The sequence below is a fragment of the Isoptericola sp. NPDC055881 genome, from assembly GCF_053615895.1.
Genome location: NZ_JBSHCR010000033.1, coordinates 1 through 47,407, shown reverse-complemented (window position 1 = coordinate 47,407; position 47,407 = coordinate 1). Strand labels below are relative to the sequence as shown.

The 47,407-nt window shown below is 74.6% G+C and carries 44 protein-coding genes; 25 read left to right on the top strand and 19 right to left on the bottom strand.

Features of this window, described 5'->3' with window-relative positions; all coding sequences use genetic code 11:
* The coding region (locus ACWGKI_RS11895; protein ID WP_452187181.1) for a M48 metallopeptidase family protein at nucleotides 1–519 on the bottom strand (519 nt) is incomplete at its 3' end.
* A 131-nt stretch (nucleotides 520–650) separates the two neighbouring features.
* Here ACWGKI_RS11895 and ACWGKI_RS11890 point away from each other — a divergent pair.
* Complete coding sequence (locus ACWGKI_RS11890; protein WP_452187177.1) at nucleotides 651–1,724, top strand: ThiF family adenylyltransferase; 1,074 nt, start codon at nucleotides 651–653, stop codon at nucleotides 1,722–1,724.
* A 115-nt stretch (nucleotides 1,725–1,839) separates the two neighbouring features.
* Here the strand turns inward: ACWGKI_RS11890 and ACWGKI_RS11885 are convergent, their stop codons facing one another.
* Nucleotides 1,840–2,211, bottom strand: coding sequence for a WhiB family transcriptional regulator (locus ACWGKI_RS11885; RefSeq protein WP_380243766.1), 372 nt, complete (start codon nucleotides 2,209–2,211; stop codon nucleotides 1,840–1,842).
* A 524-nt stretch (nucleotides 2,212–2,735) separates the two neighbouring features.
* Nucleotides 2,736–4,769, bottom strand: a complete 2,034-nt coding sequence (locus ACWGKI_RS11880; protein WP_452187175.1) for an ATP-dependent helicase — start codon at nucleotides 4,767–4,769, stop codon at nucleotides 2,736–2,738.
* 82 nt (nucleotides 4,770–4,851) lie between these two features.
* Here ACWGKI_RS11880 and ACWGKI_RS11875 point away from each other — a divergent pair, with 82 nt between their 5' ends.
* Nucleotides 4,852–5,121, top strand: coding sequence for a mycoredoxin (locus ACWGKI_RS11875; protein ID WP_380243768.1), 270 nt, complete (start codon nucleotides 4,852–4,854; stop codon nucleotides 5,119–5,121).
* A 48-nt stretch (nucleotides 5,122–5,169) separates the two neighbouring features.
* Here the strand turns inward: ACWGKI_RS11875 and nudC are convergent, their stop codons facing one another.
* Entirely contained in the window at nucleotides 5,170–6,171 is a 1,002-nt protein-coding gene (nudC, locus tag ACWGKI_RS11870; protein ID WP_452187173.1) for an NAD(+) diphosphatase, read from the bottom strand.
* A 127-nt stretch (nucleotides 6,172–6,298) separates the two neighbouring features.
* Here nudC and ACWGKI_RS11865 point away from each other — a divergent pair, with 127 nt between their 5' ends.
* The 3 genes from ACWGKI_RS11865 (at nucleotide 6,299) to cynS (ending at nucleotide 8,778) form a co-directional block, all read left to right on the top strand.
* Nucleotides 6,299–7,222, top strand: coding sequence for a macrolide 2'-phosphotransferase (locus ACWGKI_RS11865; protein WP_380243770.1), 924 nt, complete (start codon nucleotides 6,299–6,301; stop codon nucleotides 7,220–7,222).
* A gap of 177 nt (nucleotides 7,223–7,399) precedes the next feature.
* A complete protein-coding gene (locus ACWGKI_RS11860) occupies nucleotides 7,400–8,260 on the top strand; it encodes a formate/nitrite transporter family protein (protein WP_380243771.1) in 861 nt (286 codons plus the stop codon).
* Nucleotides 8,261–8,328: 68 nt separating this feature from the next.
* The gene (cynS, locus tag ACWGKI_RS11855) at nucleotides 8,329–8,778 is read left to right on the top strand and encodes a cyanase (protein WP_452187171.1); all 450 of its coding nucleotides are present in this window, start codon (nucleotides 8,329–8,331) and stop codon (nucleotides 8,776–8,778) included.
* 37 nt (nucleotides 8,779–8,815) lie between these two features.
* Here the strand turns inward: cynS and ACWGKI_RS11850 are convergent, their stop codons facing one another.
* Both ACWGKI_RS11850 and ACWGKI_RS11845 read right to left on the bottom strand, forming a co-directional pair.
* A complete protein-coding gene (locus ACWGKI_RS11850; RefSeq protein WP_452187169.1) occupies nucleotides 8,816–12,559 on the bottom strand; it encodes a UvrD-helicase domain-containing protein in 3,744 nt (1,247 codons plus the stop codon).
* Entirely contained in the window at nucleotides 12,556–15,975 is a 3,420-nt protein-coding gene (locus ACWGKI_RS11845; RefSeq protein ID WP_452187167.1) for a PD-(D/E)XK nuclease family protein, read from the bottom strand. Before ACWGKI_RS11845 ends, ACWGKI_RS11850 begins: the two co-directional genes overlap by 4 nt.
* A 194-nt stretch (nucleotides 15,976–16,169) precedes the next feature.
* Here ACWGKI_RS11845 and ACWGKI_RS11840 point away from each other — a divergent pair, with 194 nt between their 5' ends.
* On the top strand, nucleotides 16,170–16,397 hold the full coding sequence (locus ACWGKI_RS11840; RefSeq protein ID WP_380243775.1) for a DUF3107 domain-containing protein: 228 nt from the start codon (nucleotides 16,170–16,172) through the stop codon (nucleotides 16,395–16,397).
* Nucleotides 16,398–16,421: 24 nt separating this feature from the next.
* Here ACWGKI_RS11840 and ACWGKI_RS11835 read toward each other — a convergent pair whose 3' ends face one another.
* Nucleotides 16,422–17,084, bottom strand: a complete 663-nt coding sequence (locus ACWGKI_RS11835; RefSeq protein WP_452187165.1) for a ferritin-like fold-containing protein — start codon at nucleotides 17,082–17,084, stop codon at nucleotides 16,422–16,424.
* Nucleotides 17,085–17,377: 293 nt separating this feature from the next.
* On the opposite strand from ACWGKI_RS11835, the gene ACWGKI_RS11830 reads away from it, so the two are divergent.
* Both ACWGKI_RS11830 and ACWGKI_RS11825 read left to right on the top strand, forming a co-directional pair.
* Complete coding sequence (locus ACWGKI_RS11830) at nucleotides 17,378–19,030, top strand: DEAD/DEAH box helicase (protein ID WP_452187163.1); 1,653 nt, start codon at nucleotides 17,378–17,380, stop codon at nucleotides 19,028–19,030.
* A 119-nt stretch (nucleotides 19,031–19,149) separates the two neighbouring features.
* The gene (locus tag ACWGKI_RS11825; protein ID WP_380245281.1) at nucleotides 19,150–19,446 is read left to right on the top strand and encodes a DUF1905 domain-containing protein; all 297 of its coding nucleotides are present in this window, start codon (nucleotides 19,150–19,152) and stop codon (nucleotides 19,444–19,446) included.
* A 7-nt stretch (nucleotides 19,447–19,453) separates the two neighbouring features.
* On the opposite strand, the gene ACWGKI_RS11820 is transcribed toward ACWGKI_RS11825, so the two are convergent.
* The 4 genes from ACWGKI_RS11820 to ACWGKI_RS11805 all read right to left on the bottom strand — a co-directional run bounded on the left by ACWGKI_RS11820 (nucleotide 19,454) and on the right by ACWGKI_RS11805 (nucleotide 22,986).
* Nucleotides 19,454–20,644: a CynX/NimT family MFS transporter gene (locus ACWGKI_RS11820; protein ID WP_452187161.1), complete on the bottom strand. Its 1,191-nt coding sequence runs from the start codon at nucleotides 20,642–20,644 to the stop codon at nucleotides 19,454–19,456.
* Complete coding sequence (locus tag ACWGKI_RS11815) at nucleotides 20,641–21,309, bottom strand: FadR/GntR family transcriptional regulator (RefSeq protein ID WP_452187159.1); 669 nt, start codon at nucleotides 21,307–21,309, stop codon at nucleotides 20,641–20,643. Before ACWGKI_RS11815 ends, ACWGKI_RS11820 begins: the two co-directional genes overlap by 4 nt.
* Nucleotides 21,310–21,478: 169 nt before the next feature.
* A complete protein-coding gene (locus ACWGKI_RS11810; protein ID WP_380245284.1) occupies nucleotides 21,479–22,120 on the bottom strand; it encodes a MarC family protein in 642 nt (213 codons plus the stop codon).
* Complete coding sequence (locus tag ACWGKI_RS11805; protein ID WP_452187179.1) at nucleotides 22,117–22,986, bottom strand: PHP domain-containing protein; 870 nt, start codon at nucleotides 22,984–22,986, stop codon at nucleotides 22,117–22,119. The genes ACWGKI_RS11810 and ACWGKI_RS11805 overlap by 4 nt, the downstream gene beginning before the upstream one ends.
* A gap of 200 nt (nucleotides 22,987–23,186) precedes the next feature.
* Here ACWGKI_RS11805 and ACWGKI_RS11800 point away from each other — a divergent pair, with 200 nt between their 5' ends.
* The 3 genes from ACWGKI_RS11800 (at nucleotide 23,187) to ACWGKI_RS11790 (ending at nucleotide 26,658) form a co-directional block, all read left to right on the top strand.
* The gene (locus tag ACWGKI_RS11800; RefSeq protein WP_452187157.1) at nucleotides 23,187–24,032 is read left to right on the top strand and encodes an alpha/beta fold hydrolase; all 846 of its coding nucleotides are present in this window, start codon (nucleotides 23,187–23,189) and stop codon (nucleotides 24,030–24,032) included.
* Between the two features lie 41 nt (nucleotides 24,033–24,073).
* Entirely contained in the window at nucleotides 24,074–25,633 is a 1,560-nt protein-coding gene (locus tag ACWGKI_RS11795) for an aminopeptidase P family protein (protein WP_452187155.1), read from the top strand.
* A 281-nt stretch (nucleotides 25,634–25,914) separates the two neighbouring features.
* Entirely contained in the window at nucleotides 25,915–26,658 is a 744-nt protein-coding gene (locus tag ACWGKI_RS11790; protein WP_452187153.1) for a hypothetical protein, read from the top strand.
* Nucleotides 26,659–26,814: 156 nt separating this feature from the next.
* On the opposite strand, the gene ACWGKI_RS11785 is transcribed toward ACWGKI_RS11790, so the two are convergent.
* Entirely contained in the window at nucleotides 26,815–27,612 is a 798-nt protein-coding gene (locus ACWGKI_RS11785) for a general stress protein (RefSeq protein WP_452187151.1), read from the bottom strand.
* Nucleotides 27,613–27,715: 103 nt separating this feature from the next.
* Here ACWGKI_RS11785 and ACWGKI_RS11780 point away from each other — a divergent pair, with 103 nt between their 5' ends.
* On the top strand, nucleotides 27,716–28,987 hold the full coding sequence (locus ACWGKI_RS11780; protein WP_380244362.1) for a magnesium transporter MgtE N-terminal domain-containing protein: 1,272 nt from the start codon (nucleotides 27,716–27,718) through the stop codon (nucleotides 28,985–28,987).
* The gene (locus ACWGKI_RS11775; RefSeq protein WP_380244363.1) at nucleotides 28,980–29,486 is read left to right on the top strand and encodes a DUF1003 domain-containing protein; all 507 of its coding nucleotides are present in this window, start codon (nucleotides 28,980–28,982) and stop codon (nucleotides 29,484–29,486) included. The genes ACWGKI_RS11780 and ACWGKI_RS11775 overlap by 8 nt, the downstream gene beginning before the upstream one ends.
* A gap of 132 nt (nucleotides 29,487–29,618) precedes the next feature.
* On the opposite strand, the gene ACWGKI_RS11770 is transcribed toward ACWGKI_RS11775, so the two are convergent.
* Both ACWGKI_RS11770 and ACWGKI_RS11765 read right to left on the bottom strand, forming a co-directional pair.
* Nucleotides 29,619–30,971 carry an MFS transporter gene (locus ACWGKI_RS11770; RefSeq protein ID WP_380244364.1) on the bottom strand — a complete coding sequence of 451 codons (1,353 nt, stop codon included), beginning with the start codon at nucleotides 30,969–30,971 and terminating at the stop codon, nucleotides 29,619–29,621.
* 40 nt (nucleotides 30,972–31,011) lie between these two features.
* The gene (locus ACWGKI_RS11765) at nucleotides 31,012–32,100 is read right to left on the bottom strand and encodes a mandelate racemase/muconate lactonizing enzyme family protein (RefSeq protein WP_380244365.1); all 1,089 of its coding nucleotides are present in this window, start codon (nucleotides 32,098–32,100) and stop codon (nucleotides 31,012–31,014) included.
* Between the two features lie 103 nt (nucleotides 32,101–32,203).
* Here ACWGKI_RS11765 and ACWGKI_RS11760 point away from each other — a divergent pair, with 103 nt between their 5' ends.
* The 7 genes from ACWGKI_RS11760 to ACWGKI_RS11730 all read left to right on the top strand — a co-directional run bounded on the left by ACWGKI_RS11760 (nucleotide 32,204) and on the right by ACWGKI_RS11730 (nucleotide 39,311).
* On the top strand, nucleotides 32,204–33,046 hold the full coding sequence (locus ACWGKI_RS11760; protein ID WP_452187148.1) for a fumarylacetoacetate hydrolase family protein: 843 nt from the start codon (nucleotides 32,204–32,206) through the stop codon (nucleotides 33,044–33,046).
* A gap of 89 nt (nucleotides 33,047–33,135) precedes the next feature.
* Nucleotides 33,136–33,891 carry an SDR family NAD(P)-dependent oxidoreductase gene (locus ACWGKI_RS11755; RefSeq protein WP_380244367.1) on the top strand — a complete coding sequence of 252 codons (756 nt, stop codon included), beginning with the start codon at nucleotides 33,136–33,138 and terminating at the stop codon, nucleotides 33,889–33,891.
* Between the two features lie 111 nt (nucleotides 33,892–34,002).
* Complete coding sequence (locus tag ACWGKI_RS11750) at nucleotides 34,003–34,737, top strand: GntR family transcriptional regulator (protein ID WP_452187146.1); 735 nt, start codon at nucleotides 34,003–34,005, stop codon at nucleotides 34,735–34,737.
* Between the two features lie 47 nt (nucleotides 34,738–34,784).
* Nucleotides 34,785–35,363, top strand: coding sequence for an AAA family ATPase (locus ACWGKI_RS11745; protein WP_452187144.1), 579 nt, complete (start codon nucleotides 34,785–34,787; stop codon nucleotides 35,361–35,363).
* A 9-nt stretch (nucleotides 35,364–35,372) separates the two neighbouring features.
* Nucleotides 35,373–36,527, top strand: coding sequence for a P-loop NTPase (locus ACWGKI_RS11740; RefSeq protein ID WP_380244370.1), 1,155 nt, complete (start codon nucleotides 35,373–35,375; stop codon nucleotides 36,525–36,527).
* Between the two features lie 68 nt (nucleotides 36,528–36,595).
* A complete protein-coding gene (galK, locus tag ACWGKI_RS11735; protein ID WP_452187142.1) occupies nucleotides 36,596–37,837 on the top strand; it encodes a galactokinase in 1,242 nt (413 codons plus the stop codon).
* Between the two features lie 148 nt (nucleotides 37,838–37,985).
* On the top strand, nucleotides 37,986–39,311 hold the full coding sequence (locus tag ACWGKI_RS11730) for an alkaline phosphatase (protein ID WP_452187140.1): 1,326 nt from the start codon (nucleotides 37,986–37,988) through the stop codon (nucleotides 39,309–39,311).
* Between the two features lie 97 nt (nucleotides 39,312–39,408).
* Here the strand turns inward: ACWGKI_RS11730 and ACWGKI_RS11725 are convergent, their stop codons facing one another.
* The 3 genes from ACWGKI_RS11725 to ACWGKI_RS11715 form a co-directional block, all read right to left on the bottom strand.
* On the bottom strand, nucleotides 39,409–40,230 hold the full coding sequence (locus ACWGKI_RS11725) for an exodeoxyribonuclease III (protein WP_452187138.1): 822 nt from the start codon (nucleotides 40,228–40,230) through the stop codon (nucleotides 39,409–39,411).
* 75 nt (nucleotides 40,231–40,305) lie between these two features.
* On the bottom strand, nucleotides 40,306–40,845 hold the full coding sequence (locus ACWGKI_RS11720) for an ImmA/IrrE family metallo-endopeptidase (RefSeq protein WP_452187136.1): 540 nt from the start codon (nucleotides 40,843–40,845) through the stop codon (nucleotides 40,306–40,308).
* A gap of 3 nt (nucleotides 40,846–40,848) precedes the next feature.
* On the bottom strand, nucleotides 40,849–41,238 hold the full coding sequence (locus ACWGKI_RS11715) for a helix-turn-helix domain-containing protein (RefSeq protein WP_380245084.1): 390 nt from the start codon (nucleotides 41,236–41,238) through the stop codon (nucleotides 40,849–40,851).
* 91 nt (nucleotides 41,239–41,329) lie between these two features.
* Between ACWGKI_RS11715 and ACWGKI_RS11710 the strand changes: the two genes are divergently transcribed.
* The 3 genes from ACWGKI_RS11710 to ACWGKI_RS11700 all read left to right on the top strand — a co-directional run bounded on the left by ACWGKI_RS11710 (nucleotide 41,330) and on the right by ACWGKI_RS11700 (nucleotide 42,896).
* Entirely contained in the window at nucleotides 41,330–41,587 is a 258-nt protein-coding gene (locus ACWGKI_RS11710; RefSeq protein WP_380245085.1) for a helix-turn-helix domain-containing protein, read from the top strand.
* Nucleotides 41,588–41,680: 93 nt separating this feature from the next.
* Nucleotides 41,681–42,619 (top strand): hypothetical protein, encoded by a 939-nt coding sequence (locus ACWGKI_RS11705; RefSeq protein ID WP_452187134.1) that lies wholly within the window; start codon nucleotides 41,681–41,683, stop codon nucleotides 42,617–42,619.
* Nucleotides 42,620–42,647: 28 nt separating this feature from the next.
* A complete protein-coding gene (locus tag ACWGKI_RS11700) occupies nucleotides 42,648–42,896 on the top strand; it encodes a hypothetical protein (protein ID WP_380245087.1) in 249 nt (82 codons plus the stop codon).
* Nucleotides 42,897–42,993: 97 nt separating this feature from the next.
* Here the strand turns inward: ACWGKI_RS11700 and ACWGKI_RS11695 are convergent, their stop codons facing one another.
* Nucleotides 42,994–43,476, bottom strand: coding sequence for a VOC family protein (locus ACWGKI_RS11695; RefSeq protein ID WP_452187132.1), 483 nt, complete (start codon nucleotides 43,474–43,476; stop codon nucleotides 42,994–42,996).
* Between the two features lie 125 nt (nucleotides 43,477–43,601).
* Between ACWGKI_RS11695 and wecB the strand changes: the two genes are divergently transcribed.
* Together wecB and ACWGKI_RS11685 are read left to right on the top strand one after the other, a co-directional pair.
* Complete coding sequence (wecB, locus tag ACWGKI_RS11690) at nucleotides 43,602–44,981, top strand: non-hydrolyzing UDP-N-acetylglucosamine 2-epimerase (protein ID WP_452187130.1); 1,380 nt, start codon at nucleotides 43,602–43,604, stop codon at nucleotides 44,979–44,981.
* Complete coding sequence (locus tag ACWGKI_RS11685) at nucleotides 44,978–46,393, top strand: glycosyltransferase family 2 protein (RefSeq protein WP_452187128.1); 1,416 nt, start codon at nucleotides 44,978–44,980, stop codon at nucleotides 46,391–46,393. Before wecB ends, ACWGKI_RS11685 begins: the two co-directional genes overlap by 4 nt.
* A 13-nt stretch (nucleotides 46,394–46,406) precedes the next feature.
* Here ACWGKI_RS11685 and ACWGKI_RS11680 read toward each other — a convergent pair whose 3' ends face one another.
* Nucleotides 46,407–47,270, bottom strand: a complete 864-nt coding sequence (locus ACWGKI_RS11680; protein ID WP_452187126.1) for a polyphosphate kinase 2 family protein — start codon at nucleotides 47,268–47,270, stop codon at nucleotides 46,407–46,409.
* Nucleotides 47,271–47,407 lie beyond the last annotated feature (137 nt).

Below are 47,407 nucleotides of genomic sequence, written 5' to 3'. Positions count from 1 at the left end.
GTCCGCGGGAGCGGGCGACGCGCCGCCGTCGTCCTGGACGAAGGACACCCCCTCGAGGAAGCCGCGAGCGCGCTCGGTGCGCGGGTAGGCCTCCAGGAGCTGCCAGAAAGCGGGCCCGTGGCCCGCGTGGAGCAGGTGCGCCAGCTCGTGCAGCAGCACGTAGTCGAGCACCCACTCGGGCATCCCCTGCACCCGGGTCGAGATGCGGATCGAGCCGTCGACGAGCGTGCACGAGCCCCAGCGGCGACCCTGCTGCGGCGACCACGACACGCTGGTGGGCCGGGCCCGGCCGCCGAGATACCGTTCGGACAGCTCGTGCGCCCGCTCCACGAGCTGTGCGTCGGACGGGCGGCGGCGCCGCTCCTTGTCCTCGAGCCGGGCGAGCATCTTCGCCACCCACTCGCGCTCCTGCGCGCGGGAGAAGCGCGCGGGAATGGCCACGACGGTACGCTCTCCGTCGCGGTAGGCGCTCACCGTGGCGGTCCGCCGGCGGCTGCGCCGGACCTCCACCGACGTCATCGTGTCGTGGGCCACGGAACCGACCGTACCGGGGAATCGTGCCGTTGGGGCGGCAGAACACGCCTCACCTGCCCCGGAAGGCCTGTGGACGGCCCGCCGAGAGCGCCCGCGGCACGTGTCAGGGTGACCGCATGGCAGACGGCGAGCCCCCGGAGAGCGCGACCAGTCCCCCGCTGGCGCTACGCCCCGCGACGCCCGTGCTCGACCACGGCGAGGGCGAGGTCCAGCTCGGCACCGACCCGCGGTGGAGCCTGGTCCTGTCCGGCCTGGCCGAGCACGAGTCCCGCTGGTTGCGCGACCTCGGGTCCCGGCACCATCGCTCGCTGGACCGCAGCGCCCGGTACTGGGGCGTCACCCCCGCACGCCGGACGCAGATCGTGGGCGCGCTGACGGACGGCGGGTTCCTCGTCCCTGCTCCCGCCGGCGGTCCGACCTCGTCCTCCGCCGCATGGTCGCCCGACGTCGCGGTGCTGGGTGCGCTGCGGCCCGACGGGTCCGGGGCGGCCACGCTCGCGCGACGCCAGGGTCGCAGCGTCGGCCTGCACGGCCTGGGACGTCTCGGTGCCGTGCTGGCGGAGCTCCTGGCGACCGCCGGGGTCGGGACGCTCGTGCTCGACGACCGCGCCCCTGTGCACGTCGGCGACCTGGGCCTCGGCGGGTACTCCCGGGCCGACGTCGGCCGGCCGCGCGAGGAGGCGGCGTCCGCCCTCCTGGCGGGCCGGCACCCCGATCTCCGGGTGGGGACGGCGCTGCCCGACGCCGGACCGCCCGACGTCGTCGTCGTGGTCGAGTCGCACGCCGTGCGCCCGGAGCGCTACGAGCGCCTCCTGGGCACCGCCGTCCCGCACCTGCCGGTCGTGCTGCGCGAGGCGGACGTCCTCGTCGGCCCGCTCGTGCTGCCAGGGCGGTCGGCCTGCGTGGGGTGCGTCGACCGGCACGCGGCCGACGCGGACCTGGCCTGGCCGCACGTGGTCGCCGACCTGGGCCGCCGGCCGTCGTGGGACGTCGCCCACGAGACCACGCTCGCGGCGTCGGCGGCCGCTCTCGCCGCCGGGCAGGTGCTGGCCCTGCTCGACGGCGCCGCCCCCGCCGCGGTCGGGCGCGTGCTGGAGGTGGCTCTCCCTGAGGCGATGCCCCGGGCGCGCGAGGTCGCGCCGCACGCCGGCTGCGGCTGCACGCGCCTGCCTGCGCGGGCGCGGGAATGACGACGGGCCCCCGGCGAGATCGAGGAAGGTCGGCCGCACGTGGTGCGGACGCACTTCCTCGGGTCTCGCCGGAGGCCCGTGTGCTCAGCGCTCCGGGGATCCCGGGCGCCAGGCGTCATGCTGCGACGGTCTCCGACTTCCGGGGCCGGCCGCGACCACGCTTGCGGGCGACGACCTTTCCGTCGACGAAGACCTCACCACCCCACACGCCCCACGGCTCCTGACGCTCGAGGGCGCCGGCGAGGCAGCCGGCCTGCAGCGGGCAGGCGCGGCAGAGCGCCTTGGCCTCCTCGACCTGGGTGGTGTGCTCGGCGAACCACAGCTCGGGGTCGCCCGTGCGACAGGGCAGGAGCGCCGCGAACTGGCGGTCGAGCTCGGCCACCTCGGCCGGGCTCTGGGTGAGGGGTTGATGCGGGGTCCAGGGGCCGGAGCCGCCCTGGGGGATCGTGTCGAGCAGCCGCTCGTCCAACAGCTGTGCGAGACGCACGAGTTCCTCCGTCAGGTCCATGGGTGATGTGAACGTCGGTGTTCAGGACCTGCGGGTGGACCCCTGGCGTCAGGGGGCCGGCTCGATCGACCTGGTGAGGTCTTCTTCCCTGGGCGGAAAGACGAAAGCCGCGGGTCCCGGGGGGACTCCGCGGCCTGGGCCGGTGGCTAGACCGGACAGCTCCAGGGGGCGGAGTCGGGTGCGATGTGGAGATCGGCGAGGCCTGCTCCGTGCTTCCGCGCACGGAACGGGCGGACAGCGCTGAGCTCGCCAAAGGCAGACTTGTACCCCGGCGCGCCAACAGACGCGTTCGCCATCACGATCTGAATCATCGTGTCCATCTTGTGCACCCACCTCCTCACTCTTCTCGGACGATCCGCCTCTCGGCAGACGCCACTTCCGTCTGGGACTCTCCGAGCATAGACGGCCGGGCCGCGACCGCCACATCTTTTTTGAGGAATTTCTCGGACCAGTTTCTCGGGGCGGTCCCGGCAGGCCTCCGGACCGCCCGTCCGCCGCGTGATCTAGCCGTTCGCGTCCGCGACGATCGCCAGGATCGTCTGGCCGTACCGGTCGATCTTCGCCGGGCCGACGCCGTTGACGCGGGCCAGCTGTGCCACGGACGTCGGCTTGAGCTCCGCGATCGCGGCGAGCGTCGCGTCGCCCAGCACCGTGAACGCCGGCTTGTCGATCTCGCGCGCCACCGACAGGCGCCACTCCCGCAGCGCGTCGAACAGGGCGACGTCGTGCTCTCCGGTGAGCCGCTCCCGCGCCTGCCCCCGCGCCGTCCGGGTGCGTCCGCGCGCGGACGGGTCGTCCGGCCACAGCCCGTCGAGGAAGCGCGTGCGCTTGCGCGTCGCCCGGCCGCCCGGGTTCCGGGACCGCGCGAACGACAGCTCGAGGTGCTCGCGCGCCCGCGTCACGCCCACGTAGAGCAGCCGGCGCTCCTCGGCCACCGCCTCGTCCGTCTCGGCGAGGGAGATCGGCATGAGGCCCTCGCTGACGCCGGCGAGGAAGACGGCGTCCCACTCGAGGCCCTTCGCCGCGTGCAGCGAGGCCAGGGTGACGCCCTCGACCGTCGGGGCGTGCTGCGCCGACGCACGTTCCTCCAGCTCTCCGACGAGCGTCGCCATCGTGGCCGGGGTGTCCTCGGGCGCGGCGGCCGCGACGTCGTCCGCCAGGCCGACGAGGGCCTGCATCGCCTCCCACCGTTCCCGCGTCGCCCCACGGGCGGCGGGCGGCTGCTCCGACCAGCCCGCCGAGGTCAGCACGTCGCGCACCTGCTCCGGCATCGGCTGGTCCGCGTCCGCCGACCGGGCGGCGCCGCGCAGCAGCACGATCGCGTCGCGGACCTCCTTGCGCTGGAAGAACCGCTCGCCGCCGCGCACGAGGTAGCTGATGCCCGCGTCGGCGAGGGCCGACTCGAACGCCGCCGACTGCGCGTTGGTCCGGTACAGCACGGCGATCTCGCTGGGCCGCACGCCCGACGCGATGAGGCGGCCGGCGCGGGCGGCGATGCCGGTGGCCTCGGCGTCGTCGTCGTCGTACGTCGTGAAGCTCGCGGGCGGCCCCGGTGGCCGCTGCGCGACGAGCTCGAGCGCGCCCGGCACGCGGCCGCGGCGGAGCACCTGGTTGGCGAGGTGCACGACCTGCGGCGTGGACCGGTAGTCGCGCACCAGGCGCACGACCTGGGCGTCCGTGTAGGTGCGCGTGAAGTCGAGCAGGTAGTGCGGCGTCGCCCCGGTGAAGGAGTAGATCGTCTGCGACGGGTCACCGACGACGCACAGCTCCTTGCGGCCGCCCAGCCACTGGTCGAGCAGGAACTGCTGCAGCGGCGAGACGTCCTGGTACTCGTCGACGACGAAGTGCCGGTACTGGGACCGCACCTCGTCGGCCACCTGGCGGTGCGAGTTCAGCATGTCCGCGAGCATGAGCAGGACGTCCTCGAAGTCGATGACGCCCCGCTCCGTCTTGACGTCCTCGTAGGCCGTGATGAGGCGCGCGACCGTCTGGTGGTCGTAGCCCGACGGCGCGGGCCGGTCGTCCGCCGCCGCGGCGCGCACGTAGTCCTCCGCCGTCACCAGCGAGACCTTGGCCCACTCCACCTCGGACGACAGGTCACGGACGGCGACGCGGTCGACGCTCACGCCGACGCGGCGTGCGGCCTCCGCGACGGCGGGCGCCTTGTGCTCGAGGATCCGCGGCGGCGCCCCGCCCACGACGCGCGGCCAGAAGTACCCGAGCTGGCGCAGCGCGGCCGCGTGGAACGTGCGCGCCTGGACGCCGGCCACCCCGAGGTCGCGCAGGCGGGTACGCATCTCCCCCGCGGCGCGGGCCGTGAACGTCACCGCGAGGACGGACGTCGGCTTGTAGGCCCCGGAGCGGACGCCGTACGCGATGCGGTGCGTGATCGCGCGCGTCTTGCCCGTGCCCGCGCCCGCGAGGACGCACACCGGGCCGGCGAGGGCGAGCGCCACGTCCCGCTGCTCGGGGTCGAGGGCGTCGAGGATCGCGTCGGGATGAACGAGGGCGTCCGAGGAGTTGGTGGCTGTCGACATCGTCTGCGATTCTCGCAGCCGTCGCCCACACGCCGCGACCGTCGTCCCCAGGCGCGGCCGCCATCAGACCCAGGAGGACCCGATGACCGACGCCGCGCCGCAGCTCCCCGAGCCGGGCACCGTCACGATGTACTCGACCGCGTGGTGCGGCTACTGCCGCCGCCTGCGCACCCAGCTGGACTCCGAGGGCATCGGCTACACGGTCGTCGACATCGAGGACCAGCCCGAGACGGCGGAGTTCGTCGAGCAGGTCAACGGCGGCAACCGCACCGTCCCGACCGTCGTCTTCCCCGACGGCTCCGCCGCGACGAACCCGTCGTTGAACGACGTGCGGGCGCGCCTCGCGGCCTGAGCCGACCCTGCCGCTCAGCCGGCAGTAGGCCCGGCAGCCGGCCGGCAGTCAGCCCGGCAGCTCGGCGCCGTACCACTCCTCGACGAGGGCGCGCGCGATGGACGGGCGACCCGGCAGGCCCACCTCTCCGGCCTGCACGCCTGCGGCCAGCTCCTCACGCGTGAACCACCGCGCGGCCGTCACCTCCGCTCCGTCCACCTGGACGTCGGTGGACGTCGCCCGCGCCCGGAACCCCAGCATGAGCGAGGCCGGGAACGGCCACGGCTGGCTCCCCCGGTACACGACGTCGCCCGGTGCGACGCCGATCACGACCGACGTCTCCTCGGCGACCTCGCGGCGCACCGCCTGCTCGAGCCCCTCGCCCGGCTCGACGTAGCCCGCGAGGGTCGAGAACCGGCCCTCCGGCCAGTGCGCCGCGTGCCCCAGGAGCAGCCGGTCCTCGTCGTCCACCACCGCCATGATCACGGCCGGGTCGGTGCGCGGGTAGATCTCCACGTCCTGCGCCGGGCAGCGCCGGACCCAGCCTGCCTGCTCGACGACGGTCGGCTCCCCGCAGCGCGGGCACCGCTCGTGCGACGCGTGCCAGGCGGCCAGGGCGACCGCCTCGGACGCGAGCGCGTCGCGGCGCCGTCCGCCGACCTCGCGCAGGCCCGCCCACCTGTGCTCGCGGGCCAGTCGCGCGGCCGGCGACGCCGGGGACACGCCCTCGATCCCGACGGCGTCGGCGTCCGCCTCGTCCGGGAGCACGAGGGCGAGCAGCCCCGCCCCGTCCTCCTCGCCGAGGAACAGCCAGCGGTGCCCGGGCACGTGCGCGTCGGGGCGGTCGGCCCGCTCGGGCTCGGCGGGCAGCCCAGTCACGGCCGACGGGTCGACGAGCAGCACGTCGCCCGCGGTGTCGACCGCCACCCGGCCGCGCAGGACCAGCAGGACCCGGGACGCGGGGTCGGCGAGCAGGCGGGGCAGCAGCCCCCGTTCCCCCCGGCGCTCCGAGGCGCGGTCGTGGGTGACGCGGGTGTAGCTGAGGTCGGGGAGGGGGAACGGAGCCGTCACGCCCCGACCGTACCCGCCGCCCTGCTGCCGAGGTGCTGCCGCCCGGCCGCGGCCCCGCCGACGACGCCGGCGGACACGCGCGCCGCGGTGCGCCCGGGCAGGCCCCGCCAACGTCTACGGTGGGCGGGTGCCACGCAGTCCGCTCGCCCTCGCCGCCCTCGCGACGGCCGCCGTCCCGGGCCTGGACGCCCGTTCGGTCCGCCCCGAGGAGCTCCCGGGCGACTACGACGTCGCCGTCGTCACCGCCGACGACGGCGTCGACTGGCTCGTGCGCGCGCCTCGCACCACGATGGCCGGTGCCGCGCTCGAGGCCGAGACGGAGCTGCTCGAGGCGCTGCACCTGTACGTGGACGCCGGCGTGCTGCCGTTCACCGTGCCGCAGGTCGCGGGCTTCGCGCTGCTGCCGGAGGGCGGGCGTGCCGTCGTGCACCGGCACGTGACCGGTACCGCGCTCGACCTGGAGGCCCTGCGCCCCGGACCGGGCCTCGCCGCCGATCTCGGCCGCACGCTCGCCGCGGTGCACGAGCTGCCCGCGTCGGTCGTCGAGTCCTGCGGGCTGCCGTCCTACACCGCGACCGAGTACCGCGAGCGGCGCCTCGTGGAGCTCGACGAGGCGGCCGCGACCGGCCTCGTGCCGCCCACGCTGCTGCGACGCTGGGAGGCTGCGCTCGAGGACGTCGCCCTGTGGCGGTTCCAGCCCGTCGTCGTGCACGGCGACCTCGCCACGGACCAGATGCTGGTCACCGGCGGCCGGGTCACCGCGATCAGCGGCTGGTCCGACGCCCGTGTCGCCGACCCGGCCGACGATCTCGCCTGGCTGCTCGTGGCCGCCCCGCCCGACGCCGTGGACTCGATCATGGAGGCGTACCAGCTGCGCCGCACCGAGCTGCACGACGCGCGCCTCGTCGACCGCGCGCTGCTCGTGGGCGAGCTGGCCCTCGCCCGCTGGCTGCTGCACGGCGTGCGCCGCGGGCTGCCCGACGTCGTCGCCGACGCCGAGGCGATGCTGGCGGACCTCGACGAGGCGACCCGCGAGGACGCTCCCGCCTGAGCCCGGCCCGCGGGCCTCACGACGCGGCAGGCGGGCCTGCGAGGTCGCGGAAACGTGGGGCTCATGGGCTTCGGCCGGACCGAAACACGACCTCAACGCGGCGGCGACGTGGCCACAACGTGCGACGGACAGACTCGGCGGCACGCAAGCGCCACCACTCCCGCCGAAGGGGCCGCCATGTCGTACGTGATGCCGCAGGACTTCGTCTCGCAGATGATCGCCACGGGTGAGAAGAAGCTGTTCATGTCCACCCGGGACACCCTCATCCGCTCGTTCATGGGTGGCGCGATCCTGGCGCTGGCTGCCGCGATGGCGGTGACCGTCTCGACGAACACCGGCAACCCGCTGCTCGGGGCCGTCTTCTTCCCGATCGGCTTCATCATGCTGTACCTGATGGGCTTCGACCTGCTCACCGGGGTGTTCACGCTGGTCCCGTTCGCCGTCATCGCCCGACGGCCCGGCGCCACCTGGGGCGGCGTGTGGCGCAACTGGGGGCTGGTGTTCTGCGGCAACTTCGCCGGAGCCTTCACGGTGGCCGTGCTCATGGCGATCACGTTCACCTACGGCTTCTCCGTGGCGCCGAACGAGGTGGGCCAGGCGATCGGCCACATCGGGGAGAGCCGCACCGTCGGGTACGCCGACCACGGCGCCGCGGGCATGCTCACCCTGTTCGTGCGCGGCGTGCTGTGCAACTGGATGGTGTCCACCGGCGTCGTCGCGTTCCTCATGTCGAAGGACACGATCAGCAAGGCCGTCGTGATGTGGATGCCGGTCTTCCTGTTCTTCTACCTGGGCTTCGAGCACTCCGTGGTGAACATGTTCCTCTTCCCGTCGGGGCTCCTGCTCGGCGGCGACTTCACGGTCGCGGACTACCTCGTGTGGAACGAGCTGCCCACCGTGCTCGGCAACCTCGTCGGAGGCCTGACGTTCGTCGGTCTGCCCCTCTACCTCACCCACTACCGCACCCGGCCCGAGCGCGGACGCCCCGCGCCTGTCGAGCCGGCTGCCGCCGACCGCGTCGCCACCCCGGTCGGCTGAGGCTGCCGGACGACCGGACCGAAGACCTGGACCTGGACCTGGACCTGGACCTGGACCGAAGGAGACCCATGGACCCGATCATGACCAAGGCGGCCGCCGCCGAGCAGGTGGTGACCGCCCGCCTGCGTTCCGGGCTGACCTGGCAGGAGGTCGCCGACGCGCTCGGCACCCCGCTCGTCTGGACGACGGCGGCCCTGCTGGGCAACCATCCGATGACCGCCGACCAGGCGGCCGCCGCGTGCACCGTGCTGGGACTGGGCGACGACGTCGCCGAGGCGTTGCGGCTGCAGCCGTACCGCGTGCGCGACGAGGCCGTGCTCAGCGACCCGACGATCTACCGCTTCAGCGAGGCGCTGGCCGTGTACGGTCCCGCGCTGAAGGAGCTCATCCACGAGGAGTTCGGGGACGGCATCATGTCGGCCATCAACTTCCGGGTGGACATCGAGCGCCGGCCCGACCCCGACGGTGACCGCGTGGTCGTGACCCTCGTCGGGAAGTTCCTCGACTACCGCTGGTGACGGCCAGGCGCTGGTGACGGCCAGGCGCTGGTGACGGTCAGGCGCCGCGCACCAGCGCCTCCAGCTCCGCCTCGTCGAGCAGCCGGCGCGGGCGCACGGTGGTGCCGCTCGCCACGTACACGAACGCGGCGGACACCCGGTCCAGCGGCAGGCCCGTGTACCGCGACCACGCCAGCCGGTAGACCGCGAGCTGCACCTCCCGCGCCGAGCGGGCGGCGGCGTCCCGCGGCTCGTGGCCCGTCTTCCAGTCCACGACGACGACGGCGGGCGCCGCGCCGTCCTCCGAGGGCGCGGCGTCCGGGTCCGCGAACACGGCATCGATCCGGCTGCGGAGCATGACCCCGGCGACGGGGGTCTCCACGTCGACCTCGACGGCGAGCGGCACCCGGGCCGCCCACGGCGAGTCCAGGAACCGTTCCCGCAACGTCTCGAGGTCGACGTCCGGGGCGATCTCGCCGTCCTCGGCTCCCGGCAGGTCGTCGACGTCGACCAGCGACGAGGACGTGAAGAACCGTTCGACCCACTCGTGGAAGCGGGTGCCTCGGCGAGCGTGCACCGTGGGCTCCTGCGGCACAGGTCGGCGCAGCTGGAGCGCGAAGCCTGCTCGGTCGCCGGCGAGCCGGACCAGGCCCGACGCCGAGACGTGCGCCGGCATCTCCACCTCGCGCGACGCCCGTTCCCCTCGCTCGGTCAGCAGCGTGCGGGCCAGCACGACCAGGTCCCGGCCGGAACCGTCGCGCAGCACGCCCGTCGTCGCGCCGTCGCCCGACGCCCGCGCCGCGTCCACCCGGGCGGCGGTGCGGCGCAGCAGGTCGCGCGGTGTCGGGCCGGGGGCGGACACCGCCCCGTCGGGAGAGGAGCCGTCAGGAGCGAGGTCGTCGGGACCAAGACTGTCGGGTCCGGAACCCCCGGGGCCGGAACCGCCTGGGCCGGAACCGGGAGAACCGGCGTCAGGCGCAGGCCACGGGGCGGCGTGCTCCTCGGCGTCGCGCGGGTTCCCGGCTGCCGGGTCGGGCGGCTCGACCCAGCCGCGCGTGTCCACGACGCCCGCCTCGGCGAGCTCGGTGAGGAACGGCGACACCCGGCGCGGCGAGCTGCCGCTGCCCCACCAGTGCGCCGTGAGGAACAGCTCGCGGCGTGCGCGCGTGAACGCGACGTACGCGAGACGGCGCTCCTCGGCCAGGCGGTGCGCGCCGGAGTCCGCGCGGAACTGGTCGCGCCGCGCGGCGAGGTCCTTCGTGTCGGACGCGTCCGCCCAGGTGAACTCGGGAAGGTCGGCGGCGTCACCGCGCAGGTGGTACGGCAGGGAGGTGACGTCGGTGAGCCAGCCACCGTCCAGCCGTCCCTGGGACGACTCCGCCTGGCTCGGGAAGATGCCGTCCACGAGGCCCGGCACCGCCACGACGTCCCACTCCAGCCCCTTGGCGGCGTGCGCGGTGATGACCTGCACGGCGTCCGGGTCCGGCTCGCGGACCGGCATGTCGAGGCCGCGCTCCTGGTCGCCCGCGACGCCGAGCCACGCGAGGAACGCCCCCAGGGTCGCGACGTCGGCGGACTGCGCGAAGCTCGCCGCGACGTCGCGGAACGCGTCCAGGTGCTCGCGGCCGCGCAGGCTCACGCCCGCCGCGGCCGGACCGAGACCTGCGGGCGCACCGGCCACCTCGGGCGCGAGCGCACCGGCGAGGACCTGGGCCGTCGCCACCTCCACGTCGAGCCCGAGAGCGCGCTCGGCCGCGACCACCAGCTCGGGGAGCGACAGGTACGTGAGGCCCCGCAGCTCGCGCAGCAGCCGCGCCAACGCCGTCAGCCGCCCGTGGCCCGCCGCGGACAGGACCCTGCCGTCGCGGGCGGCCCGGCCCGGCGCGGGCAGGTCGTCGAGGGCGTCCACGATCGACCGGTGGTCCACCACGTCGCCCTCGATCACGACCGGAGCGTCGTCGTCGCCGTCCGGGCCGCCCGATGCCGGGCCGCTCGATGCCGGGGCGCCCGGCCGGGCCGTGTCGAGGCGTGCCAGGTCCGCCGCCCACGAGCCGAGCGCGTGCAGGTCGGCCGCGCCGAGCGCGACCCGGGGACCCGTGAGCAGCCGCAGCAGCGAGTCGCCGCGGGAGGGGTCGTGCACCGCCTCCAGCAGCGCGACGACGTCGACGACCTCGGGGGTGGACAGCAGCCCGCCCAGGCCGACGACCTCCACCGGCAGGCCGCGGCGCCGCAGCGCGACCTCGACGGCCGCGAACTGCGACCGTGCCCGGCACAGCACGGCGGCCGTGACCCGGCCCGAGCCGTCGCGACGCGTGGCGCGACGCCAGCGGGCGGCCACGAACTCCGCGGCAGCGGCGGCCTCCTCCTCGCTCGTGGCCGCGACGTGCGCGTGCACCGTGCCCGTGCCGGCACCGGGCCGCAGGTCCAGCGGCGGGACGTCCACCCCGGTGCCGACCGACCGCGCCCGCTCCCGCAGCGGGGCCGCGGCGACGTTCGCCGCGGCCAGCACCGCCGCGTCGTTGCGCCACGACGTGCTGAGGTATCGCACCGCCGCCGGCGCCCCGCCGCGGGTGCGGAACCGCTCGCCGAACCGCGCCAGCCCGGACGCCGACGCCCCTCGCCAGCCGTAGATCGACTGGTGCGGGTCGCCGACGGCGGTGACGGCGTGGCCGCCGCCGAACAGCCCGGCCAGCAGCTCCACCTGGGCGTACGACGTGTCCTGGTACTCGTCGAGGAGGACGACCGGGTAGCGGGCGCGCTCCGTCGCCCCGACCGCCGGCACCGACCGCGCGAGCTCGGCGGCGAACGCGATCTGGTCGCCGAAGTCGAGGGCGTCGGCGACACGCTTGCGCCGGCGGTACTCCGCGACGAGGTCGAGCAGCCGGACCCGTTCCGCGACGGAGTCGACGAGGCCCTGGATCTCCTTGGTGCGCTTCTTCTGACGGGGCCCGAGCGGCACCGCGTCGAGGCGCGCGACGACGTCCGCGAGCGCGTCGCGCGCGTCGTCCACCGCAAGCAGGTGCTCCCCCAGCTCCCCCGACAGCGCGAGCACCGCCCCGACGACGGTGCTCACGGCGCGGTCCGTGCCGAGGTCGTCGGCCCACGACTCCACGACCTGCGCCGCGAGCTGCCACTGGTTGGCCTCGCCCAGCAGCCGCGAGCCCGGCTCGATGCCCAGCCGCAGCCCGTGGTCGGCGACGAGGGAGGCGGCGTACGCGTTGTACGTGGCGACCGTGGGCCGAGCGAGCAGGTCGAGGCCCGACGTCGCCCTGCCCTGCGCCCGGGCCAGCTGCGCGAGGCGCGACTGCACGCGCTGCGTGAGCTCCGCCGCGGCCTTGCGGGTGAAGGTCAGGCCGAGCACCTCCTCCGGCGCGACCAGCTCGTTGGCGATCAGCCACACCACGCGGGCCGCCATCGTCTCCGTCTTGCCCGAGCCGGCGCCGGCGACGACGAGCACGGGGTCCAGCGGCGCCTCGATGACCGCCACCTGCTCGTCGGTGGGCGCGGGGCGTCCGAGCAGCTCCGCGATCTCGCGGGCGGACAGCCGGGGCGTGACGTGCTCGTCGGCGTGCGTCCCCGTGCCGGCCAGTGCCGCGTCGTCGAACAGCACCGCGTCCGGGTCGGCGGCGACCGCGCCGCCGAGCCCCGCGAGCTCCGGGAACCCGAGCACCGCCTCGCGCCCGGGCTCCCCGAGGGCCGCCCACGCGTCGTCGGCGAACGCCCCGGCGGCGTCGTCGAGGTCGTCGCGGTCGTCGCGGCGCGGCCCGGACGCGGCCGGCCCCGTCGTACCGTCCCCGGTCATCCGATCACGTTCCTTCCTTCGGGCTGCACAGGGCACGACCGCCGCACGGGGCACATGGGGCACAGGTCGTTCTCGTGCGCGGTGAACCGGGCGGCTGCCATCGTGTCGGCGGCGCTCTCGACGAGCGCCCGGGCCCAGCTCGACCCGTCCGCCTCGACCGGCAGGGCCGGCTGGCTGCGCAGGGTGGGCGCCACGGTCGGCGTCCCGACGTACACCAGGCGGGCGCCCGCGCTGGGCGTGCCCGGCGGCAGGTCCAGCGCACCCTCGGTCACCGCGAGCTGGTAGGCGCCGAGCTGCGGGTGCTCGGTCGCCTTGGCGCGCGCGGGCGCCGTCCTGCCCGTCTTGAGGTCCGCGACCGTCACGCCCTCGTCGCCGGCGTCCTCCACCCGGTCGATCTTGCCCCGCAGCCGCGCCCGGCCCACGGTGAGCTCGAACGCCGGCTCCACGAGCAGCGGGTCGCCCGCCTCGGCGTAGTACGCCGCGAGACGCTCGATCATCTGCTCGGCCCGGCGGCGCAGCTGACGGGCCGGCCACCCCTCGGGCAGCGCGAGCTCGGGCCAGCGTCGGTCGAGCTCGGCACGCAGCGCGGTGAGGGACGCCTTCGGGAGGTCTTCGGCGATCGCGTGGACCAGCGTGCCGAGGGTCTGGTGCGTGGCGTCCGGTGCGGTGGCGCCCGCGGACTCGAACGCCCACTTCAGCGCGCAGGTGCTGACCGTCTCGACCTTCGACGGCGAGACCGTCACCTCGTCGTCCGGGCCCCACAGCGGGGCGTCGCTCGACGTCGCGGCGACGCCGTACCAGGTGCGCGGGTCGGCCTCGGCGATCCCGGCGCCGGCCAGCTCGGCCAGGAGGGCGGCGGCGACCGTGGCGGGCCCGTCGAGCGTGGCGTCGTCGGCGCCGTCCGCCCCGGCAGCGCGGACCAGCGTGGCGCGCGCCTCGGCGACGACGCCGCGCAGGTCGAGGGGCGGCCCCACGGTCACCCGCCGCGGGTCCGGCCCGTCGGCGTCGTGCCCGTCGCCGTCCGGGTCCTGAGGCGGTGACACGAGGTCGAGGAACACCGACGGCGCGTCCTCCGCGTCCTCCACCGCCGTGACGACGAGGCGGCGGGACGCGCGCGAGGTCGCCACCGCGAACGCGCGCAGCTCGTCGGCCAGCACCTGCCGGCGGGCCTCCGGGCCCATCCCGTGGGCGTCGTCGGAGCGCCCGGCGAGCAGCTCCACCAGTGCCTGGGACCCGAGCAGCGAGTCGCGCAGCCGCAGGTCCGGCCACACCCCGTCCTGGACCCCCACCACCACGACGACGTCCCACTCGCGCCCCGCCGCGCCTGCCGGGGTCAGCGCCTCGACCGCGTGGGCGCCGGTGGCCGACGCCGCGAGGGAGTCCGCCGGGAGGTCCTGCGACGCGAGGTAGTCGACGAACGCCGCCACGGGGGCGCCCGGCATGCGGTCCACGTACGTCTCCGCCGCGCGGAACAGGGCGAGGACCGCGTCCAGGTCGCGGTCGGCACGTGCGCCGGCCGGGCCACCGGCCAGAGCCGCGTCGCGCCACCGGTCCGCGAGCCCGGTGGCCGCCCACACGGCCCACAGGACCGTCTGCGCCGTCGCGCCCGGCTCCGCGGCGGCCGCACGACCCGCGGCGAGGACGCGGGCGACCGCCGCCGGGCCGCGGCGCAGCGGGGCCGGGAGCGTCTCGGCCCGCGCCGGGTCGTCGAGCAGCTCGACCACCAGCGCGTCGGACGAGCGGCCTCCCCCGCCGGACAGCTCTTCGGCTCGCAGCGCCCGCCGCAGCCGCCGCAGCGCCACCGCGTCGAGCCCGCCCACCGGCGAGGTGAGCAGCAGGACCGCCGTCTCGGCGTCCAGGGCGGAGTCCGCCCCGGGGGCGGGCTCTCCGAGCTCGTCCGCCAGCAGCCGCTCGATGCCGCCCCCGGCGGCGCACACGCGCAGGGCGGCCAGCAGCGGTGACGCCGCCGGCTCGTCCCGCAGCGGAAGGTCGGAGCCGAGCAGCGCCACCGGCACCGAGGCCGCGACGAGGTCCCGCCGCAGCGAGGCCAGCCGGTCGCCGCTGCGGGCGACGACCGCCATCCGCTCCCACGGCGTGCCGTGCAGCAGGTGCTCGGCGCGCAGCTCGCGCGCCACGAACGCCGCCTCCTGCGCCGGGCCGGCCAGCACCGCGACCTGCACGCCGGCCGGAGCTGCCTCGCGGTCGTCCAGAGCTGCCGGGTCGGGACCGGACGGGTCGGGACCGGACGGGTCCGGACCGGACGAGTCGGGCACGTCGTCCTCGGGCCGCGCCCCGGCGCCCCGGTGCAGCGCCCCGGAGACCGTCGCGATGCGCGCCGTGACGGCACGGGTCACCGTGCGCAGGGCCTCCGGCTGGCGCCATGCCGTCCCGAGGACGACGGTGCGCGCGTCGAACGCCCCGACGACGCCCGGCCGCACGGGGGCGGCCGCGCGGCCCACCAGCCCGGGCGACGCGCCGCGGAAGCCCTGGACCGCGGAGTCCGGGTCGGCGAGCAGCACGAGCCGCGACCCGGCGTCCCGCAGCACGTGCAGGAGGCGGGCGGTGGCGACCGTCGCCTCCTGGTAGTCGTCCACGACCACCAGGTCCCAGGCGGGGCGCGGCACGCCCGGCAGCTCGTCGTCCCACGCCGCGAGGGCGTGCGCCGCCTCGTCGATCACACCCGCCGGGTCGTACCGGGCGCCCGAGTCCGGGGTGCCGAGCCGCAGCGTGGTGACGTCCAGGTACTCCTCGTACAGCTGCGCCGCGAGCACCCACTCCGGCCGCTCGTGCCGTCGCCCCAGCTCGTCGAGGTCCACCGGGCCCAGACCCCGCTCGGCCGCGCGCATCAGCAGGTCGCGCAGCTCCTGGCGCAGCCCGCGCAGGCCCAGCGACTCCTCGGGCAGCCCGGCCGGCAGCGCGAGGTCCGTGCCCTCGCCCGACAGGTGGCCCTCGAGCAGCTCGGCCAGCACCAGGTCCTGCTCCGGGCCCGAGACCAGGGTGGGCGCGGGCTCCCCGTGCGCCGCGGCCCGCGTGCGCAGCACCGCGAACGCCGCGGACGCTGCCGTGCGCACCATCGGCGCCCCGACGGTGCGTCCCGCCCGCGCCGTCACCCGGTCACGCAGCCGGGCGGCGGCGCGCCGGGACGCGGCCAGCACCAGCACCCGCGACGGGTCGAGCGCGGCCGAGCCGTCGTCGTCCCCGTCCTCCGCGCCGTCGGCGCCGAGCGCACGGACCGCGACCGCCGTCGCCACCGTGGTGCGGCCCGTGCCAGGAGCTCCGACCACGAGGGTCGCGGGCCCCTGGAGGGCCTCCGCGACGGCCGCCTCCTGCGTGGGGTCCAGCACGACGTCGGCCTCGGGCACGTCGGCGGGCGCCGGCGGGACGAGCCGCGGGGCGGTGAGGGTCGCTGACGTCACGGGACCGATTCGACCATGCCCCACCGACACCCCGGCGCAGCGCCCACCCGGCCCGCCGGTTTCACCCTCCGCTGACAAACGGCCGGCGAGCCCGTCCCTGGCCCGAGCCGTGGCTAGGATCGACGGGACGTCCGGGTGACCGGGAACGACAGACGCACGCCGGCCTGGCCGGCGCCGCTCGCGAAGGAGACAACGTGGAGATCACGATCGGTGTGCAGAACCTGGCCCGCGAGCTGGTCGTCGAGGCCGCCGGGACGGCGGAGGACGTGACCGCCTCCGTCCGGAAGGCCATCGCCGACGGCGGCGTGCTGGAGCTCACGGACGCGCGCGGCCGCACCATCCTGGTGCCCACCGCGACCATCGGGTACGTGGAGCTCGGCGCCGAGGAGCAGCGCAAGGTCGGCTTCGGGGGCGCCCTCTGACCTCGGCGGTCCCCGGGGGCGCCGTCAGGCCGCGAGGCCGATCCGGTCCATGCGGCGCGTGTGCTCCGCGGTGAGCCGCGCGACCAGCCACGACTGCACCGACGCCCCGCCGTCGGGCTCCGCCTCCCGGGCACCGGCCGCCAGCGTGGCGAGCGGCGGGTGCGCGGCCAGCAGCACCGGCACGAGGCCCAGCGCCTCGCCGACGACGCGTCGGCCCCAGAGCGCCAGGCGCGCGGCGAGCACGCCGTCCGACGACGCCGCCCCCGCGAGCACCGCGGTGGCGGCGTCGTCCGGTCGCGGCTCTCCGAGCGCCCGCACGAACGCGTCCCGCCCGCCCGGCAGCCCTGCCGCGAGCTCGCGGCAGAGGTCCTGCGCGACGCCCAGGCCGACCACGCCCTTGAGCAGGCCCTCGGCCCAGGACCCCGGCGTCGTGCGGGCGTCGAAGTCGGCCAGCGCGCCGTCGAAGGGCGCCATGACCGTCGCGGCGTCGGGCGCCACGAGGTCGAGGAGCCGGACCTGGCGGCCCAGCGCCTCACCTGCGGCCGTGGCCAGCGTCTGCCGGGTGGCGAGGTCGGGGGCGTCCACCGAGCGGCTCGCCAGCAGCCCGAACGCCGCCAGCTCGGTGTAGGCGGCCAGCCCGACGAGCGTGGTCAGGGTCGGGTCGGGGGTGCTCCGCTGCTCGCTCACCGGCCCAGGATAGGGGCGTCCGTGCGGCACGACCGGCGTGTCCGGGGCCGCACCGCCGTGCGCGCAGCCCCCGTCGCGTACCATGGGAACGTACTTCGGTTGCCCGGTCGTCACGCTTTGACTCGACCGCAGCGGCCCGCGGCACCCCCGCGAGGCCTGAGCGACGTTCTTCCACGATCGGCTGCCGACCACCTCGGCGCTCATTGCGACCCGAACAGTGCGGCCCGTCGTCGGCCCTTCGGCCCCGTCCGGGAGCCCGGTCCGTGCGCGCCGACGAGCAGACGAAGGTACCCGTGACCACGACCGACCCCGCCGCCACCGCGGCCCCCACGGCTCCCGCCACCGGCGAGCCCGACTACTCCAGCCCCGCCGCCATCCAGGCGCAGGACGTCTCCTTCGCCGACTTCGGGGTGCGCCCCGAGATCGTCGAGGCCCTGCGCGAGTCCGGCATCACCCACCCCTTCCCCATCCAGGCGATGACGCTGCCGGTGGCGCTCCAGGGGCACGACATCATCGGCCAGGCCAAGACCGGAACGGGCAAGACCCTCGGGTTCGGCGTGCCGCTCCTGCACCGTGTCGTCGCCCCGGGCGAGCCCGGCTACGACGAGCTCCCCGCCCCCGGCAAGCCGCAGGCCCTCGTCGTCGCGCCGACCCGCGAGCTCGCCGTGCAGGTCGCCAACGACCTCGCCACCGCGTCGAAGAAGCGCTCGGTGCGCATCGCGCAGATCTACGGCGGCCGCGCGTACGAGCCGCAGATCGAGATGCTGAACAACGGTGTCGAGGTCGTCGTCGGCACGCCCGGCCGCATGGTCGACCTGCTGAACCAGGGCCACCTCAACCTCACCCGCGCGGCCACGGTCGTGCTGGACGAGGCCGACGAGATGCTCGACCTCGGCTTCCTGCCCGACGTCGAGAAGATCCTGTCGCGCACGCCCGCCGTGCGCCACACCATGCTGTTCAGCGCGACCATGCCCGGCCCGGTCGTCTCGATGGCCCGCCGCTACATGTCCCAGCCGACGCACATCCGCGCCGCCGAGCCGGACGACGACGGCGCCACCGTGAAGAACACGCGCCAGGTGGTCTACCGCGCCCACGCGCTGGACAAGGTCGAGGTGCTCGCCCGCCTGCTGCAGGCCGAGGGTCGTGGCCGCACCATCGTCTTCGCGCGGACCAAGCGCACCGCCGCGAAGGTGTCGGACGACCTGCGCGACCGCGGCTTCGCGGCCGGAGCCATCCACGGCGACCTCGGGCAGGGTGCGCGCGAGCAGGCGCTGCGTGCCTTCCGCCACGGCCACATCGACGTCCTCGTCGCGACCGACGTCGCCGCACGAGGCATCGACGTCGACGACGTCACGCACGTCGTGAACTACCAGTGCCCCGAGGACGAGCGCACCTACCTGCACCGCATCGGCCGCACCGGTCGCGCCGGCAAGCAGGGCACCGCGGTGACGTTCGTCGACTGGGACGACGTCCCCCGCTGGCAGCTCATCGACCGCACGCTGAACCTGGGCTTCCCGGAGCCCGTCGAGACGTACTCGAGCTCGCCGCACCTGTTCTCCGACCTCAGCATCCCCGAGGGCACGAAGGGCCGTCTGCCGAAGGACAAGCAGCAGCTCGCGGGCCTGGACGCGGAGGAGCTCGAGGACCTCGGCGAGACCGGCAAGCGCACCGGGTCTTCCGCTCCGCGCGGTCGGGACGGCGGTCGTGACGGCGGTTCGCGCGGCGGCTCCCGCTCCGGCCAGGGCTCCCGCTCCGGCCAGGGCTCGCGGGCCGGCCAGGGCTCGCGGGCCAGCCAGGGTGAGCGCTCGGGAGACGCTCCGCGCGACGGCGAGCGCGACGGCGACGGCGGGCAGGCCCGTCGCCGCAACCGCAACCGTCGACGCACCCGTGGCGGCCGTCCGGTCGAGGGCGGCCAGGCCGCTCCGCAGGCGCCGTCGGAGAGCTGACCTTCCAGGGCTGACCCCCCGCACGCAACGAGCGTGCTGACTTGCTCCTCAAGTCCCTCGTTCGAGGAGCAGGTCAGCACGCTCGTTGCATGTCCGGGGGACGCCGTAGCCTGCAGGTCATGCGCCTCACGTTCTCGGCACCGCTGTGGCAGTGGCAGGTGCGGACGGACTCCTGGTGGTTCGTCACCGTGCCGCCGGACGAGTCGGACACGCTCGCCGAGCTGCCGCTGCCGCCGCGAGGCTTCGGGTCGATCAAGGTCAACGTCACGATCGGCGCCACGACATGGTCGACGTCCGTCTTCCCCAGCGACGAGCAGAAGGGCTACGTGCTGCCGCTGAAGAAGGCGGTTCGGCAGGCCGAGGGCATCGAGCCCGGCGCGACCGTCCGCGTCACCCTGGAGCCCGTCGGCCTCTGAACCCGGGTCAGCGGACGATCTCGTCCCGCCCCGCCAGCCAGGCCGCCACACCCTGCACGAGGGCGGAGGCGAGGAGCAGCACCAGCGGCAGAGTCCACGAGCCCGTCATGTCATGGGCGACGCCGAGCCCGAGGGGCCCGCACGCCGCGAGCAGGTAGCCCGCGCTCTGCGCCATGCCCGACAGCTCCGACGTGCGTGCGGCGTCCTCGGTCCGCAGCGCCATGAGGGTGAGCGCCAGCGCGATGCCGCCACCCTGCCCGAGGCCGAGCAGCACCACCCACAGCACCGCGACGTCCGGCGCGAGGAGCAGGCCCAGCAGGCCTGCGGCGATGAGGGCGACGATGACGACGCCGATCGCGCGCTGCCGACGCATCCGCCCGGCGAGCACCGGCGCGACGAACGATCCGACGATGCCGAGCAGGTTGGTCAGGGCCAGGAGCCAGCCGCCCACGGCGACGCTCCGGCCCGAGGCCACGAAGATCTCCGGCAGCCAGGCGTTCACCGCGTAGAACGACAGCGACTGCGTGCCCATGAGGACGGTGACCGCCCAGGCCAGCGGGCTGCGCCAGACGGACCGCGCGGCGTCCGCGGCGGTGGCTCCGGCCGGGCGCAGCGGGACAGGCGCGCGGTTCCCGGCGCGCAGCGCGCGGGGCGCCCACACCGCGGCGCCGCACGCCGCCAGCAGCCCCCAGGACGCCAGCGTGGCGCGCCAGTCCATGCCCGTCGCCGTGGCGAGCGGCACCGTGAGACCCGCCGCGAGCGCCGCCCCGCCCGACAGGGCCATGGAGTACAGGCCGGTCATGAGCCCGACGCGGTCCGCGAAGTCGCGTTTGATCAGCGCCGGGAGGAGCACGTTGCCGAGCCCGATGGCGCACCCCACGGCGAGGGTGCCGAGCAGCAGGGGCGCGAGACCGGGCACGAGCCGCAGCGCGAAGCCGGCGCACAGCAGCAGGAGGCTGCCGAACAGGGCACGCTCCAGCCCCACGCGGCGAGCGAGCCCCGGCGCCACCGGGGCGAGGAGGCCGAAGCACAGCACGGGCAGGGTCGTGAGGACGCCGCCGGCGGTGGAGCTGAGGCCCTCCTCGGCCAGGATCTCGCCCAGCAGGGGCGAGACGGCGACGACGCCGGGCCGCAGGTTGAGCGCGGCGAGGACGATGGCGAGGACGGCGCCCGCCCCGAGCGGGCGACGGAGGCTCACGCGTCCTCTCCCGCCGTCGGCGCGTCGACGAGGTGCGCGCGGACGGCGGCCATCGTCGTCGCGACCGCGCGCTCCGCGGCGTCGACGTCCCCGGCGGCGACCGCCTCGACGACCTCGCGGTGCCCGGGCACGTCCCGGTGAGGGCGGCCGTGCGCGTCGGTGGCGAGGGTGCGGACCAGCACGTGGTCGATCCCGTCGTAGAGCTCGGCGAGCAGGTCGTTCCCCGCAGCCCGCACGAGCTCGGCGTGGAACGCGACGTCGGCATCCCGGAACTCCTGCTCGTCGCCGGCGCGGGCGGCGTCCTCCTGCGCGGCCAGCGCGCCGCGGAGCGCGGCGAGAGCGTCGTCGTCGTGCCGGGACGCCGCGATCCGGGCCGCCCCGCGCTCCAGGACGGAGCGCACCTCGAGCACCTGCAGGGCGTCCGTGGTGCGCGCCCGGCGACCGATCGCCGCGTCGAGGCCGCTGGCGGCGCGGACGTAGGTGCCGTCACCGCGGCGCGGCTCGAGGATGCCCGCGTGCTCCAGGGCCCGGACGGCCTCGCGGACGGTGTTGCGCCCGACGCCGAGGCGGGCGACGAGCTCCGGCTCGGCGGGGATGCGCGTCCCCACCGGCCACTCGCCGCGCTCGACGAGACCGGTCAGGTGCTCGACGACGAGCTCGGACACCTTGCGGGGCGGGGTGATGGGCGAAGCCTCGGTCGGACGCCCCGAAAGAGCCTAACAGCCCATGTTTGGCGCGGAGGGTGACCGGAGCTGCCGCCGGAGCGTCCTACGCCTGTCCTACGCCTGTCCTACGCCTGTCCTACGCCTGTCCTACGCCTGTCCTACGCCTGTCCTACGCCTGGGCCATGCGGACGAACTCGGTGACCGCCGTGGCGATCTGCTGCACGGCGATCGCCGCCAGGAGCAGCCCCGCGATCCGCGACACGAGCGTGACGCCGGAGTCCTTGAGCACCCGCTGGATGACGTTCGCGAACCGCATCGACAGGTACAGGCACACGTGCACCAGCACGATCGCCGCCGCGATGCCGACGAGCTGCGGCGCACCGCCCTCGTCCGAGACCCGGGTCTGCTGGACGAACACCATCGTCGCGACGATCGCGCCCGGCCCGGCCAGCAGCGGCGTGCCCAGGGGCACCATCGCGACGTTCACGCCCTTGTTCCCCGACGGCGCGGGCTCCTCCATCTTGCCGGTCAGCAGCTCCATCGCGACGAACAGCAGCAGCAGACCGCCCGACGCCTGCAGCGCGGGCAACGAGATGCCCATGTAGTGCAGCACCTGCTGGCCGAAGACGGCGAAGACGACGATGACGCCGAAGGCGACGAGGATCGCCTGGCGGGCCGCATGGTTGCGCTGCTTCGCCCCCATCGCCGACGTCAGACCCAGGAACACCGGGACGGTGCCGGGCGGGTCCATGATCACGAACAGGGTGACGAACACCTCGGTGAACAGCGCGGTGTCCAGCACGTGGCTCACGGGCGGATCACGTCCAGCCGACCTCTTTCCTCGATCTGTGCGAGCACCTCGGGAGCGGTGGTGTGCTCCCCGATGCGGTTGAGCTTGCCGGTGCCGTGGTAGTCGCTGGACCCCGTGACCAGGAGCCCGAGGTCGGCGGCCAGCGCGCGCAGGCGCCGCCGGGCGGCGTCGTCGTGGTCCCGGTGGTCCACCTCGAGCCCGGCCAGCCCGACGGCGGCGAGCGCGGCGACGGTCTCGTCGCTCACGGTGCGACCTCGCGCCCCCGCGCCCGGGTGCGCCATGACGGGCACCCCGCCCGCGCCGAGCACGGCGCGCACGGCCACGTCGGTGTCCGGGGCGTAGTGCGGCACGTAGTAGCGGGCGCCCGGGTGCAGCATGGTCGCGAAGGCCTCGTCGCGGGACGCGACGACACCCGCGGCCACCAGCGCGTCGGCGAGGTGCGGGCGGCCCACCGTGGCGTCGTCGCCCGTCTGCGCGACGACGTCGTCCCACGTCACCGGGAAGTCCTCGGCGAGCAGCGCCGTCATCCGACGGGCGCGGGTGAGGCGGTCGGTGCGCGTGCGGTCGCACTCGGCGCGCAGCGCCGTGTCACCGGGGTCGTGCAGGTAGGACAGCAGGTGCACGCTGATGCTGCCGCCCTCCGTCCGCACCCGCGTCGAGATCTCCGTGCCCCGCACCAGCGCCACGCCCGTCACGGCGACCGCGTCCGCCGCCTCCGCCCAGCCGGCGGTGGTGTCGTGGTCGGTGAGCGCCACGACGTCCAGGCCTGCCGCGCCGGCCGCCACGAGCACCCCGTGCGGGGAGTCCGTCCCGTCGGAGGCCCGCGAGTGCGTGTGGAGGTCGATCCGGGGCGGCGTCACGATCATCGATTCTAAGGAGCGGGGCGCACGGGCACGCACGATCCGGGGCCCGCGGCGGTGCGACGTCGGCCACTCCCGGCCGCCCGCCACCCGGCCCGCGGCCTCCGCGGCGCCCACCACACCGTGAAGGCGACGACACAACCTCTCCACCGTGCCCGCCGCTGGAGCCCCCGCCACGCGCGTACCGACGCGGGACGATCGTGAGGATGGATCTTCTCAGCGCCACCGCCGCCACTGCCGCCACCGCTGCTCCCGCCCCGTCCGGGCGCACCCCCGGCGCCGCCGGGATCGTGTTCGTGCACGGCATGCGCACGTCGTCGGCGATCTGGGAGCGCCAGGTCGGGCACGTCCGCGACGCCGGGCACGACGCGGTCGCCGTCGACCTGCCCGCGCACGGCGCACGGCACGGCGAACGGTTCTCCATGCCGCGCGCGTTCGAGGTGCTCGACGAGGCCGCCGGGTCCTTCCCGGCCGGGACCCCTGTCGTCGTGGTGGGGCTGTCCCTCGGCGGCTACACGTCGCTCGCGTGGGCGGCGCACCACGCCACCACCGCCGACGCCCCGCCGCTGGCCGGCGTGGTGGCTGCCGGCTGCACATCCGACCCGAAGGGCAAGCCCGTCGCGCTGTTCCGCGACGTCGCGCACCTCGCCGTCACCGGCACGACGGCGGTGCGCCGCGGCCTGCGCGACGCCTCCCTCGCGTGGCGCTCCGCCCTCACCGGGAGCGCGTCCCGCCCGGGCGGCCTGGAGGTGGCCGCGCTGCTGGGCGACGCGGGCGGCGTCCCGCGCCCCGGGTGGGACATCGTCACCGACGCGCTCACGCACCTCGCCGGCCGCTCCTCCGTGGCCAGCACGCGCGCGCTGCGCGTCCCCGTCTGGTTCGTCAACGGCGCCCGCGACCGGATGCGGCTCGAGGAGTCCCGTCACGTGGCCGCCGCGGACCGTGGTGCGCTCGTCGTCGTGCCCGACGCCGGTCACGACGTGAACTCCGACGCCCCGGACGCCTTCAACCGTGTCCTCACCCGCGCGCTGCACGACTTCGCCCGCGCCTGACACGCTCCCGGGACGCCGACGACGGGTGGGACACTGGGACCATGACCGACACCACCCCCGTCGACGAGTCCGCGCCCGGCGCCACGCCCGGCACCGAGGACCGCGGAAGCAACCGATCCCAGCGCCCCGTCTCGGAGGCGTTCAAGTCGTTCATCACCTCGCAGTGGGGCGAACGCGCCGACCTCGCCGTCGAGCCCGCCGAGGCGGTGCCGTACACGGCCGAGCGCCGGGCGCGGCTGTCCGCCCTGTTCCCGGGCGCGCGCCTCGTGATCCCCGCCGGCCCGCTCAAGGTCCGCTCCAACGACACCGACTACCGGTTCCGGCCGCACTCGGCGTTCGCGCACCTCACCGGCCTCGGCACCGACCAGGAGCCCGACGCCGTGCTCGTGCTGCACCCGGTCGCCGACGCCGAGGGCGACCCTGACGGCAGCGGCAACGGCAGCCACCACCACGCCGTGCTGTACGTGCGGCCGCTGGCCGCACGCGACACCGAGGAGTTCTACGCGGACTCGCGGTACGGCGAGTTCTGGGTCGGTGCCCGGCCGTCGCTCGACGACGTCACCACCCTCACCGGGGTCGAGGCCCGCCACGTCGACGAGCTGCGCGACGCGCTCGCCAAGGACGTGGGCGCGGACGGCGTGCGGCTGCTCGTCGTGACAGGCTCCGACGAGGCGGTGGAGACGCTCGTCGAGGCCATCCGCGAGGAGGCCGGCGTCGAGGCGCAGTCCGAGGACGAGTCCCTGGTCGAGGCCACCTCCGAGCTGCGTCTCGTCAAGGACGCGCTCGAGCTGGAGCACCTGCGCGAGGCCGTGGCCCGCACGATCGAGGGCTTCGAGCAGGTCGTGCCGGCCCTGGAGAAGGCCGTGGCGCACCGCCGCGGCGAGCGAGTCATCGAGACGACCTTCGACGCGCACGCCCGCCTCGAGGGCAACGCCGTGGGGTACGAGACGATCGCCGCCGCCGGTGAGCACGCCACCACGCTGCACTGGATCACCAACGACGGTGTGGTCCGCCGGGGCGAGCTCGTGCTGCTGGACGCCGGCGTGGAGGTCGACTCGCTCTACACCGCGGACATCACCCGCACGCTGCCCGTGGACGGCGAGTTCACCGAGGTGCAGCGCCGCATCTACACCGCCGTGCTCGACGCCGCGGACGCCGCGTTCGCCGTCGCGAAGCCCGGGACGAAGTTCCGCGACATCCACGCCGCCGCGATGGAGGTCATCGCCGCCCGTCTGGAGGAGTGGGGCCTGCTGCCGGACGGCGTGACCGCGGAGGTGTCGCTCTCCACCGAGGGCCAGCAGCACCGCCGCTGGATGGTGCACGGCACCAGCCACCACCTCGGGCTCGACGTGCACGACTGCGCCCAGGCGCGCCGCGAGCTGTACCTGGACGGCGTGCTCGAGCCCGGCATGGTGTTCACCATCGAGCCCGGCCTGTACTTCAAGGCCGACGACCTCGCCGTGCCCGAGGAGTACCGCGGCATCGGCGTGCGCATCGAGGACGACGTCCTCGTCACCACTGACGGCAACGAGAACCTCTCCGCGGCGCTCCCCCGTCGTCCCGAGGACGTCGAGGCCTGGATGGCGCGGCTGCGCGGCTGAGAGCACCACATCCGTTCGGCAACGGGTGGATCTGTTCGGTACGTCTGCGTGCCGAACGGATCCACCCGTTGCCGAACGGACTTCCGCTCCGTCGGCCTCGTCCACAGGCGGACCTGAGGACGTCGCCCGGTCCGGCACGCTCGTCGGCATGGTTCCCGACGACCCGGTCATCCTCGCCGGCGAGCTCCCGCGGTACGTGCTCGACCAGGCCCGGCAGGCCGGCACGACGGCGCGCCGGAGCGGTCGCGCAGGCCGCGCACCGTCAGCTCGCCGCCGACCACGTGTTCAGCCACGAGACTGCCGCCCTGCTGCACGGCCTCCGTCTGTGGCGCCCGCCGACCGCCACCCACGTGCTGCAGCCCTATCGCCGTTCGGGCCGCGCCGCAGGCGACCTGAGACGCCACCGCCTGCGCCTGCCGCCGGAGCACCGCGGACTCCTCGACGGACTGCCCGTCACCACCCTGGCCCGCACCGTGGCGGACTGTGCGCGGACCATGCATCCGCTGGAAGGCCTCGTCATCGCGGACCATGCCGTGGCGCGCGGCCTCGACCTGGCCGCGTGCCGTGCCGCGCTCGGCGTCACGGCACAACGTCACGGCACGCGCCGCGCTGCGTGGGTCCTCGACCACGCCGAGAAGGGCGTCGACTCGGCGTGGGAGACCTGGCTCCGGTACGTCGCACTGCGCTCCGGCCTGCCCCGGCCGGTCACGCAGGCACCGGTCGTCACGGCGCGCGGCACCTTCCACTGCGACCTGGGGTGCCCGGAGTGGGGCGTGTACGCGGAGTTCGACGGGCTGGCCAAGTACCGCGACGGAGGTGTGCGGCCCGGGCACGACGCCGCACAGGAGCTGCTGCGCGAGAAGGCGCGGTTCGACGCCATCCGCGCCACGGACGTCAACCCGGTGCGGGTGACAGCGGTCGGGAACGCCCGTCTCGGCGAGGTGCTCGCCATGCTGGCCGGGCGGTTCCCGGACCACGTGCGCCGGGCGATGCGGACGCACCCGCTGCTGCCTCCGCCGCCCTGAGAGCATCCAGCACGGATCCGTTCGGCAGCCCGTGGATCTGTTCGGCACGTCGTCCTGCCGAACCGATGCAGCTGGTGCCGAACGGAACAGGGCCGGGGTATCAGGGCCGGGGTATCAGGGCCGGGATATCAGGGCCGGGATATCAGGGCTGAGGTATCAGGGCTGGGGCGGACGGTACGGGTCGTCGTGCTCCGACGTCGGGGGCTGCGCGTCGCCTTGCTGTGCAGCGTCCGGCTGTGCGGCCTCCGGCTGCGCGGCGTCCGGCTGTGCGGCGTCGGGCTGCGGTGCCTGCGGCTGAGCGGTGGGCTGCGGGTCGGTGGGGCGCATGGCGCCGTACCGCGGTGCGCCGCTGGGCGTGGTCCAGCGCGGGTCGGGGGTGCGCGGCGCAGCGGGCGTGGTGACGACGGGAGCCGCGACGGTCGGCGTCGCGGCGGGGGCGCCAGCCGCCGCGCCTCGGCGCGCCTTGCCCAGCCCGCCCGGGGACTGCAGCAGCATGGCGCGGGCGTCGCCGGCGTGCTCGGCGCCGCAGAGGATGGCGTACGTGGACGCGACGATCTGCGACGACGACGTGAAGTCACGACGCCCGCCGGTCAGCGCGTAGGACAGCACGGAGAACAGCAGCCCGAAGCCGGCACCGAGGCCGATGGCGACGAGCAGCACTCCCCCCGCCGTCGCGCCGCCGAACAGGCTGAGCAGCAGCCCGACGAAGAAGCCGAACCAGGCCCCCGACAGCGCTCCCGCGAGCGCCACCCGGCCGTACGTGAGCCGCCCGGTGACCCGCTCGACCATGCGCAGGTCGGTGCCGACGATGGTCACGTGCTCGACGGCGAACTTGTGGTCCGACAGGTAGTCGACGGCCTGCTGGGCCTCGAGGTACGTGTCGTACGCGGCGACCTCGTCCCCGGCCGGCGGGGTCGGGACGCGGGGCACGGCGTTCGGGCGGCTGAAGCTCATTCGCCCAGTCTGGCCCAGTCGGGGCCCTGGCACCACCACACCACGCGCCTCCGACCAGCCTCCTACCAGGACCGACGGTGCCCCTCCGCGTAGGCTGACCGACGTGAGCGCGGCAAGCAGGGTCTTTGTGGCACGCCTCGCCGGCACCCAGGTCTTCGACCCGATCGGTGACGAGGTGGGGCGCGTGCGTGACGCGGTCGTCCTGATCCGCGCCAAGGGCGCCCCGCGCGCCGTCGGTCTGGTCGTCGAGGTCGCGGGGCGCCGGCGCGTCTTCCTCCCGTTGACGCGGGTGACGGCGATCGACGCGGGGCAGGTGCTCTCCACGGGCCTGCTCAACATGCGGCGCTTCGAGCAGCGGGCGATGGAGTCGCTCGTGCTGGGCGAGCTGCTGGACCGCACGGTGCGGTTCACGGACGGCTCGGGCGAGGCGACGGTCGAGGACCTGTCGATCACGCGCCAGCGGACGGGCGACTGGCTGGTGGACCAGCTCTTCGTGCGTCGCCGCCAGGCGTCCAAGGGGCTGTCGCTGCGCCGGCGGGGCGAGACGCTGGTGGTGCCGGTGGACGCCGTCACCGGGCTCGCGGGCTCGACGCAGGAGCAGGGCGCCACCAAGCTCCTGGAGGCGTACGAGGACCTCCGCCCTGCCGATCTGGCCGACGTGCTGCACGAGCTCGGTGACACGCGGCGGCTGGAGGTCGCGAGCGCCCTCGACGACGAGCGCCTGGCCGACGTCCTCGAGGAGCTGCCGGAGGACGACCAGGTCTCGATCGTGTCGCGCCTGGACTCAGGGCGCGCCGCCGACGTGCTCGAGGCGATGCAGCCGGACGACGCGGCCGACCTGCTGAACGAGCTGCCCGACGAGCAGGCCACCCGCCTCCTGGAGCTGATGGAGCCGGAGGAGGCGAAGGACGTGCGCCGCCTGCTGTCCTACGACGAGGACACGGCGGGCGGCCTCATGACCACGGAGCCGGTGATCCTCGGTCCGGAGACGTCCATCGCCACCGCCCTGGCGCAGATCCGCAAGCAGGACCTCCCGCCGGCGCTGGCGTCGATGGTGTTCGTGGCGCGGCCGCCGCTGGAGACGCCGACGGGCCGGTTCCTCGGCGTGGCGCACTTCCAGCGCCTGCTGCGGGAGCCGCCGCACGCGTCGGTGGGGTCGGTGCTCGACACGGACACCGAGTGGCTGACCCCGGACGCCCCCGTGGGCCGCGTGACCCGCCTGCTGGCGGCGTACGACCTCCTCGCGCTGCCCGTGCTCGACTCCGAGAAACGGCTGCTGGGCGCGGTGTCGGTGGACGACGTGCTGGACCACATCCTCCCCGACGACTGGCGCGAGCACATCGACGAGAACCTGGAGGAGGTGCCGCGTGGCTGACCGTCTCGACCAGCCGAAGGAGGCCCGGCGCACCCTCATCCCGCGGCCGCAGATGGACCAGGACGCGGTGGGCCGGGCCACCGAGGGGATCGCCCGCTTCCTGGGCACGCCGCGGTTCCTCATCTATCTCACCGTGTTCTGCGCGGTGTGGCTGGCGTGGAACTCGTGGGGGCCCGAGGGGCTGCGGTTCGACAGCGCGTCGAACGGTTTCACCGCGCTGACGCTCATGCTCTCGTTGCAGGCGAGCTACGCCGCACCGCTGATCCTGCTGGCGCAGAACCGGCAGGACGACCGGGACCGGGTCACGGCGGAGCAGGACCGGCAGCGTGCGGAGCGCAACCTCGCCGACACGGAGTACCTGGCACGCGAGATGGCGGCCCTCCGCATCGCGCTGGGCGAGGTCGCGACGCGCGACTTCGTGCGGTCGGAGATCCGCAACCTGCTCGAGGAGCTGGACGAGAAGGAGTCGGAGCGCCGCCGCGACGTCCCGTCGTCCTGACCGGAGCACCGTGACACGTCGCGCGGGGTCCGAGCGGCGACGGACCGCGTCACCGCTCGGACCGCGTCACCGCTCGAACCCCGACGTCCTGGGCCCGACGACCTGGGCCCGGCGTCCTGGGCCCGGCTCGGGCTAGCCGCGGAACGAGCCGGTGGAGTCCTCGAGCTCCGCGACGGTCGTCGAGCGCAGGTCCCGGCCCCGCGTCTCGCCGCCGACGGTGAGCGCGACGATGCCGACGAGGCAGGCCGCGACGATGAAGACCGCCACCAGCCAGGACCCTCCGCCGGCTGCCGCGACGAGGGCGATCGCGACGACGGGCGTCGTCCCTGCCGTGAGCGCACCGGCGACCTCCCGCGAGAACGCGAGGCCCGTGAGCCGACCGACGCCGGTGAACAGCTCGGCGAAGTAGGCCGCCTGCGGGCCGAACATGGCCCCGATCCCCAGGCCGAGGCTGAGCACCACGGCGACGGTGATCGGCAGCGGCGCCTGGCCGCCGTCGATCAGCCAGAAGTAGGGGAACGCGAACAGGGCGGAGAAGACCATGCCGCTGAGGATCACGGGACGTCGGCCGACGCGGTCGGACAGGAGACCGAAGAGCGGCAGCGTCACCATGGTCACCGCGGTACCGATGGTCGTGGCGAGCGGCCCGATGGAGTCCGAGAGCGCGAGCGTGCCCGCGAGGTAGGCCGTGAGGAAGGCCAGGTTGATCGACGAGACGACGTTCTGCGGCGTCTGCGTGAGCACGAGGAGCAGCATGCCCTTCTTCTCGTGCCGGAAGACCTTCTTCACGGGGGCCTTCTCCTGCGCGGGCGCCTCCTCCTGCATCTCGACGAAGGCGGGGCTCTCGACGAGCCGGAGCCGGATGACGAGCGCGACCGCCACGACGACGAGGCTCAGCCAGAACGGGATGCGCCATCCCCAGGCGAGGAAGTCGTCCTCCGGGAGCTGCGTGACCAGGGCGAACACGCCGGAGGCGAGGAGCAGGCCCAGGTAGACGCCCGACGACGGCCACGCCCCGTGCAGGCCGCGGCGTCGAGGATCGGCGTTCTCGACCGAGAACACCGCGGCGCTGCCGAACTCCGCGCCGGCGCCCAGACCCTGGACGAGCCGCAGCACCACGAGGATCACGGGGGCCCAGATCCCGATGGCGTCGTACGAGGGGACGAAGCCCATGAGGAAGGTCGCGCCGCCCATGATGAGCAGCGTGACCACCAGGACGTGCTTGCGGCCGAAGAGGTCGCCCATGCGCCCGAACACCAGGCCGCCCAGCGGGCGGATGAAGTAGCCCAGGGCGAACGTGGTGAAGGCGGCCAGCGTCGCGACCGTGGGGTTGCTGCTCTCGAAGATGATCTTGTTGAACACGAGTGCGGCAGCGGTGCCGTACAGGTAGAAGTCGTACCACTCCAGGGCCGACCCGACGAGGGAGGCGGCCGCCACGCCGAGCGGCGTGTTCTGCTTGGCCTCCTGGTGAACTGCTGAAGACATCGTCGTCCTTTCGCTGTTGCTTCTTGGTCGGTGCCGCCGGTCAGGCGACGCGGCGGTCGTCCATCGCGTCCCGGTCCCAGTCGATCCCGAGGCCCGGGACGTCGGGGGCGACGGCGCGGCCCCCGACGATCTCGATCTCGCCGTGGGTGATCGCCCGCAGCTGCGGGATGTGCTCCACGTAGCGGCCGTTGGGCACGGCGGCCACGAGGCTCACGTGCAGCTCCATGAGGAAGTGGGGGCAGACCTCGACGTCGTACGCCTCGGCAAGGTGGGCCACCTTGAGCCACGGGGTGATGCCCCCGATGCGGGCGACGTCCGGCTGCACCACGGACGCGGCGCCGCGGTGCAGGTAGTCGCGGAACTGGCCGACCGAGTACAGGGACTCCCCCACGGCGACCGGGATCGACGTCCCCGCCGCGAGCCGCACGTGCCCGCTGACGTCGTCGGCGGGCATCGGCTCCTCGATCCAGCCGAGGTCGAGGGACGAGAACGCTGCCGCACGCCGTACCGCCTCGGCGGCGGTGAACCCTTGGTTCGCGTCGGTCATGATGTCGAACCCTGGCCCGACGGCCTCCCGCACGGCGCGGAGCCTCGCGACGTCCTCGCTCACGTCCGGCTTGCCGATCTTGATCTTCGTCCCGCCCCAGCCGGCCTCCTTGGCGGCGACGGCGCCGGCGACGAGCTCGTCCTGGGTGAGGTGCAGCCAACCGCGCTCGGTGTCGTAGAGCGGCACGGTCCGCTGCGCGCCGCCGGCGAGGCGCCACAGCGGCTGACCGGCGCTCAGGCACCGCAGGTCCCACAGCGCGGTGTCGACAGCGGCCAGCGCCAGGCTGGTGATCGCCCCGACCGTGGTCGCGCGGGTCGCGTTGCGCAGGCGGAGCCAGAGGGCCTCGACATCTCGCGGGTCCTCCCCGACCAGCAGCGGGAGAAGGCTCGTGCGCAGCAGGGCGACCACCGACGGCCCACCCGTGCCGATCGTGTACGAGTACCCGGTGCCGGACAGCCCGTCGTCGGTCTCCAGGTCGACGACGATCGTCTCCTGCTTGACGAAGCTCTGGACGGCATCCGTCCGTTCTGTCTCGACCTCGACGTCGATGAGCGCGGCCGTGGCGCTGGTGATTCGGGGCATCTTTGGACCTCTCTCCGTGAGCGACGAATCGTATGCTATATGATTTTCACGCGCTACCGACCTGGGTCGCGCGACCACCGGACACGGCAGAGAGGCACGTCTGATGAAGTTCGCCAGGCTCGGACCAGCAGGGGCGGAGATCCCCGTCCTCCAGACCGACGGGGCCAGCTACGACCTCCGACCGCTGACCGCGGACGTCGACGGCCGGTTCCTCGCCTCGGACGGCCCGCGGTCCGCCGCCGCGCTGCTCGCCGCCGGCCACCTCCAGGAGCTCGACACCACCGGGCTGCGCCGTGGCGCACCGATCGCGCGACCGGGGACGGTCATGTGCATCGGCATGAACTACGCCGCGCACGCCGCCGAGTCAGGGGCGGAGCCGCCGCAGGAACCCGTCCTGTTCTACAAGCCGTCGAACACGGTCGTCGGACCCGACGACCCCGTGACCATCCCCCGCGGCAGCGAGAAGACCGACTGGGAGGTCGAGCTCGGCGTCGTCATCGGCTCCACCGCGTCGTACCTGTCCTCGCCCGACGAGAGCATGGCGCACGTCGCCGGCTTCGTCGTCGCCAACGACCTCTCCGAACGGGACTGGCAGCTCGGGCGCCCCGGCGGCCAGTGGGGCAAGGGCAAGAGCGCGGCCGGCTTCACGCCCGTCGGACCGACGCTCGTGACGCCGGACGAGGTGGACCACCGCGACCTCCGCCTCCGGAGCTGGGTCAACGGGGAGCCGCGTCAGGACTCGTCGACCGCCGACCTGATCTTCGGCGTCGAGGTCCTCGTGCACCACCTGAGCCAGTACCTGGTCCTCGAGCCGGGCGACCTCCTGCTGACGGGCACCCCGGAGGGCGTCGCGCTGTCCGGCCGGTTCCCGTACCTCCGCGCGGGCGACCGCTGCGAGCTCGAGATCGAGGGCCTCGGCAGGCAGCACCAGTCGTTCGTCGCCTGACGCTCCGCGCACCCCTCCCGGCACCTCGCCCCCCTCGAAGCCACCCCCACGCACCCACCCCTCGGACCCACCCTTCAAAGGAGACCGCCATGGCTGACCCGACAGAGTTCTCCGGCCTCGTCGCCGTCGTGACCGGAGGCGCCTCAGGGATCGGCGCCGCCGTCGTCACCAGGCTCCGCGACGGCGGAGCGCGCGTCGCCGTCCTCGACCGTGCGCCCGCCGCCGACTCCCCCGACCTGGCCGTGCCGGTCGACGTCACGGACGCGGCCGCCGTCGCGAGTGGCATCGCGACCGTCGTGGGACACCACGGCGCGATCGACATCGTCGTCAACAGCGCCGGGATCGGGGCTCGCGGCACGGTCGCCGACAACGACGACGCGACCTGGCAGACGGTGCTCGACGTCAACGTGATCGGCCTCGCCCGGGTCTGCCGAGAGGCGCTGCCGCACCTGCGGGTCTCGCCCTCGCCGGCGATCGTGAACGTCGCCTCCATCGCCGCCACCGCGGGCCTCCCCGACCGCGCGCTCTACAGCGCGTCCAAGGGCGCCGTGCTCTCCCTCACCCGGGCGATGGCCGCCGACCACCTCCAGGACGGCATCCGCGTCAACGCCGTCTCCCCCGGCACGGCGGACACGCCGTGGGTCGCCCGCCTGCTCGACGCCGCCGACGACCCGGCCGCCGAGCGAGCCGCGCTCGACGCGCGACAGCCCCACGGCCGGCTGGTCACCGCGGCCGAGGTCGCCGACGCCGTCGCCTACCTGGCGAGCCCGCGGTCCGGGTCCACGACCGGCACCGCGATCGCCGTCGACGGCGGCATGCAGGACCTGCGGACACGACGACCCTGACCCGGGCCGCCGGCGCGGCGCCACCCCGCCGCTGCGCCGGGCGGCTCCGCCGGGCCGCCCCACCTGTCGGCTCCGCCGATCACGAGGGGGGCGCCCGGCTATTGTGAGAGCGTGACACCCGTCTGGCCTGCGGCGCAGCCCTCTCCCCCGCTGTCGCGACGGATGGTCTCCGGCGACGTCTACGCCTTCCTCACCGCGGCCATCCTGCGCAACGAGATCCCGCCGGCCAGCAGGATCAACATCAACTCCGTGGCGAACGCGCTCGGCGTCTCCGCGACGCCGGTGCGGGAAGCTCTCGCGCGGCTCGAGTCGGACGGTCTCGTCGAGCAGGTCCATCTGAAGGGCTACCGGACCACCGGCCTGCTGCGACGCCGGGAGATCGAGGAGCTCTGGCAGTTCAGGATGCTGTTCGAACCGTACGGCGCCGCCCGTGCGGCCACCGTCGGGACCGACGCCGAGCTCGCGACCCTGCGCGACGAGCAGCGCGAGTTCCCCGCGGCGCCCGAGGGCTCGGGCTTCGACGCCTACCGGGAGTTCAGCGCCCACGACTCCCGGCTGCACGACACGATCCTGCGCATCAGCGGGAACGAGGTCATCACGAAGACGTTCGAGCGCATGCACTGCCACCTGCACGCCTTCCGCCTGGCCTACGACAGCTCCGCGGGCTCCGCGACGGTCGACGAGCACGCGACGATCGTCGACCGGATCGTCGACCGCGACCCGGCGGGCGCGTCCGAGGCGATGCTCGACCACCTCGCCCGCTCCCGCGACCGGCTGCTGCAGTTCGTCGGCGACGACGACGGCCCGCCACACGGCCCGCCACACGGCTCGCCACACCGGGCCTAGGCCCAGGGAGCACCACGCACGACGAGACGACGCCCGCAGGAGGACGCGTGGCACGACAGGTGGTGCTGGTCAACGGGCTGCCCGGTTCCGGCAAGACGACGCTCGCGGGCCCGCTCGCGATGCTGCTGGACGCGCCCTGCCTGGGCAAGGACACCGCCAAGGAGGCGCTGGCCGACGCCGTCGACCCGCGCCTGCACGCGGACCTCGGCGTCGCGGCCGCGGAAGTGGTCTGGCGGTTGGCCGCGGCACCCGTGCCGCGCGTCGTCGTGGAGTCCTGGTGGTTCCGGCCGCGGGACCTGGACCACGCGCTGCGCGGCCTGGCGACCGCGGGCGCGGACGCCGTCGTCGAGGTCTGGTGCGACGTGCCGCCCGAGGTGGCGCGCTCCCGGTACGAGGCCCGGGCGGCGTCCCGGAGCCCGGCTCGCCACCCCGTGCACGCGGACGACCGCGACCTGGCTGCGCAGTGGACGGCCTGGTCCGCCCACGGCGCCCCGCTCGCGCTCGGACCGGTGGTGCGGCAGGACACCCAGGGCCGCGTGGACGTCGGCCTGCTCGCCCGCCGCGTGGCCGCCGCCTTCGGGCGTCGTGACCCACGCCGCACCGGCGCCCCCGCCCGCCGGACCTAGGATCGAGGCATGACCACCGGCACCCCCGACGGCCCCGCACCGCTGAGCGATCGCATCCGTACCGCGCTGGCGTCGGTGGTCGACCCGGAGATCCGCCGACCCATCACCGACCTCGGCATGGTCCGCTCGGTCGACGTGCACGACGAGGGCCGCGTCACGGTCGGCGTCGACCTCACCGTGGCCGGCTGCCCGATGAAGTCCACCCTCGTGCGCGACGTCACCGCCGCCGTCGAAGCGCTCGACGGCGTGACCGGCGTGGACGTGCAGCTCGGCGTCATGACGCCCGAGCAGCGGCAGTCGTTGCGCTCGCAGCTGCGCGGCGGCGCCGGCGACCCGGTGATCCCGTTCGCGCAGCCCGGCTCGCTGACGAAGGTGTACGCGATCGCGTCCGGCAAGGGCGGCGTGGGCAAGTCGAGCGTGACGGCGAACCTCGCGGCGGCGCTCGCCGCCGACGGGCTCAACGTGGGTGTGGTCGACGCCGACATCTACGGGTTCTCGATCCCCCGCATGCTGGGCGTGGACCGGCAGCCCACGCGGGTGGACTCCATGCTGCTCCCGCCGATCGCCCACGGCGTGAAGGTCGTGTCGATCGGGATGTTCGTGCCGGCGGGCCAGGCGGTCGTCTGGCGCGGGCCCATGCTGCACCGCGCCCTGGAGCAGTTCCTCGCGGACGTGTACTGGGGCGACCTCGACGTGCTGCTGCTGGACCTGCCGCCCGGCACCGGCGACATCGCGATCTCGGTGGCGCAGCTGCTGCCGGGCAGCGAGATCGTCGTGGTCACGACCCCGCAGGCCGCCGCCGCCGAGGTGGCGGAGCGCGCCGGGTCGATCGCCACGCAGACGTCGCAGGGCGTGGTGGGCGTCGTGGAGAACATGTCGTGGCTGGAGCAGCCGGACGGCTCCCGGCTGGAGGTCTTCGGCTCCGGCGGTGGGCAGCGGGTCGCGGACCGGCTGGGCTCGACGCTCGGCACCGAGGTGCCGCTGCTGGGGCAGGTGCCGCTCGACGTCGCGGTCCGCGCCGCGGGTGACGACGGCACCCCCGTGGTCCTCTCCGACCCGGGGTCCGCCGGGGCCGCCGTGCTGCGCGACGTGGCTCGGACGCTGGCCGGCCGCTCCCGCGGGCTCGCCGGGATGCGGCTGAACCTCAGCCCCGTGCAGGGCTGACGCGCGGTACCCTCGCCCGGGCGCCACGCCGGTGCCCGCCTGCCGTCCCGCGAAGGAGCTGTCCCGCCATGAGCACGCCCGAGTGGCTCGAGTCCTGGTCCGACGAGGACGGCGCGCAGCGCGTGCGCGCCCTGTTCGCGCAGGTCTTCGGCGAGGACGGCGGTGAGCCCGACGGCGTCTGGGCCGCGCCTGGCCGGGTCAACCTCATCGGCGAGCACACGGACTACAACGGCGGCCTGGCGCTGCCGACCGCGCTCCCCCACCGGACGTACGTCGCGCTGCGGCACCGCGACGACGACACGGTGCGCCTCGGTTCGGCGCAGGCTCCGGGCACGCTCTGGACGGCGTCCCTGGCCGACGTCGCCCCGGGCACCGTGACGGGCTGGGGCGCATACGTCGCCGGCGTCGCGTGGGCGCTGGGCGAGGCAGGTCACCCGGTCCGCGGCTTCGACGCGGTCGTCGACTCGTGCGTGCCGTTCGGCGCGGGCCTGTCCTCCTCGGCGGCGCTCGAGTGCGCGGTCGCCGTCGCGCTCGACGAGACCGCCGGGCTCGGGCTCGCCGCCGACGACGCCGGCCGCGCCACCCTCGTCACCGCCTGCGTGCGGGCGGAGAACGAGATCGCCGGCGCACCGACGGGCGGCATGGACCAGGCCGCCTCGCTGCGCTGCACCGCCGAGCACGCCCTGCTCGTGGACTCGCGGCCCGGGCTGTCCGCGCTGGAGTCCGGCACGCCGGTGCCGTTCGACCTCGGCCCGGCGGACCTCACGATGCTCGTCGTCGACACCCGCGCGGAGCACGCCCTCGTCGACGGCCAGTACGCCGAGCGTCGCGCCACGTGCGAGCGTGCCGCGGCCCTGCTCGGGGTGAAGACCCTGCGCGACGTGGACCCGGACCTTCTCGAGGAGACGCTCGCTGCGCTCGCCCCGCACGACGCCGACGGCGTGCTGCGCCGGCGCGTGCGCCACGTGGTCACGGAGATCGCCCGCACGGCACGCTTCCGCGACCTCGTCACGGACGGGCGCGTGGCCGAGGTCGGGCCGCTGATGGTCGCCTCCCACGTCTCCCTCCGGGACGACTACGAGGTCTCGGCCCGCGAGCTCGACCTGGTCGTCGACGCCGCGCTCGACGCGGGCGCGCTCGGCGCCCGCATGACGGGCGGCGGCTTCGGCGGCTCGGCGATCGCGCTGGTGCGGGCCGCGGAGGTCGACGCCGTCGTCGCGGCGGTGCAGGGCGCGTTCGACGCTGCCGGTCTGCGCGCGCCGGGCTTCCTGCTCGCGCCGCCGTCCGCCGCGGCGGGCCGGGTCGCCTGACCGGCGGCGCACGCCCCGCTCCTCCTCGCGCGACCTCGGCGTCGTCCCGGGCTGCCAGCACAGCGGGCCCCTGCCTACGGTGGGTGTTCCCGCCGGCGCCGGAACCCCGGCACCACCGCCGACGGGCCCGATCGTTCGAGGAGGAGCGATGTCAGCACGCACCACGGCGCGCCGGGCAGGCGCGGCGGCGTTCGCCGGCCTGGTCGCGGCAGGGACGGTGGTCGGCGCGACGGCCACCGGCGGCGACCGCGACGGCAACGACCATCGGAACGCGAGCACGTCGACGAGCACGTCGAGCAGGCACGACCATCACCACGGCTGGCACAAGGATCGCGCCCGCAACGTCATCGTGCTCCAGGGCGACGGCATGGGGCTCGCCGCGCGCGAGCTGATCCGGCTCACCACGGAGGGCAAGGACGGCCGTCTCGCCATGGACTCCCTCGCCGAGGCGGGGTGGACCACGACCGACTCCGCCGACCCTGACGACGCCGTGACCGACTCCGCCGCGGCCGCGACGGCGTTCGCCACGGGCGTGCGCACCTACAACGGTGCGGTCGGCGTCGACGCGGACGGCACGCCCGTTCCGACCCTGCTGGAGGACGCGCGGGCCGCGGGCAAGGCCACCGGCCTGGTGTCGACGGCGCAGATCACCGACGCGAGCCCGGCGGCGTTCGGCGCGCATGTCACCGACCGGTACGACCAGAGCGAGATCGCGCGGCAGTACCTCGAGAGCTCCCGGCCCGACGTGCTGCTGGGCGGCGGCGAGGACTGGTGGCGTCCCGCGGGCGACCCGGGCGCGTGGCCCGACAACCCTGCCGAGGACCCGGACGAGCAGAGCAAGGGCACCGAGGGAGACCTCGTGGCGCGCGCCCAGCAGCTCGGCTACACGTACGTGTCCGACGCCGAGGGCCTCGCGGACGCCCACGGCCGACGCCTCCTCGGCCTGTTCGCCAACGAGGAGATGTTCCAGCAGGCGAACGAGGGCGAGGGCGACATCTACTCCCCCGAGGTGCCGCTGGTGGACATGACCGCGAAGGCGCTGGACGTGCTCTCGCGCGACCGGGACGGGTTCTTCCTCTTCGTCGAGGAGGAGGCGATCGACGAGTTCGCGCACCAGGGCAACGCCACGCGCACCATCCAGGCGGGACGCTCCCTGGACGAGACGGTCGCGCTCGCCCTCGAGTTCCAGAAGAAGCACCGGGACACGCTGGTGCTCGTCGTCGGCGACCACGCCACGGGCGGGCTCGCGATCGAGAACGTGGACCCGGACGACGAGTCCGGCAGCGGTTCGACCGCGGAGGACGGGCCGTTCCCGATCCCGGGCTCGGACCTGGAGCTCACCGTCGACTGGACCACGGGCGGGCACACCGGCGAGGCCACCCCGATCACCGCGCAGGGCCCCGGGGCGCAGCGGCTGTCCGGACCGCAGCGCAACACGGACGTGCACGACGCGGTGCAGCGCGCCATGCGCTGACGCGCTGTGAGCGGACGCGTGGCCCCTTCCCCGGCCGGGGCAGGGGCCACGCGTCCGCTCACAGCACCGGCGCTACCACCGGGGCCCACCACCGGGGCTACAGGTCGTAGGTGGCGATCACGGGGGCGTGGTCGCTCCAGCGCTCCTCGTAGGTCGGCGCACGGTCGACCTCGACCTTGACGGCCCGGGCCGCGAGCGCGGGAGAGGCCAGCTGGTAGTCGATCCGCCAGCCGCGGTCGTTGGCGTAGGACTGCCCGCGCCACGACCACCAGGTGTAGGGGCCGGGCCCCTCGCCGCCGTGCACCCGGCCCAGGTCGGCCCACCCGAGCTCGTCGAGCCAGCGGTCGACGTACGCCCGCTCCTCCGGCAGGAACCCCGCGTTCTTGAGGTTGCCCTTCCAGTTCGCGATGTCGACGTTGCGGTGGGCGACGTTCAGGTCGCCCGCCACGACCGCCGGGTGGTCGCCGACCGCGAGCTCCCCGAGGCGCGCGGTGACCTTGTCGAGATGGGCGTACTTGGCCGTCATCGTGTGCTCCTGGCCGGGGCCGTTGGAGCCGGAGTGCAGGTAGGCGGAGACGGCGGTCAGCAGGCCGCCGCCGGGCAGCTCGACGTCGGCCTCGACCCAGCGCCCGGTGTCGACGGGCGGCTCGGGCTCGCCGGCCGGGCCGTGGGCGGCGAGGCCGGCACGGACCGCGTGCAGCGGCAGCCGGGAGGCGACAGCGACGCCGGCACGTCCCTTGATCTCGCTGGGCAGGTGCGCGACGTGCCAGCCGGCGAGGAGCTCGTGCACCAGCTCGTCCGGCGCGCGGACCTCCTGCAGCAGCAGGACGTCCGGGTCGCGGGTGGCCAGCCAGGTGTCCATGCGGCGGCGGAACGCGGCACGGATGCCGTTGACGTTGGCGGTGGCGACGGTGATCAAGGGGGTTCGCTCCGGGAGTAGGTGGCGCGGCTGCTCGGCGTCCGAGGCTACCTGGCGTCGCCGCTCGGACCGGCATCACGACGTCGGCGTCGGAGCGGCCCGGCCGGCGGTGCGCGGGCCGCGGGTCGTCAGCGGGGGCCGAGGGCCCGCCCGCCGGGCCCCCGGCCGGGCGACGGGGCGCTCCCGCAGGTGCCGCACGTGGTCCCCGTAGACGCGCGCGTCCTTGATGGCGGGGAGGCGGCGCACGAGTCCCTGCCACGCGGCGACCACCTCGGCCGTGACGCCCAGCTCTGCGGCGATCGCACCCGCGTGGGCGCCGGTGGCGCGTTCCGCGGCGGCGTACGCCCGCGGGTCGATGAGCAGGCAGGCCGCGTACTCGTTCGCCTGGCGCTCGTCGTGCGGGTCCCCGTGTAGGAGCCCGACCGGCGGGTGGCCGTACCAGGCGTGCCCGAGCTCGTGCGCGAGCGTCGAGCGTTGCTGCGCCTCGCTCATCCAGGCGTTGAGGAGGATCACGCCCTCGTCGAGGAGGAGGAGGCCGCGCACGTGCTCACCCAGCCCGCGGTCCCACGCGACGTACAGGTCCCGCTCGGCGGCGAGGTCCAGCAGCGCCCGCACGGCTCAGCCTCCCGCCTGGCCCTGCTCGTCGAAGATCGAGGTGTCGTCGTGGTGCGCGACCGCGCGCAGCCCCCGGACCTCGTCCTCCGGCCGGATCGACGCGACGCGCGCGTCCGGCCTGGGAGGCGCGGACGCCGCGAGCGCGGCGGCCTCCTCGGCGCGGCGCACGAGGTCCGCGAGCCCGATGCCGACCTCTCGGGCGATCCGCCACACGTCCGCGACCGTCGCCGACGCGACGCCGCTGGACCGCTCGATCCGACCCAGCGTCGACACGGAGATGCCGACCCGCGACGCCAGCTCGGCGCGGGTGAGCCCCCGCCGGGCCCGCCATGCCCGCACCTCGCTGCCCAGCGCATACAGGAAGTCGGCCTCCGAGTACTCCGTGTCACCCATGCGACACAACGTAGCCGCTGCGCCACGATTACACCAGATCTGGCACGACGAGCGGTTGACGCGGTCACATATGACCCCTAGCGTTCCAGTCATGACACCGACGACGTCGCTGAACACCGAGGCACTGGCGATCGGGCATGCGGTCAAGGCGGCGATCTCGCACGCGGGCCTCTCCCAGGTGGAGATCGCCGACGACGCCGGCATCGCGCTCACCAGCCTGTCCCGGCGCCTGAACGGGCACATCCCGTTCACGTTCCCCGAGCTCGTCCGTGTCTGCCGGGTGCTCGACCTCAACGTCGGGGACCTGGCGGAACGAGCGGAACGCATCGCGGCCGAGCTCTCCTCCTGACGACGCGGACGGCCCCGGCCTGGCCGCCCTGCGCCCGCACGACCCCACCCCCAGCGCACAGGTCTTCCCCATCGGCACGACGAAGGAACCCGTATGGAACGACACACCCAGATCCGCGCTGCGGTCGCCGGGACGCTCACACTCGCGATGATCGGCGTCGGGACCACCGCGGTCGCGGCAGAGGACCCGACCGACAAGGTCGCCGACCTCATCGACAAGGTCGCACCCCACCAGGGTGAGGTGGTCGACGTCGAGGCACACGGCGCGGCTGTCCGGGCCAGGACAGACATGGTGACGACGACCGTCCCGCTCGACCCCGACGCGCCGGTCTCCCTGACGAGCCACGACGCCGCGACGCCCTCCCTCGAGGTGAACCTCCCCGACGACCTCTCGCTCGACACAGGGACGGTGGCGGACGACGGCACCGTCGTCTACCACGCGCCCGGCCGCGAGACGAGCGCCGCCGTGCAGAACCTCGACGACGGCTCGGTGCGCCTGCAGACGATCACCGCCGACCCTGACGGGCAGCGCAGGTTCACCTACACGTTCGGCGACGACGTCATGCTGTCCCAGGCCGGCGACGGCACGGTCGAGCTGCTCGCCCCGCGCGAGGAGGGCGGTGCGATCGTGCTGGGCGTGGTCGACCGCCCGTGGGCCGCCGACGCCGCCGGCCGGCCGGTCGACACCGAGTACCGGGTGGTCGGCGACGCCCTCGTCCAGACGATCCACCCCGACGCCGCCACCGTGTACCCCGTGGTGGCCGATCCCCGGGTGGACCCCGGGTTCGCCACCCTCACGGTCCGGTTCACGAAGAAGGAGACCCGCAAGCTGCGGGACGGGGCCACCGCGGGCCTCCTGGCGGCCTGGCTGCCGTTCCCCTTCGGCGCAATGGTCGCGACCGCCTCGTACCTCGTCCAGCGGCAGGCGAGGTCTGCGGCCTCGCAGCGCAAGTGCGTGAAGATCGTCATCTACGGCTATCCACCCGTGGCGACCTGGTGGCCCCACACCTACTCCGGCGGCTACTGCAGGTGACACCGGGGCAGCGGACGGGAGGTATCGCGTGATTCTGGCAGCCCTCGGCGGGGTGCTCTCCGCTGTGCTGACGGCCTGCGCCCGGACGGCTCGTCGCTGGTGGTGGTACGTGCTGTCGGCGGCGGTGACGATCCCCCTGCTGCTGATCGTCAGCTCCCGCGGGTCGGACGCCGCCGTCGGTGTGTTCCTGGCGCTCATCGTCGCCGGCGCGTGGGTACCGGAGACGGTCGTCGCCCGGGCCCGTCGGCGCGCCGGCAGGTCGGAGCCTACGGACTAGCGTGCCGCGGCCGCCTCGTGGGCGGCCGGGGTGGCGGCCAGCGGTGCACGCCCCCACCGGGTGTGGGGGCGTGCACCGCGCGCCGGTCGCCGACCGGTCACTCGCCGCGCGAAGCGGCCTCGAGCGCGGCGACGTCGATCTTGCCCATCTTCAGCATCGCGTTCATGACGCGCAGGTGGGCCTCGGTCGTGTAGTCGCCACTGAGCTCCTCGAGGCGCTTCGGGATCACCTGCCAGGACACGCCGAAACGGTCCTTGCACCATCCGCACGGCCCCGGCTCGCCGCCGTCGGAGGTGAGGATCTCCCAGTACCGGTCCACCTCTTCCTGCCCGTCGACCTGCAGGTAGATGCTGAACGCCTCGTTCAGGCGGAACTCCGGCCCCGCGTTCAGCCCGGTCACAGGTAGACCGGCTACGGTGAACTCGACGATGAACGGTTCGCCGGCCTCCGCCCCGGGCACCCCCTCGGGCGACGTGAGCACAGACTCCACCGACGATCCCGGGATGTGCTCGGCGTAGAAGCTCGCCGCCTCGTGCGCGCGGTTGTTGCCGAACCACAGGTGCGTGCGTGCGGTCACCATGGCCGCCCTCCTTCCGACGAGCACCGTCCCTCACGGCCGGTGCGAGCACCCTTCCGACCGACAGACGAACCGGAACTCATCGGTGTCGGTGCACCCACCGGCCGCACGTCGACGAAGGTAGAGAGATGCCGCTTCCCGTCAGCCCCGAAGTCCTGGTCGTGCTGGGCACCCGCCCGGAGGCCATCAAGCTGTTCCCCCTGATCCGCCGCCTGCAGGAGCACCCCCGGCTGCGCCCCGTCGTCGTCACGACGGGCCAGCACAAGGAGCTGGTCGACTACGTGCTCCAGACCACGGGGTGCGACGTCGCCGCCGACCTCGGGGTGGGCCGGCCGGGCCTGACGCTCAACCAGCTCTCGTCGTCCGTCATCGCCGGCCTGGACGAGTTCGTCGCCGGCCGCTACGGGCCGCCGCCCGAGCACATCAGCGGCCGCGTCCGCGAGGACCGCTACCCCGCCGCCTGCATCGTGCACGGCGACACCTCCAGCGCGGCAGCGGCGGCCGTGGCGGCGTTCCACCTGCGCATCCCGGTGGGCCACGTCGAGGCGGGCCTGCGTACCGGCACCACGCTGTCGCCGTTCCCCGAGGAGCTCAACCGCCAGCTCGTGGGGCGCATCGCGTCGTTCCACGCGGCGCCGACGCGCAACAACGTGCAGAACCTGGTGCGCGAGGGCGTCGACATCGGGCGGACCTACGTCACCGGCAACACGGGCATCGACGCGCTGCAGTGGGCCGCGGCCCGCGAGGTGGCCTACGGGCGCCCGGAGCTCGAGTGGCTCGAGCACGACACGACGACGCGCGTGGTCACCGTCACCGCCCACCGGCGCGAGAACTGGGGCGAGGGCATCACGGACGTCGCCCGAGCGGTGCACCGCCTGGCCGACGCCCACCCCGACGTGCGGTTCGTCGTCCCCGTGCACCCCAACCCCCGCGTCGCGCGAGCCATGCACGCCGAGCTCGACGACGTCCCGGAGGTGACCCTCACCGCCCCGATGGAGTACCTGACGTTCGCCCGGCTGCTGGCCCGCTCGACCCTCGTCCTCACCGACTCCGGCGGGATCCAGGAGGAGGCGCCGGCGCTGCAGGTGCCCGTGCTGGTGGCCCGCACCACCACGGAGCGCAGCGAGGGCGTCGAGGCCGGGACCCTCGAGCTCGTGGGCACCGACCCCGACACCATCGTCGCCGCCGCGACCCGCGTGCTGAGCGACCCGGCAGCCCACGCGGCGTTCTCCCGCCAGCCCAACCCCTACGGCGACGGGCACGCCGCCGAGCGCATCGTGGCCGCGCTGGAGCACCTCGTGTTCAACACGCCCGTGCCCCAGACCTCCGGTCCCGGCTTCGTGCGGGCCCAGGTCCTGGAGTGGGCGGGGTTCGCCCGCACCGACGCCCTCGACGGGCCCGCGTTCGTGCGCGAGCCCGCCCCCGTCGACCACGTGGCCCAGGACCTCGAGGACGTGGTGATCGCGCCGAAGTCCACCGTCGACCCGTACGACGCGGTGGGCGAGTGAGCGTCGTCGCGACCGCCACGACGGCGGCGGCCACCGCCCCCTGGTGGGACCCCTACCGCGGGATGCCTCCGGGCGTGCAGCTCCTCATGTGGTTCCTGCTCGCGGTCACCCTCGTCACGGTCGTCGTCCTCGTCTGGCTGGTGGTGCGCGCCTGGTTCGAGCGGCGGCGGCAGCGCCGTGCCGTCGAGCAGGCGCACGAGGACGAGTACCTGTGGGTGTTCGTGGTGCCCGCGCTGAACGAAGAGGTGACGATCGCCGACAGCGTGAGTCGGCTCGTCGCCGTCGAGGCCACCCACAAGGCGATCGTCGTCGTCGACGACGGGTCCGACGACGGCACGCCGGAGGTGCTCGCCCGGCTGCGGGCCCAGGTGCCCGAGCTGCAGGTGCTGCGCCGCGAGCTCCCGAACGCCCGGGTGGGCAAGTCGGCGGGCCTCGACGACGCGTGGGAGTTCGTGCACGCGGAGGTGCTCGCCGGACGGTACGCCGGCTGGCCGACGACCAAGGTGGTCGTCGGGGTCGTGGACGCCGACGGACGCATCCCGCCGGACGCCCCGCGCGCGCTGGCGGGTGCGTTCACCGACGAGCGGGTGGGCGGCGTGCAGGCGCTCGTGCGCATCTACAACCGCCGGCACTACCTGACCTGGGGTCAGGACGTCGAGTTCGGCGTGATGGCGTACGTGTACCAGCTCGGGCGCTCGGCGTGGGGCACGGCCAACATGGGCGGCAACGGGCAGTACGTGCGGCTCGCCGCCCTGGACGACGTCGTCGTGACCGAGAAGCTGCCGCCGGGCGTCGAGCGCGGCCCGTGGCGGGACCGGCTCACCGAGGACCAGGACATCGGCGTCCGCCTGATCCGCGCCGGCTGGCGCGGACGGCAGACGGTGCTGACCAGCGTGGAGCAGCAGGGCGTGACCCGGCTGCGCCGCCTGTTCAAGCAGCGCGTGCGCTGGGCGCAGGGCAACTGGCAGGCCTTCTCCCTCCTGCGTGGTGCGTTCCGGGCGCCGGTGTCGCTCGGCGCCCGGCTGGACCACGTCGCCTACCTGCTCATGCCCCTGCTGCAGCTGCTCATGGGTCTCGGCCTCGTGCTGTCCCTCGCGTTCTGGCTGTTCGGGGACGTGCCGTTCGTCTCCGGCTGGTGGCCGTCGCTGGTGTTCTTCGCGACGCTGACGCTGGTGCCGAGCTTCCTCACGCTGCTCATGACCACCGAGCCCGGCAGGCACCCGTTCCTGCGTGCCGTGTTCGGGCTGGTCCCGTACATGCTCTACACGTGGCTGCTGTGGCCCGTGGTCGTGGTGGCGCTGGTCCGCGAGCTGCTCGGCCACCGCGGGTGGACCAAGACGGACCGGGAACCGCTCGACGCGAACCTGCCCGGCGAGGCCGTCGACGACGCGGGGCAGGTGCCCGCGAGCTGACCCAGGGGTCGCGTCAGGACGCGGCGAGACGCGCCTTCTCGACCTCGACGTCGAAGGTCGCGGCGGGCCACTGCGGGTCGATGTCCTCCAGCGCGTCCAGCAGCAGGGCCTGCACCGCGAGCCGCGCGTACCACTTCGCGTTCGCCGGCACGACGAACCAGGGGGCGTGGTCGGTGGACGTGCGCTCGAAGACGGTCTGGAAGGCCTCCATGTACCGGGGCCACAGCAGGCGCTCGTCGACGTCACCCGGGTTGTACTTCCAGTGCTTGTCGGGGCGCTCGAGGCGCTTGCCGAGCCGTTCCTTCTGCTCCTCGGGCGAGATGTGCAGCATCACCTTGACGATCCGCGTGCCTCGCGCGACGAGCTCCGCCTCGAACGCGTTGATCGCGCCGTAGCGGCGCTCGATCTCCTCGGGCGAGGCGAGCTCGCGCACCTTCCCGATGAGCACGTCCTCGTAGTGCGAGCGGTCGAAGACGCCGATGTACCCCGCCTCCGGGACCTCGCGCTCGACGCGCCACAGGAAGTCGTGCGCCAGCTCCTGCGGCGTCGGCTTCTTGAACGCCACCAGGTGAACGCCCTGAGGGTCCGTCGCGCCGATGACGTGCCGCACGATCCCGCCCTTGCCTGCCGAGTCCATGGCCTGCAGCACCAGCAGCACGGCCGGCGCGGACGGGTCCTCACGGCTCTGGGCGTACAGGCGCTCCTGCAGCTCGTCGAGCTCCTCCTCACCGGCGAGGAGGTCGGCCGCGCCGTCCTTCTTCTTGCCCTGGTACCCGGGCTTCGCGTCGGGGTCGACGTCCGCGAGGCGGAAGCCCTCCCCGACCCGCAGCAGCTCGCCCGGCTCGCCCGACCACCCACGCTGGCTCTTCGCGATCATGCAGAAATGATGCCCCCAGACAGGAAGCGCGTCGCGGGAGACGCGGGACCTGGCCCGCGGCTGACCCCAGCGGACGCAACGAGCGTGCTGACGTGCTCCTCAAACCCGAGGTTTGAGGAGCAAGTCAGCACGCTCGT

Coding starts and splice junctions, on each gene's coding strand:
- ACWGKI_RS11890 (WP_452187177.1), top strand. CDS start 651: ATGGCAGACGGCGAGCCCCCGGAGAGCGCGACCAGTCCCCCGCTGGCG.
- ACWGKI_RS11880 (WP_452187175.1), bottom strand. CDS start 4,769: ATGTCGACAGCCACCAACTCCTCGGACGCCCTCGTTCATCCCGACGCG.
- ACWGKI_RS11875 (WP_380243768.1), top strand. CDS start 4,852: ATGACCGACGCCGCGCCGCAGCTCCCCGAGCCGGGCACCGTCACGATG.
- ACWGKI_RS11860 (WP_380243771.1), top strand. CDS start 7,400: ATGTCGTACGTGATGCCGCAGGACTTCGTCTCGCAGATGATCGCCACG.
- cynS (WP_452187171.1), top strand. CDS start 8,329: ATGGACCCGATCATGACCAAGGCGGCCGCCGCCGAGCAGGTGGTGACC.
- ACWGKI_RS11850 (WP_452187169.1), bottom strand. CDS start 12,559: ATGACCGGGGACGGTACGACGGGGCCGGCCGCGTCCGGGCCGCGCCGC.
- ACWGKI_RS11825 (WP_380245281.1), top strand. CDS start 19,150: ATGCGCCTCACGTTCTCGGCACCGCTGTGGCAGTGGCAGGTGCGGACG.
- ACWGKI_RS11805 (WP_452187179.1), bottom strand. CDS start 22,986: ATGATCGTGACGCCGCCCCGGATCGACCTCCACACGCACTCGCGGGCC.
- ACWGKI_RS11800 (WP_452187157.1), top strand. CDS start 23,187: ATGGATCTTCTCAGCGCCACCGCCGCCACTGCCGCCACCGCTGCTCCC.
- ACWGKI_RS11795 (WP_452187155.1), top strand. CDS start 24,074: ATGACCGACACCACCCCCGTCGACGAGTCCGCGCCCGGCGCCACGCCC.
- ACWGKI_RS11785 (WP_452187151.1), bottom strand. CDS start 27,612: ATGAGCTTCAGCCGCCCGAACGCCGTGCCCCGCGTCCCGACCCCGCCG.
- ACWGKI_RS11770 (WP_380244364.1), bottom strand. CDS start 30,971: ATGTCTTCAGCAGTTCACCAGGAGGCCAAGCAGAACACGCCGCTCGGC.
- ACWGKI_RS11765 (WP_380244365.1), bottom strand. CDS start 32,100: ATGCCCCGAATCACCAGCGCCACGGCCGCGCTCATCGACGTCGAGGTC.
- ACWGKI_RS11760 (WP_452187148.1), top strand. CDS start 32,204: ATGAAGTTCGCCAGGCTCGGACCAGCAGGGGCGGAGATCCCCGTCCTC.
- ACWGKI_RS11755 (WP_380244367.1), top strand. CDS start 33,136: ATGGCTGACCCGACAGAGTTCTCCGGCCTCGTCGCCGTCGTGACCGGA.
- ACWGKI_RS11740 (WP_380244370.1), top strand. CDS start 35,373: ATGACCACCGGCACCCCCGACGGCCCCGCACCGCTGAGCGATCGCATC.
- galK (WP_452187142.1), top strand. CDS start 36,596: ATGAGCACGCCCGAGTGGCTCGAGTCCTGGTCCGACGAGGACGGCGCG.
- ACWGKI_RS11730 (WP_452187140.1), top strand. CDS start 37,986: ATGTCAGCACGCACCACGGCGCGCCGGGCAGGCGCGGCGGCGTTCGCC.
- ACWGKI_RS11715 (WP_380245084.1), bottom strand. CDS start 41,238: ATGGGTGACACGGAGTACTCGGAGGCCGACTTCCTGTATGCGCTGGGC.
- ACWGKI_RS11710 (WP_380245085.1), top strand. CDS start 41,330: ATGACACCGACGACGTCGCTGAACACCGAGGCACTGGCGATCGGGCAT.
- ACWGKI_RS11705 (WP_452187134.1), top strand. CDS start 41,681: ATGGAACGACACACCCAGATCCGCGCTGCGGTCGCCGGGACGCTCACA.
- ACWGKI_RS11695 (WP_452187132.1), bottom strand. CDS start 43,476: ATGGTGACCGCACGCACGCACCTGTGGTTCGGCAACAACCGCGCGCAC.
- wecB (WP_452187130.1), top strand. CDS start 43,602: ATGCCGCTTCCCGTCAGCCCCGAAGTCCTGGTCGTGCTGGGCACCCGC.
- ACWGKI_RS11680 (WP_452187126.1), bottom strand. CDS start 47,270: ATGATCGCGAAGAGCCAGCGTGGGTGGTCGGGCGAGCCGGGCGAGCTG.